Here is a 53,147-nt window from a genome sequence, read left to right as displayed (position 1 = left end):
GTGCCCCCCAGCCCGCCCCTGTGCGGGCTTTTTTACGCCCTGGTGGCACCCACGCGCACGCGACCGCCACCCACGCCTGCCCCCCAGCCGGCGTTCCGTCCCGTGCGCGGCAGGAGCTTCTACACTTCACCCTTTGTGCTCGACGCACCCGCGCCCTCCCGCCGCCATGACCCTTGCCACCCAACTGCTGCTCATCGATCCGCAAAACGACTTCTGCGATCTGTCAGCGGCGCTGTGCCCCACGCTGGACGGCACGGCCCTGCAGCCCAGCCTGCCCGTGCCCGGCGCCCATGCCGACATGCAACGCCTGGCCAGTTGGCTGCGCGCGCAGATGCAGGCCGTGGACCACATCACCGTGACCCTGGATGCACACCAGGTGTTCGACATCGCGCACCCGGCTTTCTGGCAGCACGCCGACGGGTCCGCCGTGCCCGCCTTCACCGCCATCACAGCGGCGCAGGTGCGCGCCGGGGCCTATGCGCCGCGCACGCCGGCCCACCTGGCGCGCGCCCTGGCCTACCTGGATGCCCTGGAAGCACGCGGGCGCTACACCCTGATGGTCTGGCCCGTGCACTGCGAGATCGGCACCTGGGGCCACGGCGTGCATGCCGAGGTGCAGGCCGCCTGCCGCGACTGGCAGGTGACCCGCCAGCGCGCGGTGACACACGTGTTCAAAGGCAGCCACCCCTGGACCGAGCACTACAGCGCCCTGGCCGCCGAGGTGCCCGACCCGCAGGTCCCGGACACCTGCCTGAACCACGCGCTGCTGGACACGCTGCTGCAAGCCCAGCGCCTGGTGGTGGCGGGCGAGGCCAGCAGCCATTGCGTGCGCGCCACGGTCGAGCACCTGCTGGAGGCCGCGCCCTCCGGCTTTGCCCCACGCGTCGTGCTGCTGACCGACTGCATGAGCCCCGTGCACGGCTTTGCTGCGCAGCATGCCGACTTCCTACAGCGCATGCAGGCCGCCGGCGTGCAGCTGCACACCACCGCCACCCTGCGCCTGTAACTTCTTTTGCCCACGCCTGCCATGCCCATCGTCCCCAGCCTGCTGGACACCGACCTCTACAAATTCACCATGTGGCAGGCGATGCTGCACCGCCACCCGCAAACCCAGGCCGAATACCGCTTTGCCTGCCGCAATGCCACGGCCTACCCGCTGGCCGAGCTGATCGACGACGTGAACGCCGAGCTGGACCACCTGTGCAGCCTGCGCTTTGCCAAGGACGAGCTGGAATACCTGGGCCAGCTGCGCTACATCAAGAGCGACTTCGTCGACTTTCTGCGGCTGTTCCAGTTCCAGCGCGACTTCATCCGCGTGCAGGCCACGCCCGAAGGCGGCCTGTCCATCGAGGCCCACGGTCCCCAGGTGCATGTCATGGGCTTCGAGATCCATGTGCTGGCCATCGTCAACGAGCTGTACTTCCGCCGCCTGGCCCAGCCGGACACCCTGGCCGAAGGCCGCCGGCGCCTGCAGGCCAAGATCGCCCAGCTGCAAACCCTGGCGAGTGGCCCGGTGCTGGCCCACCCCTTCGAGCTGTCGGATTTCGGCCTGCGCCGGCGCTTTTCCGCCGCCTGGCAGCACGAGGTGGTGGCCACGCTGACGGCGCAGGCCGCGCAGTGGTTCAAAGGCACCTCCAGCGTGCTGCTGGCCAAGCAACTGGGCATCGCGCCGCTGGGCACCATGGCCCACGAATACATGCAGAGCTATCAGTCCCTGGGCGTGCGCCTGCGCGACTTCCAGAAGTCCGCGCTGGAAGACTGGGTGCAGGAGTACCGGGGCGACCTGGGCATTGCGCTGACCGACACCGTCGGCATGCGCGCCTTCCTGGCCGACTTCGACCTGTACTTCGCCAAGCTGTTCGACGGCCTGCGCCACGACTCGGGCGACCCGTTCGCCTGGGGCGAGCAGGCGATCGCCCACTACCGCGAGCTGCGCATCAACCCGCACACCAAGCGGCTGGTGTTCTCGGACGGGCTGAACCTGGACAAGGCCCTGGCCCTGTGGCGCCACTTTGCGCCGCACATCCAGCTGGGCTTCGGCATCGGCACCAACCTGACCAACGACCTGGGCCTGCAGCCGCTGAACATCGTCATGAAGCTGGTGCGCGCCAACGGCCAGCCCGTGGCCAAGATTTCCGACACCCCCGGCAAGACCCTGTGCGACGATGAGACCTACCTGGCCTACCTGCGCCAAGTGTTCGACATTGCCGACCCCGAAACCGCAACCACCTAAAAACCATAGCTTCCAGCGCTTGCCACCAGGCCACTTCAGACACAAAAACACCTGAAAAGCTTCAAGGACGAACGCCAGCAGCTATGCTTTTCACCATGCCCCACGCTGCTCCCCCGCCCCACACCGCCGTCCTCATCGGCCGCTTCCAGCCCTTGCACCTTGGCCACCTGGCCCTGCTACAGCAGGCCCTGGCGGTGGCGCAGCAGGTGGTCGTCGTGCTGGGCAGCGCCTGGCAGGCGCGCAGCCCCAAGAACCCCTTCACCTGGCCAGAGCGCGAAGCCCTGATCCGCGAGAGCCTGCCGCCCGCCGATGCCGCCCGCGTGCGCTGCGTGCCCGTGCGCGACTACTACGACGAGCCGCGCTGGGTGCAGGCCGTGATGGCCGCCGTGCACACCCAGGTGCCGCCCGGCGCGCGCGTGGCCCTGGTCGGCCACTTCAAGGACGACAGCAGCCATTACCTGGCGCGCTTCCCGGGCTGGGAGCTGCTCAGCCTGCCGCGCCAGGGCGACTTTGACGCCACCCCCATCCGCGCCTGCTACTGGAACCTGGACGAACAGCCGCAGGCTGCCGTGGCGCACCAACTGAGCGCCCTGCTGCCCCCTGCCGTCGCCGACTGGCTGCAGGCCTGGCAGGCCAGCCCCGACTACGCCGCCCTGCACGCCGAATGGCGCATGCTCAGCGGCTACCGCGCCGCCTGGGCGGCCGCCCCGTATCCGCCGGTGTTTGTCACCGTCGACGGGCTGCTGCTGTGCCACGGCCATGTGCTGCTGATCCAGCGCGGCCACGCCCCCGGCAAGGGCCTGTGGGCCCTGCCCGGCGGCTTTGTCGAGCCACGCGACACCCTGTGGCAGTCCTGCCTGCGCGAGCTGACCGAGGAAACCGCCCTGCCGCTGACCGCGGCCGCGCTGCAATCCACCCTGCAGGGCGTGGAAGTGTTCGACCACCCGGACCGCAGCCTGCGCGGGCGCACCATCACCCACGTGTTTGTCTGCCACCTGCCGGGCACCACGCTGCCCGCTGTGCAAGCCGGCGACGACGCGGCCGCCGCGCGCTGGGTGCCCCTGCAGGCCCTGGCCGGCCTGGAGACGCAGATGTTCGAAGACCACTTCCACGTGCTGCGCCGCTGTTTTGAACGCTTTGGCGCCGGCCCCGTGCCCGCCCTGCCCTGATGCCCCTGGAACCGAGCCCCATGACCACCCCGCTGACCATCCGCCCCGCCACCATCGACGACACCGACCTGATCCTGCACTTTGTGCGCGAGTTGGCCATCTACGAAAAGGCCGAGCACGAAGTGCTGGCCACGCCCGCCCACGTGCACCGCACCCTGTTTGGCGCCAGCCCCAAGGTGTTCGGCCTGATCTGCCTGGAGGGCGACACACCCGTGGGCTTTGCCGTGTATTTCTTCAACTACTCCACCTGGCAAGGCCAGCACGGCCTGTACCTGGAAGACTTGTACGTCTCGCCCGAGCAGCGCGGCAAGGGTGCCGGCAAGGCCTTGCTGCAGCACCTGGCCCGCATCGCCGTGGAGCAGGACTGCGGCCGCTTTGAATGGAGCGTGCTGGACTGGAACGCCCCGTCCATCGCCTTCTACGACAGCCTGGACGCCCAGCCCCAGTCGGAGTGGATTCGCTACCGCCTGACCGGGCCGGCCCTGCACGCGCTGGCCGCCGCCCCCGCAGCCTGAAGCCCAGCACCGGGCCAGCTGCACGGCCCGGTCGCCCGGTCTCGCCTGGCGCCTAGCGCGCGGGGGGCTGCGCCGGTGCAGCTGCTAGCTCGCGCAGCAGCAGCTCCAGCTTCACCAGATCATCCTGCACCTGCAGTGCCACGTCGGAGCCAGGCTCCAGCAAGGCCAGCAGCGCCTGCCAGTGGTCGCGCGCGGCCCGCGGATTGCCCGCCTGCAAGGCCGCCGCACCGGCCAGCGCCAACGCCTTGGGTTGCTGCGCGTCCAGGCGCAGCGCCTGGGTGATCGCGGCGCCCGCCGCACCGTCCAGGCGCCCCTGCTGCGCAGAGGCCTGGGCGTCTGCCAGGTCCGCCCAGATGCGTGCCTGCTCCGTGGCTTCCTGGCCCTGGGCTTGCACCGTCTGCAGCGCGCCCTGGTAGGCCTGGGCAGCATCGGCATAGCGCTCCAGGGTTTCGTAGGAGCGTGCCAGCATCACCCACCCCGGCAGGTTGTCGGGCTGCGCCTGCAAACGCTGCGCCAGGCCGGCCACCATGGCCTCGACCTGTGCCTGGCCCGCACTGTGGCCCATGGCATCCGCCTGGGCCAGGCGGGCTGCGGCCTGCGGATCGCCCACCTGCACATACAGCCCCCATGCCGCCACGGGCAGCAGCACGGCCAGCACCAGGGCGCTGGCGCGTGGCAGCCATGGCCGTTGCCGCCAGGCCCGGGGCTGCGCGCGCTGCGCCAGCTCCTGCAGCAGGCGGCGCTGCAACTCGTCCTCGGCCTGGGCCAGATCGGCCGCATCGAGGCTGCCGGCGCGGTGTTCCCGCGCCAGCTCCTGCAACTGGGCCTGGTACAGTGCCCGCAGGGCGTCATCGCTGCCGGTCACCGGCTGGGCCGCATCCCGCAGCAGGCTGGGCAGCAGCACCGCCAGGCACAGCAACACCAGGGCCAGCGCCCCCAGCCACAATCCCACCATATCGCTCATGGACGGTCCTCCGGTGTCGGTGTGTCCTGGCGGTTCTCCAGCCACGCCTGGGCCCGTGCCCGCTCCTGCGGGCTCAATCCCGGGCGGGCCACGCTCTGGTGGCGCCGGCGCAGCGTGCGCCACAGCAGCAGCAAGCCGCCCAGCAGCACGACAAACGGGGCGCACCACAGCACCCAGGTCGAAGGCTTCCACGGTGGTGCATAGCGCACAAAACTGCCATACCGCTGCTCGAAAAAGGCCACCACCTCGGCATCGCTGCGGCCCTGCGCCAGCTGCACCGCAATTTCTTTGCGCATGTCCTTGGCAATCGGCGCCTGAGATTCGGCCACGGTCTGGTTCTGGCAGACCACGCAGCGCAGCCGGGCGGCCAGGGCCGCCTCGCGCGCTTCCAGTTCCAGGTCTTGCGCGGCGAAGACACCGGGGCAGACCAGGGCGGCGCACAGCGCCAGGGACCAGGGTTTCATTGCACGGCCCTCACCACAGGCATCAGTTTGTCGTTCCACACCTCGGGCGTCACCGGCCCCAGGTGGCGGTAGCGGACCCGGCCCTGGGCATCGATCACAAAGGTTTCCGGCACGGCATGGATGCCAAAGTCCATGCCGACCCGGCCATCGGCATCCACCGCAGAAGCCACATACGGGTTGCCGGCCACGCGCAGCAGGGCCTGGGCCTTGGCGGGCTGGTCCTTGTAGTTCAGGCCATAAATGGCCACCCCGTCCTTGCGCGACATCTCCACCAGGATCGGCAGCTCCTGGCGGCAGGGTGCGCACCAGGAGGCCCAGACGTTCAGCAGCCAGACCTGGCCCTGCAGCGCCTGGGGCGTCAGCCGGGCGCCTTCCGGCCCCTGCAGCACCGGCAGGTCGAAGACCGGCACCGGCTGCTGCAAGAGGGCCGATTCCAGCGCCCGCGGATCACGTTGCAAGCCCAGGCCCAGCATGACCGCCAGCCCCAGGAAAACCGCCAAAGGAATGACAAAACGCATCACGCCACCTTGTGCGCCACGACGCTGCGCGCGGCATGGGGCACGCGCTGGCGCCCGGTGCGAAAACGCTTGTCCAGCAGGCTCAAGCCCGCCCCCAGTGCCATCATGAAAGTCCCCATCCAGATCCACTCCATCCAGGGTTTGACCTGCAGACGCACAGTCCAGGCCTGCCCGGTCTCATCCAGCGGCTCGCCCAGTGCGATGAACACATCGCGTGTCCAGCGGCTGTCGATGGCCGCCTGGCTCAGCCCCATGGTCTGCACCCGGTAGGCGCGTTTTTCGGGGTACATGTCCCAGCTCTGGTCCCCATCGCTGACGCGAAAGTGGGCGCGCTGGGCATCGTAGTTGGGCCCCTCCACCGAGGACAGTCCCACCAGGGTAAAGCGGTAATGGCCAGCCTCCACGCTCTGGCCCTGGGCCACATGGGTTTCGCGCTTGGTCTCCAGCCCGTTGGCCAGGCTCACGGCCATCACGAACACGCCCACGCCGGCATGCGCCATCACCGTGCCCCACCAGCCCCATGGCTGACGGGCCACGCGCTGCCAGCCTGCGCCCTGCCGCACCGCAGGCAGCAGACGCTGGACGGCATGCGCCAGCGTGCTCAGCAGGCACCACAGGCCCAAGGCCACTCCCAACAAGGTCACGGGCGTGATGGACCCGGCCTGGGTCAGACCCAGCACGGCCACGCCCACCACGGTTAGCACCAGGGCCATACGCAGCCGCTGCCACAGCTCGCGGCCCGAACCCTGCTTCCAGCGGGCCACCGTGCCGCAACCCATCAAGGCCAGCGCCGGCAGGACCAGCGGCAGAAAGACCGCTTCAAAATACGGTGGGCCGACCGAGATCTTTTCGTTGCGCAGCACATCCAGTGCTAGAGGGTACAGCGTGCCGATCAGCACGGCCAGGGCCGCGGCGCAGAACAGCACGTTGTTCACCAGCAGCAGTGTTTCGCGCGACAGCAAGGCGAACTGCCCGCCCCCGGTGCCCAGCTCTGGCGCCCGCCAGGCGTACAGCCACAGCGACACGCCCACCACCGCCACGATGAAGCACAGGATGAACAGGCCACGCCCCGGATCGACCGCAAACGCGTGGACCGAGGTCAGCACCCCGGAACGCACCAGGAACGTGCCCAGCAAGCACAGCGAAAACGCGCAGATCGCCAGCAATGCTGACCAACTGCGGAATGCGCCGCGCTGGTCTGTGACGATCAGCGAGTGCAGCAAGGCCGTGCCCACCAGCCAGGGCATGAAGGAGGCGTTTTCCACCGGATCCCAGAACCACCAGCCCCCCCAGCCCAGCACGTAATACGCCCAGGCGCTGCCCAGCAGGATGCCCAGCGTCAGAAAGCCCCAGGCAGCCAGCGTCCAGGACCGCGACCACCGCGCCCAGGCAGCGCCCAGCTCGCCCGAAATCAGGGCCGCCAGCGCAAACGCGAAGGGCACCACAAAACCCACATAGCCCATGTACAGCAGTGGCGGGTGAAAGACCATGCCCGGGTCCTGCAGCAAGGGATTCAGGTCCTTGCCCTCCAGCGCGGCCGGCACCAGGCGCAAGAACGGGTTGGACAGGAACAGCACGAACAGCAGAAACCCGACGCTGACCCAGCCCAGCACCGCCAGCACGCGAGCCACGAAATCGGCCGGCAATGCGCGGCTGCGCCAGGCGACCGCCACGCTCCAGCAGGCCAGCAGCACCTGCCACAGCAACATGGAGCCTTCATGCCCGCCCCAGAAGGCGGTCAGCTTGTAGATCATGGGCAAATCGCTGTGCGAGTTGGCCGCGACGTACAGCACGGAATAGTCCTGCGTGCCAAAGCACCAGAACAGCACGCCCGCCGCCAGCAGCGACAGCAGGCACTGCAGGGCGGCGGCGGGCCGCGCCAGGCGCACCCAGGCGGCAATCCCCCACTGGGCACCCAGCAACGGCAGCGTGGCCTGCACCAGCGCCACGATCAGCGCCAGCACCAGCGCAAACACCCCCAGCTCCGCCATCATGGCTGCCCCCTTGATGTCCGTGCGGCGTCTTCCAGTGCCTTGGCTGCTTCCGGGGGCATGTAGTTCTCATCGTGCTTGGCCAGCACCTCGGAGGCCTCGAACACTCCGTTCGCCTGCAGCTTGCCGGATGCGACCACCCCCTTGCCTTCGCGGAACAGATCGGGCAACAGTCCCTGGTAGCGCACCGGCACGCGCTGCACCTCGTCGGTCACCATGAACTGCACCTGCAGGCCATCGGCGGAGCGCTGCAGCGAGCCAACCTCCACCAGACCACCGATGCGAAAGGCGGCGCCTTGCGGCGCTTCGCCCGCATGGATCTGGCTGGGGCTGTAGAAAAACATGACATTCGCATCCAGTGCGCGCAACACCAGGGTGACGGCCAGCCCCACCAGGGCCACGCCGGCCAGCACCCACAACAGGCGCTTTCGACGGGGTTTCATGCAGCATCTCCCTCAGGGTCGCGCAGTGCGGGGCCCTGTCGCAGCCGACGCCAGCGCCACAGCAGCGCCAGGATTTCAAGCAGCAGGAGCGCTGCGCTGACACCATAGGCCAGCGCGATGTAAAAACCATGGGTCGCCATCACAGTTGCTCCTCTGCGGCACGTTCTCGAATCAGGCAGCGCGTGCGCAGCAAGCACACGGCCAGCGTATAGGCCCAGCACGCCATGGTCATCAGCAGCATGCCCGCCAGCATGGTGTGGGTCATGCTGGGGGCCGCATCCATGCGGATCGTGGCCCCCTGGTGCAGGGTGCTCCACCACTGCACCGAGAAATAGATGATGGGCACGTTCACCACGCCCGCCAACAGCACGATGGCACCGGCCGCATCGGCACGCTCGGGGTCTTCGATGGCCGAGGCCACCCCCAGGTAGCCCAGGTACAGAAACAGCAGGATCAGCTCCGAGGTCAGCCGCGCGTCCCACACCCACCATGCGCCCCAGGTGGGCTTGCCCCAGGCCGCGCCGGTCCACAGCGCGATCACGGTGAACAGGGCCCCGGTGGGCGCCAAGGCGCGCGCCAGCAGTGGTGACAGGCGGGTGCGGTAGACCAGGCCCAGCCCCGCGTGCACCGCCGCCACCACATAAATGAACATCGACATCCAGGCCGCAGGTACATGCAAAAAGATGATGCGATAGACCTCGCCCTGCTGGTAGTCGGTGGGGGCCACGAAAAAACCCACCCACAGCCCAGCCACGGTCAACGCCAGCGCCAGCACGGCCAGCCACGGCCACAGGCGTTGTGCCCAGTGGTCAAACACCGGCGGGGAGGCCAGTTGGCGCCAGCGAAAGCCTGCGGCCGCAGCACGCGGCGATCGAGGAGGAGAAGCAACAGGGGAAGGGTTCATATCATTCCAGCGCCAGCCTCAACGCCGCCGCAATCGTCCAGGGGCCGGCCAGCAGCGCCAGGCACAAACAGGCACCGAGCAAATTCAACGCGGGGGCCGCAGGCAGCCCCAGCAAGGACTGGGTCACGGCATGGCTGCCAAAGATCAGGATCGGCACGCTCAGCGGCAGCACGACCAGCACCAGCAGCAAAGCACCGCGCAAGCCCAGGGTCAGCGCAGCCCCCAGGGCCGCCAGCACGCACAGGCTGGGCGTGCCCAAGGCCAGCGACAGCAACAGCACCCCCATCACCTCTTCGCCCAGGCCATATTGCCAGCCCAGCAGCGGCGTGGCCAGCAGCAGCGGCAGCGTGCCCACCAGCCATTGCGCCCCCACCTTCACCCCCACCAGGAGCGGCAAAGGTGCAGGGGCCAGCAACCACTGCTCCAGTGAACCGTCTGCATGGTCCCCCTCGAACAGCCGGTGCTGGCCCAACAAGACCGCCAGCAAGGCCGCCACCCAAACAACGCCAGGCGCGATCTGCCGGAGCAAGACGCTGTCCGGCCCCAAAGCCAGCGGAAACAGGCTGCCCACCATCAGGAAAAACGCCAGACCACTCAGGGCATCGGCCGGCCGGCGGACGGCCAGACGCAGCTCGCGCACCACCACCGCTCTCAGCATGGCGCCTCCTGCTGCGCCGTAGCCGCGGAGGGGGCACTCAAGTCCAATACCGGGGCCGGCACGCCAGGCACCAGCAGACCGCGATGGCTGACCACCATCGCCAGCCCACCCGCCTGGGCGTGTGCCGACAGCAGTTGCACCAGCAATGCGCTGCCCTGTGCATCCAGCGCATTGTCTGGCTCGTCGAGCAACCACAGCGGGCGTTCACTGAGCAGGACCCGGGCAATCGCCACCCTCCGTCGCTGCCCCTGGGACAAGCGACCAAAAGGACGCGAAGCCACGTCCAGGACATCCAGTGTGCGCAGCACCTGGGCCGCACGTTCACCGGACCAGGGCACGGCCTGCATCTGGAGTGCGAAACGCAGATTCTCGATCCCACTGAGGGCATCGCTCATGCCGCACTGGTGCCCCAGGTACGACAGCTGCCGCTGGAACGCGGGGCTGGATGCGATGACACGCTGACCGCACCATGCCAGCGCCCCGGCACGCCAGGGCATCAGCCCGGCCAGACTGCGCAGCAAGGTGCTCTTGCCAGCGCCATTGCTGCCCTTGAGCTGCAGCACCTGGCCGGCCTGCAGGCTGAAATCGATCTGGCGCAACAGCACCCGGCCATTGCGGAGGCAGCCAAAGCCAGCAACGTCCAGGCTCCGTGGCGCATGCTCCGCAGACACCATGCGATCAGGGCTTGGCCATGGCGACAGGGGCTGGCACCACCTGGCCCGGGCTATCACTGGGGCCCACGCCCGGAGGAATGTGTGGCAGCTGGTGGGCAATTCCCTTGTGGCAATCGATGCAGGTTTTTTCCTTGTTCGCCAGGTAGGTGGAATGCATGTTCTGCGCCCGCTGACTCTGGCGTGTGAAGTCCATGGAGTCGTAGTTGTGGCAGTTTCTGCATTCCAGGGAATCGTTGGCTTTCAGGCGCGCCCATTCGTGCTGCGCCAGCTCCAGGCGCTTGGCATCAAATTTTTCCGGCGTATCCACCGTTCCAAAGATCTTGCCCCACACCTCCTTGGACGCCTGCATCTTGCGCGCCATCTTGTCGGTCCAGTTGTGCGGCACGTGGCAGTCCGAGCAGATCGCGCGCACCCCGGAGCGGTTGGTGTAGTGGATGGTGCTCTTCAGCTCGGCGAAGACGTTGTCGCGCATTTCATGGCAACCCGTACAGAACTTCTCGGTGTTCGTGACTTCCATCGCGGTATTGAAAGCCCCCCAGAACAGGATGCCCGCAATGAACCCGCCAATCGTCAGGAACCCAAGGCTGAAGTGGACGCTGGGGCGCCGTATGACGGCCCAGTAGCGCTTGAGTAATTGCAGCATGCTTGTGCCCCAGTTCATGGTTTCTTGGATGCGTTCGCAGGATTTTGCAATGCTTTCAGGAGCAGGCTGTCCACATCCTGGAATGTATTTCTTACGAAAGGCGTCGCATTGTCCTGCCCCACATGGCACTGCACGCAAAAGTAGCGCCGGGTCGAGATCTGCGCCAGGGTATTGCCATCGCGGTCCTGGTAGTGGGTGATGGAGACCGGGATCGCCTGAGAAACTTCCGCCTTGGTGCGGGAGTGGCAATCCATGCACTTGTTGAAGTTCTTGTCGACCTGGTAGCCATCGATGCGGTGCGGAATCACGGGCGGCTGCTGCGCGTAGTTGCGCGTGCGGCGCACATCATCGTTGATGGGGTTGCCCAACACCGGTGGCTTGGTGGTTTCCAGCAAGGGTGCCGTGCCGCGGGCCTTGTCGTACAAGGGCTCGGCGGAGGCCATGCCGGTCGCGGTGACCACACCGATACACAGCATCAGTGCCATTCCCAGTTTCTGTATGCGTTTCATGGGGTGCTCCTCTGCTTGTCCTCAGACCTTGGTCAGCCTCACGGCACACTTCTTGAAGTCGGTTTGCAACGAGATCGGATCGGTCGCGTCCAGCGTCACCTTGTTGATCAGCTGGCTAGCGTCAAACCATGGCACATAGACCAGACCACGCGGCGGCTTGTTGCGGCCACGGGTCTCCACGCGTGAACGGATGGCGCCACGGCGCGAGGCGACCTCAACCTCGCTGCCCCGGCGCAAACCCAGCGCTTTGGCATCGTCAGGGTGCATGTAGCACAGCGCATTCGGCACGGCACGGTGCAGCTCGGGCACGCGGCGGGTCATGGACCCGGAGTGCCAGTGCTCCAGCACGCGACCGGTGGACAGCCAGAACGGGTATTCCTGATCGGGAGCCTCGGCGGCCGGCTCATACGGCAGGCCAAAAATGACCGCCTTGCCATCTTTGTGGCCATAGAACTCGAAACCGGTGCCCGGCTTCACATACGGATCGGTCCCTTCGCGGTAGCGCCACTTGGTCTCCTGCCCATTGACCACCGGCCAGCGCAGGCCCCGCACCTGGTGGTAGACATCGAACGGTGCCAGATCGTGGCCATGGCCCCGTCCGAACGCGGCGTACTCCTCGAACAGCCCCTTCTGGGGGTAGAAGCCAAACGACTCGGCTTCGTGGTTGTTGTACCCCGCCTCGATGTCGGTCACGGGGAACTTGTCCACCTGGCCATTGCGGTACAACACATCGAACATGGTCTTGCCACGGTACTGCGGGGCCTTCGCCAGGAGCTCCTCAGGCCACACCTCCTCGATCTTGAAGCGCTTGGCAAACTCCATCAGCTGCCACAAGTCAGAACGTGCTTCACCCGGCGCCTTGACCAACTGGTGCCAGAAGTGCGTGCGGCGCTCAGCGTTGCCGTAGGCACCTTCCTTTTCCACCCACATGGCGGTCGGCAGAATCAGGTCCGCCGAGGTCGCGGTGACGGTGGGGTAGGCATCCGACACCACGATGAAGTTGTCCGGATTGCGATAGCCCGGATAGCCTTCCTGCACCAGGTTGGCGGCGGCCTGCATGTTGTTGGTCACCATGACCCAGTAGGCATTGAGCTTGCCGTCCTTGAGCATGCGGTGCTGCAGCACGGCGTGATAGCCGGGTTTTTCGGGGATGGTGCCCTCGGGCAGCTTCCAGATCTTTTCCGCGGTCTTGCGGTGCTCGGGATTGGTGACCACCATGTCCGCGGGCAGGCGGTGCGAGAACGTACCCACTTCGCGTGCCGTGCCACAGGCCGAAGGCTGGCCCGTCAGCGAGAAGGGACTGTTGCCCGGGGTCGCGATCTTGCCGGTGAGCAGGTGGATGTTGTAGACAAGGTTGTTGGCCCAGACGCCGCGCGTATGCTGGTTGAAGCCCATGGTCCAGAACGACACCACCTTGCGCTTGGGGTCCGCATACAGCTCGGCCAGCTCCTTGAGCCGGTTGGCCGGAACGCCCGTCAGCTTGGTGGTGTATTCCAGGGTGTAGGTGGAGACGAACTTGGCGTACTCCTCATACGTCATGGGCTTGGCCCCCCCTGGGTCTGCCGCATTCTTGGCGGCTTTCTGCAAGGGATGCTCGGGGCGCAACCCGTAACCGATGTCCGGATTGCCCAACTTGAAGTTGCAGTGCTTGGCCACGAACTCCTGGTTCACACGCCCCGTGGTGATGATGTGGTTGGCAATGTAGTTCAGGATCGCCAGGTCGGTCTGCGGCTTGAAGGTCAGCTCAATGTCTGCCAGTTCATACGAACGGTGCTCAAAGGTGGACAACACGGCCACCTTGACATTCGGCGCACTCAAGCGGCGATCCGTCACACGCGTCCAGAGCACAGGGTGCATTTCCGCCATGTTCGAACCCCAGAGCACAAAGGTGTCCGTGGCTTCGATGTCGTCGTAGCAACCCATGGGCTCGTCCATGCCGAAGGTGCGCATGAAGCCCGCTACCGCCGAGGCCATGCAATGGCGCGCATTCGGATCAATGTTGTTGGAGCGGAACCCGGCCTTGAACAGCTTGGATGCGGCATAGCCTTCCCAGACCGTCCACTGGCCCGAGCCGAACATGCCCACGCCGGACGGCCCCTTTTCCTTGAGCGCCTTCTTGAATTGCTGGGCCATCACGTCGAACGCGGTATCCCATGACACGTGCTGGAATTCCCCATCCTTGGCGTATTTGCCATTCTTCATGCGCAGCAACGGCCGTGTCAGACGGTCCTCGCCATACATGATCTTCGACAGGAAGTAGCCCTTGACGCAATTGAGGCCCCGATTCACTTCGGCCTGGGGATCGCCTTGGGTCGCCACCACCCGGTTGTCCTTGACGGCCACCATCACGCCGCAGCCGGTGCCACAGAAGCGGCAAGGCGCCTTGGACCATTTCATGGGCGTGCTACCACCCGCTTGCGCGCCCTCCTGGGAGATGGCGTGGATGGGAATGCCTGCCACAGCGCCCGCGGCGGCGGCAGCAGTTTGACGAACGAAATCGCGACGGGTGCTAGTCATGGGAGACTCCCTCGTTAAGTAATTGCCGGGGTTCTGCGTGCTGGTACACCAGAGAGACGTTCAGTACGCCATCGATCAACCGAATGTGCGCCACCTGATCCAGGATGAAGTCGGCGCTGGGACCCTCCAGGGTGACCACCAGCTTGCCGTCTGGATGGGTGCCATGCACTTGGACAGGCCCCATCGTGGTCAGCGCCTGCCCGACGGGATCCAGCGCCTGCGGCAGGACATGGACCACCAGGCTGGCAATGTGTAGCTCATCGGCCATTGAATGCGGGGCTTCAGGCATGCGGAGGACCCGCAAACATCTGGAAGATCCAGACCAGGAAGCCGTAGCCAGCAATGATCAAACCGGCCAACACCGGCGCCATCACCACCGTCAGGAAAGCGAAGCTGCGCAATTCTTCTTTGCGCGTCGTGGGATTCTTTTTCTCAAGCATGTGCCACCTTTCTGGATGACTGTGCAGGCTACGGCGGCTTGGCAAGACCTTCAATCCGCCCCAACCCGCACAGCCATGAACACTTGCACCGACTTTAAAGACATTGACCAAACATTCAATTGATGCGCATCAAATCGATATTCAAACTTAGCCTTCACCCATTAAAAAACACAGCAACCATCCGCTCCATTCGAAAATCTCTATCGATAACCGCAATATCCACAGCAATTCATACATCAATCAAACAATTAAAAGATTGATTTAAATCAAATAAAAATAATCATTTCAAACAGAAATATTCAGAAACATCTACCCTGGATGCAGGTTTTGTATTTATTGAAAAAACTGCAATGACTAGCCTTCTGAAAATCCAGGAACCGTCCACGCCGGAACCGCCGCAGCATCCGTCCCTGGTGGCCTTTCTGGAACTGGGGTTTCGGCCGCTGTACCTGTGTGGCGCCCTCTGGGCCATGGCGGCTGTATCGCTCTGGGTGTTTGCCCCCTCGCTGCTGCAGGGCGTGGTGGCCGGGGTCTTCTGGCACGCCCATGAAATGTTCTGGGGATTCATTGCAGCCATCACGGTGGGTTTTCTGCTGACCGCCACCAGCAACTGGACCGGCATGAATCCCTTGCAAGGCCCTGCACTGGGCGCACTGGTGCTGCTCTGGGCCACCGCACGCCTGGGCTTTCTTTGGCCCGGCGCCGTCGCCTTTACGGTGGCAAGCACCGCCGACCTGCTGTTCATCGCCATGGCAGCACTGGCGATAGGCCGCTGCCTGCTCGCACGCCAAAGCCGGCACAACTACCTCCTGGTTCTGCTGCTGCTTGGCATGGGCAGCGCCAACGCGGCGTACCTCTACGCGTGCTGGCACCAGCTCGACTACAGCGTAGTAATGCACTATTTCTTCACGGGCATGCTGTGCATGGCCGCCATTGCCTTGCTGATTGCCAGGCGGGTGATTCCATTTTTTGCCACGCGGGCACTCCCGCAACTCAACGTGTCGCGGCACACGCGCAGCGGTCAATGGCAGGCGGGATTGGCCGCTTGCGGCATCCTGGTGTGGCAATTCGGTCCTGATCCATGGGCCGCCCCGCTTTTCGCCGCGGCCGGGCTGCTCACCCTCTGGCACGTGATGGCCTGGAAGCCCTGGGCCGTGCTGCGCACGCCATTGCTCTGGATCCTCTACCTAGGCTATGCCGGGCTGGGACTGGGCCTGTGGGCCGCAGCCGCCTACGCCCTGGGCTGGACGGCACGCATGTCCTGGCCGGTCCACGTGCTCGGCATGGCCGGATTTGGCGCCCTCATCGTCGGCATGATCACGCGCACGGCCCTGGGTCACACCGGGCGAGCATTGGTCGCCGACCGCAGCATGGTGTGCAGCTATGGACTGGTGTTCTGCGCCGTTGTCTTGCGCCTGGTGGCCCTGGGCGCCAGCACCCACCCCGTGCCCTGGCTGCATGCCAGCGCCGCATGCTGGGTCTTGGCATTTGCCGTTTACTTATGGCGCTTCCTTCCAATGCTGGTGCGCCCACGTGCTGACCAGCGCCCCGGAAAACCCGTCCCCCTCCAACGCCGGCCTCACTAAGATGCGCCTGACCACACTCACCGACTATGCGCTGCGGGTCCTGATCTACACCGGCGCCCACAGCGAGCGCCTGTGCACCATCAGCGAAATTGCCAAGGCCTTCGATATCTCGCAGGCCCACTTGATGAAAGTGTCCCAAGTGCTGGCGCAGCAAGGGTGGATCACCACGGTGCGCGGGAAAAACGGAGGCTTGCACCTGAGCAAATCCCCCCAGGAGATCCCGCTGGGGGCGGTGGTGCGCAGCATTGAACCCGACTTCAACCTCGTCGAATGCCTGGGCCCCAACAACCACTGCCGGCTGACCGGCGGCTGTGCGCTGACCTGCATCCTGAATGGGGCACTGAAGGCGTTTTGGCAGCACCTGGATTGCTACACGCTGGCCGATGTGATCGCCCGCCCCGGCTTGCCAGTCCTGGCGCAGTGGACCCAGCCCATCGCCATCAGCCGTTGACGCACCACGCTCCGAAACCTCGGCCCGCGGCAAGGGGCGCACCGCACAAAAATTCTCAAGTTGTTGTTTTGCAAAGAGTTTTTTGGGCAACCAACCTCGCCATCGGGTCCAGCGCCCCCCTGCACAGAGATTGCGTGACGTCAGCGAGGAACACCCACCCCTTGAAAGCCAAAATTTTTACCTTATTATTAGCACTCGATGGGGTTGAGTGCTAACAGCACCGTTCCACAGCTTTTTCAAGCCACCCTGCCCATTTGCGACAGCGTGGCGGACCTCTTCAACCTTGTTGATTGATACCTAGGAGATGTTATGAACCTGCGTCCTCTGCACGACCGCGTGATCGTCAAGCGCCTGGAAAACGAAACCAAGACCGCTTCGGGCATCTTTATCCCTGACAACGCCGCCGAAAAGCCTGACCAAGGCGAAGTGCTGGCTGTCGGCCCCGGCAAGCGCAACGACAAGGGCGAGCAAATCGCTCTGAACGTGAAGGTGGGCGATCGCGTGCTGTTCGGCAAGTACTCCGGCCAGACCGTCAAGATTGACGGCAACGAACTGCTGGTGATGAAGGAAGACGACCTGTTTGCGGTCGTTGAAAAGTAAATCGCACAGCGGTCCTCTTCAGAACTTTGAAATTTCATAGCTGCTAGCGCTTGATACACAAGAGCTAACAGCCAATTTGAACCAGATTTGTAGGAGCCAAAAATGGCAGCTAAAGACGTAGTATTTGGTGGCGAAGCACGTGCTCGCATGGTGGAAGGCGTGAACATCCTGGCCAACGCGGTCAAGGTGACACTGGGCCCCAAGGGCCGCAACGTGGTGCTGGAGCGCTCCTTCGGCGCCCCCACCGTGACCAAGGACGGCGTGTCCGTGGCCAAGGAAGTGGAACTGAAGGACAAGCTGCAAAACATGGGCGCCCAGCTCGTGAAGGAAGTGGCCTCCAAGACCAACGACATCGCCGGTGACGGCACCACCACCGCCACCGTGCTGGCCCAAGCCATCGTGCGCGAAGGCTCCAAGTACGTGGCCGCCGGTCTGAACCCCATGGACCTGAAGCGCGGCATCGACAAGGCTGTCGCCGCCCTGGTGGAAGAGCTGAAGAAGCAATCCAAGGCCACCACCACCTCCAAGGAAATCGCCCAGGTCGGCACCATTTCCGCTAACTCTGACTCCGACGTGGGCGAAATCATTGCCCAGGCCATGGACAAGGTCGGCAAGGAAGGCGTGATCACCGTGGAAGAAGGCAAGAGCCTGGCCAACGAACTGGATGTCGTGGAAGGCATGCAATTCGACCGCGGCTACCTGTCGCCCTACTTCATCAACAACCCCGAAAAGCAAGCCGCGATTCTGGACAACCCCTTCGTGCTGCTGTTCGACAAGAAGATCAGCAACATCCGTGACCTGCTGCCCACGCTGGAGCAAGTCGCCAAGGCCGGCCGTCCCCTGCTGATCATTGCCGAAGACGTCGAAGGCGAAGCCCTGGCGACCCTGGTGGTGAACACCATCCGTGGCGTGCTGAAGGTTGTGGCCGTGAAGGCCCCTGGCTTCGGCGACCGCCGCAAGGCCATGCTGGAAGACATCGCCATCCTGACAGGCGGCAAGGTCATCGCTGAAGAAGTGGGCCTGACCCTGGACAAGGTGACCCTGGAAGACCTGGGCCAAGCTGCCCGCGTCGAAATCGGCAAGGAAAACACCACCATCATCGACGGTGCTGGCCAGGCTAACGAAATCGAAGCCCGCGTCAAGCAAATCCGCATCCAGATCGAAGAAGCCACTTCCGACTACGACCGCGAAAAGCTGCAAGAACGCGTGGCCAAGCTGGCCGGCGGTGTGGCCGTGATCAAGGTGGGCGCTGCCACCGAAGTCGAAATGAAGGAAAAGAAGGCCCGCGTGGAAGACGCCCTGCACGCCACCCGCGCTGCCGTGGAAGAAGGCATCGTGGCCGGTGGTGGCGTGGCCCTGCTGCGCGCCAAGCAAGCCGTGGGTGCCCTGGCCACCGGTAACGTGGAGCAAGACGCCGGTATCAAGCTGGTGCTGGCTGCCGTGGAAGCGCCTCTGCGTGAAATCGTGGCCAACGCCGGTGGCGAGCCTTCGGTGGTGGTGAACGAAGTGTTGAAGGGCCAAGGCAACTTCGGCTTCAACGCTGCCAACGACACCTACGGCGACATGCTGGAAATGGGCATCCTGGACCCCACCAAGGTGACCCGCACTGCCCTGCAGAACGCCGCGTCCGTGGCTTCCCTGCTGCTGACCACCGAGTGCATGATTGCCGAAGCCCCCAAGGCTGAAGGCGCACCCGCCATGCCCGACATGGGCGGCATGGGTGGCATGGGCGGCATGGGCATGTAATTGCCCGGCTGCCCACCCCAGGCCCACGGGTCTGGGGAGTGCACACAAAAAAAGGCCGCTTGCGCGGCCTTTTTTCATGTCTGGGCGTTAAGAATCAAATCACGCTCTAACCCTTACCCCACGCGCGCAGAGCGCTCTGCTTTTAGTTACCGTGGCTGGGCGACGCTGCCAGCCGCTGCATCAGCGCCAAGGTGGAGGGGTCCACCCCGGCCCAGTCGTGGCTCTGCTGGCGGGCACGCAGCTCCTGCGCCAGCTTTTTGCCCAGCTCCACCCCCCACTGGTCAAAGCTGTTGATGCCCCAGACCGCACCCGCCACAAACACGCGGTGCTCGTACAGCGCAATCAAGGCCCCCAGCGATGCAGGGTCCAGCGCCTGCAGCAGCAAGAAGGTGCTCGGGCGGTTGCCCGGACAGTCACGCTCCGCCCCTTCGCCCTGGCGCCCCAGCATCAGGGCCTGGGCCTGGGCAATCGCATTGATCACCAGACTTTGGTGGTGGGCCCCCAGGTACTTGCCACCATCGCGCAGGGCGATGAATTCCACCGGGATCGTGTCCTGGCCCTGGTGCAGCATCTGGAAGAAGGCATGCTGGCCGTTGGTGCCGGGTTCGCCCCAGACCACGGGGGCCGTGGGCACCTCCAGCACCTGGCCATCGCGCGTGATGCGCTTGCCGTTGCTCTCCATCTCCAGCTGCTGCAGGTAGGCCGTCAAGCGGCGCAAGCCATGGCTGTAGGGGGCAATGCAGCGGCTGCCAAAGCCCAGGAAATCGCGGTTCCACACATCCAGCAAGCCCAGGCGCATCGGCAGATTGACCGCCGGGGCCGCGCTGAAGAAATGGGCATCCATGGCGTGTGCGCCCTGCAGCAGTTGGCGGAACTGCGCCGCGCCGATGGCCATCGCAATCGGCAGCCCAATCGCCGACCACAGCGAAAAGCGCCCGCCCACCCAGTCCCAGAAGCCCAGCGTGCGGCTGATGCCGAACTCGGCCGCGGCCTGGACGTTCGTCGTCAGCGCCACAAAGTGGCGGTCGATGCTGCAGGCGGCATCCGCATCGGCACTGCCGCCATGCGCCAGAAACCATGCCCGCGCGGAATGCGCATTCAGCATGGTCTCGGCCGTGGTGAAGGATTTGGACGCGATCAGGAACAGGGTGCTCTCAGGCCGGACGCGGCGCAGCACATGGCCCAGTTCATGGCCGTCGACGTTCGAGACAAAGTGGAACTGGGTGCCCGCATCGACCCAGTCCTCCAGCGCTTGCACCACCACTTCCGGGCCCAGGTGCGAGCCACCGATCCCGATGTTGACGACGTCGGTGATGCGCGCATCGGCCCGCACCTGCTCGGCCAGGTCCAGCATGGCCTCCAGGGTCTGGTGCACCTGCGCCAGGGCCTGCACCATGCCACCGCCCCACTGCTGCACCACGGGATGGTCGTGCAGCAGCCCCCCATCCTGCGGCGTGCGCAGCAGCCAGTGCATGACCGCGCGCTGCTCGCTGGCATTGATGGGCGCCCCCGACAGCATGGCGTCGCGCTGCTCGGTCACGCCACAGCTGTGCGCCAGATCGGCCAACAATTGCTCTGTCTGGGGCTGCCACAGATTCTTGGACAGGTCGGCGAACACATACGGCGCCTGCTGACTGAGCTGGCTCAAGCGCTCCGGGTGGTGCGCAAAGGCCTGGCGCAGGTCCAGGTGGCGGCCCTCACGGTCTGCATGCTGTTGAAGTTGCGCCCACTGTGGCGTCTGATTACACATCACCGACATAGCTCATCAACGCTTGCGCACCACCACGCTGCCCACCGAATAGCCGGCACCAAATGAACAGATCACCCCCAGGTCGCCCGCCACCAGATCCTGGCGGTGCTGGTGGAAGGCGATGATGGAGCCGGCCGACGCCGTGTTGGCAAATTCGTTCAGGATCAGGGGTGCGCGATCTTCACTGGCTTCGCCCACCAGCTTTTTCAGCACCAGCTGGTTCATGCCCAGATTGGCCTGGTGCAGCCAGAAGCGGCGCACGCCCGCAGGGTCATGGCCCAGCTGCGCCAGATGGGCCTCGATGTGCGCCGCCGCAATCGGCACCACTTCCTTGAAGACTTTGCGCCCCTCCTGCCGGAACGTCTTGTCGCGCGCCTGCGGATCGCTGTCTTCGCTGCGGTTCATGAAACCGAAATTGTTGCGGATGTTGTTGGAGAACTGGGTCGCCAGGCGCGTGCCCTGCACCTCCCAGACATCGGCCGCAGTGGCCGTGTCGGCACGTTCAATGACGATGGCCGTGCACACGTCGCCAAAGATGAAGTGACAGTCGCGGTCCTTCCACTCCAGGTGGGCCGAGGTGATCTCGGGATTGACCACCAGCACACAGCGCGCGCTGCCACTGCGCACGGCATTGACCGCCTGCTCCAGGGCAAAGGTGGCGGACGAGCAGGCCACGTTCATGTCGAAGCCATAGCCTCCCGCGCCCAGGGCATGCTGGATCTCGATCGCCATCGCAGGATAGGCGCGCTGCATGTTCGACGCTGCACACAGCACCATGTCGACATCGGCCCCGGTTTTTCCGGCCTGCTGCAAGGCCTGGCGCGCGGCATCCACCGCGATCTCGGCCATCAGCGAGAGCTGATCGTCGGCACGCTCCGCAAAGCGCGGGTGCATGCGCTGGGGGTCGAGCACACCGGATTTCTCCATCACATAGCGGCGCTGAATGCCGGAGGCCTTCTCGATGAACTCGACGCTGGAGTGCTGCAGCGGTGCACGTGCGCCGGACTCGATGTCTGCGGCGTGGCGGGCATTGTCCAGGTCCACGTAGCGATTGAAGGCCTCGACCAGCTCCGCATTGGTGATGGTGTAGGGGGGCTGAAACAAACCCGTGCCACTGATAACGGCTGAATGCATGAATGAGGTTTCCGGTGACCGGGCCTGGTGAGGCCCGGTGTGTGAATGTGATACGTTGAGCTGCCAGCACAAGCCTGGATACGTCGTCGCGGTGCCTAGTCGTACGGAAGTACTGCCTGCGGCTTCGCGCCCCGTCTCCACTGCCCATCTCCACTGGGCGGGGTCATGTTCGCCGCGCTCAGTGCGCGCGGATCAGTTGCTCCAGTTTGGCGGTATCGACGGCAAAGGCACGAATGCCTTCGGCCAGCTTTTCCGTGGCCATGGCGTCTTCGTTGAGTGCATAGCGAAAACCGGCTTCGTCGTAGTGCACGGCTTGCAGCTCGGCGTGCCGTGCCTGCTGCGCATCCAGTGCCCGCGCGACCGGCGCCGTGTTCTGGCTCAGTTGCTCCAGCAGCTCCGGGGCAATCGTCAGCAGGTCACAGCCGGCCAGCGCCACAATCTGCCCGGTATTGCGAAAGCTGGCGCCCATGACTTCGGTGGCAATGCCAAAGTGCTTGTAATAGTCATAGATGGCACGCACGGAGCGCACCCCGGGATCGTTCGCGCCGGCCATTGCCGCCTCATCCCACTGCGCTCCGGCCTGCTTCTTGTACCAGTCATAGATGCGCCCCACAAAGGGCGAAATCAATTGCACCTTGGCCTGCCCGCAGGCAATCGCCTGAACCTTGGAAAACAACAAGGTCAGGTTGGTGTGGATGCCGCGCAGCTCCAGCTGGCGCGCCGCCTCGATCCCTTCCCAGGTGGCCGCAATCTTGATCAGCACCCGGTCTATGTGCACCCCGGCCGCCTGGTACAGCTCAATCAGCCGTTCCGCACGCACCACCGTGGCCGCCGTGTCGAAGGACAAGCGCGCGTCCACCTCGGTGGAGACACGGCCGGGCACCACCGACAGGATTTCACAGCCAAAACGCACCAGCAACCGGTCGATCACCTCCGCCAGGTCGGCCTGGGGAAAGCGCTGCACGGTCTCGGCCAGCAACGGCTGGTACGCGGGCTGCTGGACCGCCTTCAATATCAGCGACGGATTGGTGGTGGCGTCCCGGGGGCGGAACTGCGCCAATTGTTGGAAGTTGCCGGTATCCGCCACCACGGTGGTGTACTGCTTCAGTTGTTCAAGCTGGTTCATCTTGTCTCTGCTGTTTTCCTGGTGTTCGTACGGTGGAACGCATCGCCAAACCCCAAGTGTAGTGCCGGCCTCACAGACATCCGCCTGTCACAATGACCCAAGGCACGATGGTTTGTTGCAAGTGGCGGAAAATCGCAGCTTTTGGTGCACTGCGCGCCACCACACAAGGACTGTTTGCATGCTGGACCGGATTTCTGCCTCTTTGCCTTCGCTCGCACCTGCGGAGCAGCGGGTCGGGAAATTGGTGCTGGAAGACCCCCACCGCTTTGCACGTCTGCCGGTGCGCGAACTGGCGGAGCGGGCCCATGTCAGCAAACCCACGGTGGTGCGCTTTTGCCGCAGCATGGGCTATGACGGACTGGCGGATTTCAAGCTCAAGCTGGCCGGCAATGTCGCTGAAGGCGTGCCCTTTGTGCACCGCAGCGTGGATGTGGATGACAAGACCTCCGATGTCCTGGTCAAGGTGATCGACAACTCCGTCGCCGCCTTCCTGCAGTACCGCAACGCCGCCAACCCCGCCGCCATCGAGCAGGCGGTGAACGCCATCACCAGCACCTGGCAGCGCAAGCAGCGCCTGGAGATTTACGGCGTGGGCAACTCCGGCGTGGTGGCCCAGGATGCACAGCACAAGTTCTTTCGCCTCGGCATCAGCAGCCAGGCCACCAGCGACACCCACATCCAGACCATGGGCGCCACCATGCTGCGCCCCGGTGACTGCCTGATCGTCATCTCCAACTCCGGACGCACGCGGGAGCTGGTGGACGTGGCCCACATTGCCCGCCACCAGGGCGCCACCGTCATCGCCATCACCTCCAGCCACACCCCGCTGTCGGACTCCAGCCACATCCTGCTGGCAGCCGACAACCTGGAAGGCTCCGATCTCTACAGCCCCATGGCCTCGCGCCTGCTGCACCTGCTGATCATCGACATTCTGGCCACCGCCGTGGCCTTGAAAATGGGCGACGGCCTGGCGCACAACCTGCAAAACCTGCAGAACCAGTTGCAACAAAAGCGCTATGGCATCTGAAACTGCAGCTACTAGCAAAAAAATGAGCGTACTGCGCCTGCAATTCAAGACTTCCAAAGACTAAACACTTTGAATTCAACACTACGCCATCGCCAGCAGCTTTGTTTTTCATAGCTGAACCAATCCGTCGACGCTACCCTCAGACCTTGGCAGGCACAAAAAAACCGGCATGGCTGCCGGTTTCGGATGCAAGCCTCAGACCATCAGAAGCGATGGCGCAGGCCCACGGTAAAGCCGGTGCGGCTGCGGGCGCCGCTGGTGTTGTCCAGCACCGTACCCTGCCCACCGCTGATGCTAGTGCGGTCAATCGCCAGGTACGCATCCGTGCGCTTGCTGAAGGCATAGTCGGCCGCAGCCACCACAAAGTTGGCCGTGCTGTTGAAGTTGCCCGACACGGAACCGGTCTGCTTGCCGCGGAAGTAATGCATGCCCAGGTTCAGTTGCGGCGTGATTTGGTAACCAAAACCCACCTTGAACAACTGGCGCTTGTCCGCATCACCCGACTGGAATCCGCCATTGGTCTGGCCCGACCAGTAGGCATTCAACAAAGCGCGGTCAATCGAGAGTTGCATGGCAGCAGGGCTCAAAGGATTCGCTGGGGTGCTCGCAAACTTGGCTTTGTTCAAGCCATAACCCGCATTGAAGTACCAGGGACCGGTACGGTAAGAGCCACCCAGCGTCCAGGCATCCACATCTGTTCCTGTAGGCAGCTCCGTGCGCAAATAGCCACCACCCAACGAAAGGCCATCGGCCGAATAGCGCAGGTAACCGCCGACCGTCCTCACAGCGCCTCCCGCCAGCGTGCCAATCGTCTGCGGGCCAATCAATGCCGTCGCCGCGGCGCTTGCAGCTGCAGCCGCTTGGGCGGCAGTCCCACCGCCCATCAGGGTATTCATATAGGCAGTTTGCGCGGCACCCGAGGCTTGATTGGCGGTTGCCGCACCGTCATTAGCTTCCTTGAACGAGTACTGCACAGCACCCACCCACTTGCGGTCAGGCGTAGCGATCAGATACTTCAGCATATTGCTGGTCCGTGCGCCCATCGCCATGCCCAACTCGGGCTTGTAAGCATCCATGTAAGGTGAATAGGGGAAAGAGGCATACGTGCTGGTCACCACATCGAACAGCACATTCCACTGGCGCCCCATGGTCAGGCGCCCATAGGGACCTTGTAGGCCGACATAAGCCAATTGGAAAAATGGCGCGGTGGCGTCCTTGTCACCGGTATCGGTATTGAAACGGTGCTCCAACTCAACCAAGGCCTTGGAGCCACCACCGAGATCTTCCTCGACCTTGATGCCCCAGCGACTTTGCGACATGCCGCCACCAATCATTTTGGTCAACCCGCTTTGGTCTTTTCCTTCGTTGGTGGTGTGGCGCACCGCCGCATCCACAATCCCCCACAGCTCCACCTTGCTGGCACCCGTTGCTTGGGCCATGGCAGGCATGGCACTTGCACACAACACAGTAGCAGCCACCGCGACGATTTTCTTTTGCATCTGCTTGTCTCCTTGAAGTGAATATTCGATTCAGGATGCAAGCCCATTCTAGAAAAGCACCATCGTTCGATTTCCTCTTTTCGCACGAAAACCACGCTCGTTTTCCCCCGCAATTCGTCGCACACAAACGCAAAAAGCCAGCCCGAAGGCTGGCTTTTTTATCTAAACAAAACTGAGGCTAGCTCAGCTTCATATTAGAAAGCGTGGCGGATACCCACTTGAACAGCATGTTGCTTTTCGCCGTCTTTCAGAGCTACATCAGAGCTCAGACGTACGTTAGCACCATCCTTGTTCTTGATGTAAGCGTAGGTGCCGTACACAGCAGTACGCTTGGACATGTTGTGTACATAGCCCAGAGCAAACTGGTCTGCCTTCTCCTTAGCTGCACCAGCTTCGTTGATTTCGTAGCGGTTGTAAGAAGCCTTCACTTCACCAGCTGCGCCCACAGGAGCGGATACGCCAACGTAGTAACCTTTGGTCTTGTCCTTGTCGCCGCCGATGCTGTACTTAGCTTCTGAATTGCGGTAGGCAGCAGCCAGCTTCGCCACGCCGAAATTGTAAGAGCCACCCAAGCTCCATGCATTCACGTCGAACGCATTTGCACCAACACCGGTATTCTCACCGTCATTGCGACGCTCCAGACCCAGACCCAGGCTCAGAGGACCGTTGTCATAGGTCAGACCAGCGCCCATGTAGCTGCTAGCGCTGTTGGAGGACTTGGCAGTTTGTGCGTCTTTGTCTTCACCAAAACCGTAGTTCACGTTGGCACGGAAACCGCTGAAGTCAGGCGACAGATAAGTCACCATGTTGCTCACGCGCTGGGTTGTGGAGTCACCGTTTACACCAGCGTCAGCCCACAACTTGGAAGCACCAAAGCCCACTTGACCGAACACATCGTAACGGGCGGTAGCGTTCCAAGCAGCAGTCAGTTCACGACCCATGCGAACTTCACCGAAGTTGCCCGACAGACCTACGGTAGCGCGGCGCTTGAAAGCCAGTGCATCAGACTCTTTTTCACCAACGCCAGCCTTGGAATAGCCAGACTTGCCCGAACCGTTGTCAGCCAAGATGCCAGCTTCCAACCAGAAGTTAGCCTTCAGACCACCACCCAGGTCTTCCACGCCGCGGAAGCCCAGACGGCTGGTTTGGTTGCCGCCAGAGTTCAGACCAGACCAGTTATCTTGGCCGTTCACATAAGACACAGCGTTGTCAACAACGCCGAACACGGTCACGGAAGATTGTGCGAAAGCAGCGCCGGAAACAGCAACAGCTGCCAAAGCGATCAGGGATTTCTTCATTTGATACTCCAAGGTTTGTTGAAGGCACGTAGCGGTTTCATCTGACTTTGTAACAAGCCCGTTACCGCCAAGCGCGCCAACCTCCTGGTGGGGAAGTTGGGGGTTATTGCACCAGACTGGACTGCCTTGCGCAAAGAAATTCCCCTCCACAAGGCAAAAAACGCCGTTTTCTGTTGCCCCGATGCAACATGCCCCGGCGAACACTGCAGCTACGCACCCATATCGCACGCTGGAAATGCGCACGGTGCTCTTGGAAAATCTCGCTTGCACCTAAAGCGATTACTCACATTTCACAACCCACTAGCTGTCGAACATTTCGCACGCGATCCATCTGCCCGCGCTTTACGTACTGCCAGCATGCTGTGATTAGGCGCCGTTCCATAAAAAAAGCGCCACTTAGGCGCTTTTGCTGCATGGTTGGCTGCATGAAGATAGGGCAAAGGATTTAAACCTCCACCAGCTCAAAACTGGTGGTGATTGCAGCCGTCTTGCCCAGCATGATGCTGGCCGAGCAGTACTTCTCGTGGCTCATGGCGATCGCGCGCTCCACGGCGGCAGCGGGCAAGGCCTTGCCGGTCACGGTGAAGTGCATATTGATTTTGGTGAACACCTTGGGCTCCAGCTCGGCCCGCTCGGCCTGCAGCTTGACGGAGCAGCCGCGCACGTCGTGCCGGCCGCGCTTGAGGATCAGCACCACGTCGTAGGCCGTGCAACCGCCGGTACCGGCCAGCAGGGCCTCCATCGGGCGCGGCGCCAGGTTCTGCCCGCCATTGGCCGGGGTGCGCTCATCGGGCGCACCATCCATGGCCAGCACGTGGCCGCTGCCGGTTTCCGCGATAAAGCCCATGCCCGAGCGGGTTCCTGCCGCGCCGGTCCAGCTGACTGTGCATTCCATGTTCATTTTCTCCTTGCTTCACGCAGTCATTGAGTGGGGTGTTCCGCCCAACAGAATTGCAGCACACAAACCTGAATGTTCAGAAAACCCTGAAATCTTGTTGCAACGCAGCATTATCCAGGCTACAATGCGCGCCATGCGTTGGATCGCCGAGGTTTTCACCCGCGATGCCCACAGTGGCGTGGTCTACTGTAGCGCACCAGTTGTCTCCTCCACCTCCTCTAACGGTGGATTCAGCCCCAAGCCTCTCGGTTTGGGGCTTTTTTTTGCCTGGCGATGCCTGTCATCCAGCTCCGCCATGACGTGCTCCAGGGTGAATGCCTATGATGGACCCCCTTGGAATGGCCCGGCACTCATGCCCGCGCCAGACCTGGTTTGCCGCATATGACCACTACCAAGCACCTCACCCCCTTTGACTACCTGACCAAGATCCTGACGGCCCGTGTCTACGACGTGGCCGTGGAGTCGGACCTGGAGCCCGCCAAGAACCTCAGCCGCCGCCTGCACAACAAGGTGCTGCTGAAGCGCGAGGACCAGCAGCCCGTGTTCAGCTTCAAGCTGCGGGGCGCCTACAACAAGATGGCCAACCTGTCGCCCGAGCAGCTGCAGCGCGGCGTGATCTGCGCGTCGGCCGGCAACCACGCCCAGGGCGTGGCCCTGGGGGCCAAGAAACTGGGCTGCCGCTCGGTGATCGTGATGCCCACGACCACACCCCAGGTCAAGATCGATGCCGTCCAGGCCCTGGGCGGCGAGGTGGTGCTGGCCGGCGACAGCTACTCCGACGCCTACAAGCACGCCGTCAAGCTGCAAAAGACCGAAGGCCTGACCTTTGTGCACCCGTTTGACGATCCGGACGTGATCGCCGGCCAGGGCACCATCGCCATGGAAATGCTCAGCCAGCTGCAAAAGCTGGGCAGCCCGCGCCTGGATGCGGTGTTCGTGGCGATTGGCGGCGGCGGTCTGATCAGCGGCGTGGCCAACTACATCAAGGCCGTGCGCCCCGAGATCAAGGTCATCGGCGTGCACACCAAGGACTCCAATGCCATGCTGCAGTCCGTGCAGTCCGGGCAACGCGTGGAGCTGCCCGACGTGGGCCTGTTTGCCGACGGCACGGCCGTGAAGCTGGTGGGCGAAGAGACCTTCCGCATCGCCAAGGACCTGGTGGACGACTATGTGGTGGTCGACACCGACGCCGTCTGCGCCGCCATCAAGGACATCTTTGTCGACACACGCTCCATCGTCGAGCCGTCGGGCGCCCTGGCCGTGGCCGCCATCAAGCAGTACGTGGCCAAGCACAAGACCAAGGGAGAGACCTACGCCGCCATCCTGTGCGGTGCCAACATGAACTTCGACCGCCTGCGCTTCGTGGCCGAGCGCGCCGAGGTGGGCGAGGAGCGCGAAGCCCTGTTCGCCGTGACCATCCCCGAGGAGCGCGGCAGCTTCAAGCGCTTTTGCGAGGTGGTGGGCAAGCTGCCCGGCGGCCCACGCAGCGTGACCGAGTTCAACTACCGCATCAGCCACCAGAACAAGGCCCATGTCTTCGTCGGCCTGACCACGCCGACCAAGGGTGAGTCCGAGAAGATCACCAAGAACTTCCACAAGCACGGTTTCGAGGCGCTGGACCTGACCTTCGACGAAATGGCCAAGGAACACCTGCGCCACATGGTCGGCGGCCATTCGCCCCTGGCGCAGGACGAACGCCTGCTGCGCTTCGTCTTCCCCGAGCGCCCCGGCGCCCTGTTCAAGTTCCTGAGCCTGATGGCGCCGACCTGGAACATCTCGCTGTTCCACTACCGCAACCAGGGCGCGGACTATGGCCGCATCCTGGTCGGCATGCAGGTGCCGGCCAAGGACAGCAAGAAGTTCGACACCTTCCTCAAGCAGCTGGGTTACCCCTGGGTGGAGGAAACCGACAACCCGGCCTACCAGTTGTTCCTGAAGTAACGCGCCCCGGGCGGGGCGGGCTCCGGTGGGGCAACCACCACCCCGCCCGCCGGCGCACGGCCCCGCAGGCCCCTACCCACCGGCACCGCCTGCGGATTGGGCATGTTTTTGGCACTTGGCGCGCATGCAACAAGCGCCAGCAGCTCTACTTTTCATACCTTTCATGCAGCCTCTGCGCCACTTCCTGCTGGCCCTCCAGTTCTTCAGCCGCATCCCCGTGACCGGCCGCCTGGCGGCCTGGGTGGGCTGGAGCCCGGCCCTGCAGCGCGCCAGTGCCGGCCACCTGCCGGGCGTGGGCTGGCTGGTCGGCCTGGTCGCCGCCGCCGTGGTGCTGGCCTGCCATTACGCCCTGGCCACGCACCCCATGCTGCCGTGGGTGGCAGCGGTGCTCAGCACGGCGGCCACGCTGTGCGTGACGGGCGGTTTCCACGAAGACGGGCTGGCCGATGTGGCCGATGGCCTGGGCGGCCACCTGCCCGCCGAGCGGGCGCTGGAAGTGATGAAAGACTCGCGCCTGGGCGCCTATGGCGCCATGGCGCTGTGCCTGGGCCTGCTGGCCAAGGTGGTGTTCGTAGCCCTGCTGGTGCAGATCGACGTGGCCGCCGCGGCCCTGCTGCTGTGCGGCGTGCACGTGCTGTCGCGCGCCGCGCCGCTGGTGCTGATGCGCACCCTGGCGCATGTCAGCAAGCCGGACGCCTCCAAAACCCTGCACATCGCGGGCAGCCCGCTGGGCTGGGGCGGTGTGCTGACCGGGCTGCTGTGGTGCTTGCCGGCGCTGGCGGCGGTGTACGTCTACCTGGGCCACGCCACCGTGCTGGCCCTGCTGCTGACGGGGGCCGTGGTCACCGCCTACCTGGGCTGGCGCTTCCAGCGCCGCCTGGGCGGCATGACGGGTGACTGCCTGGGCGCCACCCAGCAGCTGTGCGAGCTGGCCATGCACCTGGTCGCCGGCCTGCTGCTGGCCCAGTACGTGCTCTGAACCATGGCCGCCCCCGCCCTCTGGCTGCTGCGCCACGCCCAACCGCTGATTGCCCCCGGCGTCTGCTACGGCCAGCTGGACGTGCCGGCCGACCCGCAGCACACCCTGCAGGCCGCCCTGCGCGCGGGCGCGGCGCTGCCCCGGCAGGCCGTCGTGCGCCATTCGCCCCTGCAAAGGTGTGAGCAGCTGGCCCACGCTCTGCAAGCGCCAGAGGCACTTTTGGAGCCCGATGCGCGCCTACAGGAAATGCATTTCGGCCGCTGGGAAGGCCAGGCCTGGAGCACCATCACCCGCCCCGAACTGGACGCCTGGGGCCAGGACCTGTACCACACCGCCCCCGGTGGCGGCGAAAGCCTGGCCGCCATGCTGCAGCGCGTGTCCAGCGCCTTGCAGTACAGCTGGGCGCAGGACAGCCGGCACGGCCAGCGCGACGTGGTCTGGGTCACGCACGCTGGCGTGATCCGCTGCGTGCAGTGGCTGCTGCAATACGGCCATGCCCAACCCCGCGCCCAGGACTGGACCCTGCCCGCCCCTGCCTTCGGCGAGTGGCTGCGCCTGCCGCTGGCCGGCATGGCCACCACCGTGCGGACCCTGCAATCCTGAACCCTGTCCAGCCCATGCCGATCACCTTGCCCGACACCACGCAGCAGCAGGCCGTGGCCTCCATCGAACGCTATTTCCGCGAACACATGGACGAGCCCATCGGCAACGTCGCCGCCGCCGGCCTGCTGAAGTTCTTCCTGGCAGAGATCGCCCCGCTGGCCTACAACCAGGGCGTGGCCGACGCCCAGGCCCAGATGCAGCAGCGCGTGGCCGAGATCGACATCGACGTGCACCAGGAGGCCTTCACCTTCTGGCAAGCACGCCCACGCACGCGCCGCGGTCAGGGAGACTGACGCCGGCGGTGGACCAGGCACGACGCCACAGGCCCTACCGTCGGACGACGACCAGGCGCAGCAACGGCGCACCCGTAGCCGCTAGGGCGGCAGCCGGTGCCGCATAACCTGCCGGCGCCGGGGTCATGCGCAAGCTGCACAATGAACGCATGTTTGAATCCCTGCGTACCTGGGCCACCCCCTACGGTGGCGATGTCTTCCTCTACATCAGCGTGCTGGCCGTGGCCAGCGTGGTGGGCCTGCAGCTGTACAAGCAGCGGCTCAGCAGCTTCACGCTGCAGCGCTTCATCCGACTGGGCGCGCTGATTGCCCTGCCGCTGACCATCATCGCCATGGAAATGGGCGAGCAGCACTGGGGCATCGCCGTGGTCGCCATCGTCTGGGCCGTGGCCGTGGCCATCATCAGCAAGAACGCCGTGGCCCTGCGCAAAGACAGCAAAAAGTGAGCTGACAGCGCTGGTTTTTTGCGGCTTTTCGATGCTTTTCCATTTGAAATCCGCCTGCAGCCTGCGCTGAACGCTTCGGTTTGAAGAGTGGAGTTCCCCATGCATTTCAAGACACCGCGCCTGTCCATGCTGGACCTGGTGGCCGTGCGCGAAGGCGGCACGGTGCGCCAGGCGCTGGACATTGCCGTGCAGACCGCACAAAAGGCCGAGGCCCTGGGCTTTGCCCGCTACTGGCTGGCCGAGCACCACAACATGCCGGGCATCGCCAGCTCCGCCACGGCGGTGCTGATCGGCCACATCGCCGGCCAGACCACGCGCATCCGCGTCGGCTCGGGCGGCATCATGCTGCCCAACCACCCGCCCCTGGTCGTGGCCGAAGCCTTCGGCACCCTGGCCGAGCTGTACCCGGGCCGCATCGACCTGGGCCTGGGCCGCGCGCCCGGCACGGATGGCGCCACCATGCGCGCCCTGCGCCGGGACCGTGTCGAGACCGAGGAGGACTTCCCGCGCGACGTGGCCGAGCTGCAGCGCCTGCTGGGCCCCGCCGACCCGAACGCGCGCATCAGCGCCACCCCCGGCACCGACACCCACATTCCCATCTGGCTGCTGGGCTCCAGCCTGTATTCCGCCCAGCTGGCCGCCATGAAGGGCCTGCCCTACGCCTTCGCCTCGCACTTTGCACCGCGCTTCCTGCACCAGGCGATTGCGCTGTACCGCCAGCTGTTCCGCCCCTCGGCCGTGCTGGGCAAGCCGTATGTCATGGTCGGCGTGCCCGTGGTGGCCGCGCCCACCGATGCCGAGGCACAGTTCCTGGCCACCAGCACCCAGCAGCGCGTGCTGGGCATCCTGACCGGCCAGCGCGGCAAGCTGCCCCTGCCCGTCGAAGGCTTCCTGCAACAGCTGGGCCCGCGCGAGCAGGCCGCCATCCAGGACTTCCTGGCGCTGGCCGTGGTCGGCGGCCCCGAGACCGTGCGCCAGGGCTTTGCACAAATCCAGCAGAACACCGAGGCGGACGAGCTGATCCTGGTCACCGACATCCACAACCCCGCGCTGCGCCTGCGCAGCTTGGAAATCAGCGCCCAGGCCCTGGCGGGCTGACGCCCCTTCAGCGCCCCGCCATGAGCCGCTCCGCCCGCCTGCTGCAGCTGCTGGACCAGCTGCGCCGCGCGCGCCAGCCACAGACCGGGCCAGCCCTGGCCCAGGCGCTGGGCATCAGCCTGCGCACCCTGTACCGCGACATTGCCACGCTGCGCGAACAGGGCGCGGCCATCGCCGGCGAACCCGGCATGGGCTACGAGATGCGCCCGGGCTTTGTGCTGCCGCCGCTGATGTTCACCCCGGATGAGCTGGAGGCCCTGCTGCTGGGCGCGCGCTGGGCCAGCCAGCAGGCCGACCCCGCACTGGCCCAGGCCGCCCAGACCGCGCTGGACCGCGTGCGCAGCGCCTTGCCGCTGGAGCTGCGCATCGAGGTGGACACCAGCGGGCTGCTGGTGCCCGCCATGGACCGCGCCGACGCCCCGACCGAGCCCTGGCAAACGCCGCTGCGCCACGCCATCCGCCACCAGCGCAAGATCGTGCTGCACTACCGCGATGAGAAAGGCCAGCCCAGCGAACGCTGCATCTGGCCGTTTGCCATGGCCTTCTTTGACCGCCACCACGTGCTGGCCGCCTGGTGCGAGCTGCGCCAGGATTTCCGGCACTTCCGCGCCGACCGCGTGCGCTCGGTCACGGCGCTGTCCGAGCGCTACCCGGAACCCCGCGCCCACCTGATCGAGCGCTGGTCGCGCCAGCTGTGCAGCCGCACCGACCGCAGCTGACACGGCCCAGGCAGATGCACCCGGCGCTGTCCGCCGCAGCGGCCACGCAGCGCCCATGGCAGGGCGGCCCGGGCACCTTCCACGCCCCCACGGCCGCGCTGCACTGCTGACAGAAACTGTCAGCAGGCCTGCCTACAGTCGCGGCCATGGCGCTGTTGCCATGTGTTGCCCCCTCTGTCATGACCCCTCACGCCCCTGCCCTGCACCTGTTCTTCCACCCCCACTCGCGCGCCGCCATGGTGCGCTGGATGCTGGAGGAATGCGGCGCCCGCTATGCCCTGACGCGGCTGGAATTCGGTGCCGACATGAAGTCACCCGGCTATCTGGCCCTCAACCCCATGGGCAAGGTGCCCACGCTGCTGCACGGCGACACCGTCATCACCGAAACGGCCGCCATCGTGGCCTACCTGGCCGAGCTGTTTCCCGAGCAGCAACTGGCCCCCGCCCCGGGCAGCGCGCTGCGCGGCAGCTATTACCGCTGGATGTTCTACCTGGCAGGGCCTGCCGATGCCGCGCTGACCGCACAGCACCTGGGCCACCTGGCCGACCAGACGCCCGAGCACGCCTCCATGGCCGGCTACGGGCGCCTGGAGGACGTGGTGGAAACACTGCGCCAGGCCGTGGCCGGCCGGCGCTACCTGTGCGGCGACCAGTTCACGGCGGCCGACCTGCTGATGGTCAGCTACCTGCGCTGGGGGCACACGATGAAGCTGCTGCCGCCGCTGCCCGAGTTCAGCGCCTACAGCCTGCCGCTGCTGGACCGCCCGGCGTCCTTGCGCGCCCTCGCGCTCAACGAGGCCGAGCTGCCCACGGCCTGAGGCCCGGCCCTGGAGCGGCGCGCCGGCCGGCGCCGGACATTCCCCGCTACCATGGTGGCCATGCCTGCCTCCACCGACTGATCCCACATGGCCGTCAGCCTCCACGACCAACTGGTTGTTGCCATCTCCTCGCGCGCCCTGTTCAACTTTGAAGAGGAGAACCAGGTCTTCAACCAGGACCCGGGCGCCTACCAGCAGTTGCAGCGCGAGCGGCTGGACCTGCCCGCGCCGCCGGGCGTGGCCCTGCCCCTGGTGCGCAAGCTGCTGGCCTTCAACCAGGGCGACCGGCGGCGGGTCGAGGTGGTGGTGCTGTCGCGCAACGACCCGGTCAGCGGCATGCGCGTGTTCCGCAGCGCCAAGGCCCATGGGCTGGACAGCATCCAGCGCGGTGTGTTCACGCAGGGGCGCGACCCGTTCGGCTACCTGCGCCCGCTGGGCGCCCACCTGTTTCTGTCGGCCAACGCGGCCGATGTGACCCAGGCGCTGAACCTGGGCTACCCCGCCGCCCGCGTGCTGACGGAATCGGCCGACGCCAGCAGCGCCCACCCGCAGGAAGTGCGCATCGCCTTCGACGGTGATGCGGTGCTGTTCTCGGACGAGGCCGAGCGCGTCTACCAGGCCGAGGGGCTGGACGCCTTCCTGCGCCACGAGGTCGAGCATGTGGCGCAACCCCTGCCCGATGGCCCCTTCAAGCCCCTGCTGGCAGCCTTGCACCGCCTGCAGCAAGCCGCCCAGGGTGGCGAGACCGGCGGCATGCGCCTGCGCACGGCCCTGGTCACGGCCCGCAGCGCGCCCGCGCACGAGCGCGCCATCCGCACGCTGATGGACTGGCAGATCGAAGTGGATGAGGCCATGTTCCTCGGCGGCCTGCCCAAGGGGGAGTTCCTGCGCGAATTCGCACCGGACTTCTTCTTCGACGACCAGACCGGCCATGTCCAGTCAGCCAGCGCCCACGTGCCTGCGGGCCATGTGCGCAGCGGCATCGCCAACGCCACACCCTGACTGGCGCAGCCATGAAAAAGCCACCTGACGGTGGCTGATGGGGTGGACGCCGGGGTGCTTACAGACCGCCGGTGCGCTTGACCTTGGGCTCGGCGTAGGTCAGTGGCTCGGTGCGCACCTGCAGCATGTTGCGCTCCTGCTGGTCGGTCTTCTGCGCTTCCTGGGCCGCTTCCACCGCCATCGCGCTGGCGCGCCACATCGACTGGATGTGCTCGATCAGCTGCTTGTAGATGGGCTCCTTGGGTGGCTCCTGCTCTTCTTCCTTGACCTTCTTCTCCTGCACCTCGGTCCAGTCGCGGTCTTCCAGGCTCTTGTCCGAGGGCTTTTCCGGACTCTTGATGGTGACGGTCACGCCCTCACCCAGCTTGTCCGCGGACTCCACGGCATTCACCGCGTGCACAGGGCGCACCGCAGCCGGCCCCGACGCACCTGTGGAGTACAGATTGGCACCCTGGGTGTTGGTCCACTGGATGGGAGTACGTTCTACAGGTGGTATTGACATGGCGAGACCCTCGATTCACGGAATAAAAGCGGCGGCAAAAACAGGTTCCGTCTGTTTTATCGGCAGCTTGTAGTGAAAATTTAGGAAATTTTTCAACTTTTTGACTGCCGTTCGTCGGAACCACTGATCGCCACCGCTGTTACAGGAACAGCTCCAGGAATTTGTGCGACTGCCGGTCCAACTGGCGGGCATCCGGAATCAGGTACTGCACGCCATCCCGGCTGGCGATCAGCAACTGGTGCTGGTCCTTGAGCTTGCGGATGTCTTCTTCGGCACGCAGCGTCAGCGTGGTGCGCCCCTTGTCGGTCATGACCGTCCAGACGCTGGGCACGGAGATGGCATCAATGGCCTCGATGCGCTGCACCACGGGCACAAACTCGCGCACGGCAAAGTCTTCCTCCAGCAGCGCGCGCTGGTCGGCCGGCAGGTGGTCCAGGTGCTCGATCCAGCAGACCTCTTTGCCATCCGGGCCCACCAGGGAAATCGCTTCCAGCGGCGCCTCCAGGGGGAAGGCCCGCACCGGGGTCACCGTGTCGTGCCGGGTGCCGTCGGCCAGTTGCACGCACAGCCGCCCATGGCGGTTGCGCTCCAGACGGATTTCGGGGCTCATCGGGCACTCTCCTGTTGTGTCACCACCAGGCCTGCGGCCTGGGCATCTTCCTCGGCGCGGCGCGCCTGGGCCTCATACAGACGCCAGTAGGCCCCCTTGGCCGCCATCAGCTCCTCGTGCGGGCCGACTTCGACGATCTCGCCGCGGTCCATGACCACCAGGCGGCTGGCCTTGCGCAGCGTCGACAGACGGTGGGCGATCGCGATCGTGGTGCGGCCCTGCACCAGGTTGTCCAGGGCTTTCTGGATTTCCTTTTCGGTTTCGGTGTCCACGGCCGAGGTGGCCTCGTCCAGGATCAGCAGGCGCGGGTTGATCAGCAGGGCGCGCGCAATGCTGATGCGCTGGCGTTCGCCACCCGACAGGCCCTGGCCACGCTCGCCCACGACCGAGTCATAGCCGTGCGGCAGGCGCAGGATGAACTCGTGCGCATGGGCGGCGCGGGCCGCGGCCACGATCTCGCCGCGCGTGGCATGGGGTTTGCCGTAGGCGATGTTCTCCGCCACCGTGCCGAAAAACAGGAAGGGCTCCTGCAGCACCAGGCCGATCTGGCTGCGGTAGTCGGACACCGCCAGGCGGCGGATGTCGATGCCGTCAAGCTGGATGCTGCCCTCGGTCACGTCGTAGAAACGGTTGATCAGGTTGACCAGGGTGCTCTTGCCCGAGCCACTGTGGCCCACCAGACCGATCATCTCGCCCGGCTGGATGTCCAGGTTCAGGCTACGGATCACCTGACGGCTGCCATAGCGAAAGCCGATGTCATGCATGCTGATGCGGCCCTGCACGGGCTGCGGCAGGGGCACGGGATTGACCGGTTCGGGCACGCTGCTGACCTGGTCCAGCACGTCGAAGATGCGCTTGGCACCCGCGGCGGCCTTTTGCGTGATGTTCACAATCCGGCTCATCGAGTCCAGACGCACATAGAAGCGCCCGATGTAGGCGATGAAGGCCGACAGCACACCCACGGTGATCTGGTCCTGGGCCACCAGCCAGATACCAAAGCCCCAGACCACCAGCAGACCGATTTCCGTCATCAACCCCACAGTCGGGGAGAACAGCGACCAGACCTTGTTCACGCGGTCGTTGGCTTCCAGGTTGTGCACGTTCGCCAGGCGGAAACGCTCGATCTCGCGCTCTTCCTGGGCAAAGGCCTTGACCACGCGCACGCCGGGAATGGTGTCCGACAGCACGTTGGTCACATCGGCCCAGACCCGGCTGATGCGGTCAAAGCCCACGCTCAGGCGTCCGCGCACCTTCTGGATCAACCAGGCGATGAAGGGCAGCGGCACCAGTGTCACCAGGGCCAGCCAGGGGTTGATGGACGCCAGGATGACGGCCGTCATCAGGATCATGATCACATCGGTCACGAAATCCAGCGCGTACAGCGACAGGAACATGTTGATGCGGTCCGTGTCGGCGCTGATGCGGCTCATCAGGTCCCCGGTGCGCTTGCCGCCGAAATACTCCAGCGATTGCTTCATCATGTGGGCATAGGTGGTGGTGCGCATGTCGGCACCAATCCGTTCCGACACCTTGGCCATCACCCAGGTGCGCGCCCAGCCCAGGCCCCAGGCCAGCAGGGCCGACAGCAGCAGGCCGCCCAGGTACAGCGCCACCAGGTAGGGATCAATCGGCTGACCGCTCTTCTGGTAGGGGATGAGGATGTCATCCATGATGGGGATGGTCAGGTACGGCGGCACCAGCGTGGCCGCCGTCGACAGCAGGGTCAGCACGAAGCCCCAGATCAGCAGGCCCTGGTAGGGCTTGGCGAAACGGCCGATGCGCAGCAACACCCAGGTCGAGGCCTTGGGGCCGGCCTGGCGGGCGCAGGCCGGGCACTCGTCGCTGTCCGGGGGCAGGATTTCGCTGCACACGGGGCAGCGGTTTTCCTCGACCGGCACCAGGGCCTGGCGGATGTCACCGGCCGCCAGGGCTTCGCGGAATTGCTCAAAGCGCTGCAGAAAGCGCAGCGCCTGGGCCTGCTGGCCCAGGGTGAAGCGCCACAGGGCCAGGCGTTGCTGGGGGTTGTGCAGCTCCAGTGTGCCCACGCCAGCGTGGTCAATGAAGCGCAGCGTCAGGTCTGCCGTCAGCGGCCAGCGCTGCCAGTCGCCGTCCGCGCTCTTGCCGACAATCTGCTGATCCGTCAGCACCAGCAGCCCCTGCGCAAAGCGCAGCGACACCGTCAAGTCAACCGACAGTGCGGCTTGGACGTTCTCATGGGGTGCGAGCTGCGCCCGCAATTCAGCCCCCAAAGGGTCATTGAAGACACTGGAAGCGTCTACAGGATGGTGATGTTGCATGTTGAATCGTTAGAACCCTGCGTTGGCCAAGCTGCCAAAGGGGTGGGACATAGCGTATTCTCTGCAAGAACACGTGGTCTCCGAGTAGGAGCTGCACCTTTCAACGCAGCAAGAGCGAGTTTGGCTGACAAGCAGCCCCGGTTTTGCCTCCCGCACACGATGGTCCTCTCTTTTTCAGACTGTGGCCTTTGACCCCAGCCTCCACACCAACGCTGACATCCATGGCGACATTCAAAGACATCCAACTGCTTCGTACCACCTACCTGCGTGGCCCCAGCGTCTGGACATACCGTCCAGTGCTTGAAGTGTGGCTGGACCTTGGTGAACTCGAAGATTACCCCTCCAACAAGATCGAAGGCTTCACCGAACGCCTGACGACCTGGCTGCCCGGCCTGATCGAGCACCACTGCGGCGTCGGCCACCGGGGCGGCTTCCTGGAGCGCCTGACCGAAGGCACCTGGTGCGGCCATGTGCTGGAGCACACCATCATCGAGCTGCTGAACATGTCCGGCATGCCGGCCGAGTTCGGCCAGACGCGCAGCGTCTCGCAGCACGGCGTCTACCGCATGGTGTTCCGCTGCCCCGAGGAATCGGTGGCCCACGTGGCCCTGCGCCAGGGCCACGGCCTGATCATGGCCGCGATCAACAACCAGCCCTTCGACGTGCCCGCCGCCGTGCAGGCCATCAAGGCCGAGATCGAGAACCGCTACCTCGGCCCCAGCACCGCCAGCATCGTGAATGCGGCCGCAACGCGCCGCATCCCCTTCATCCGCCTGAACGACGGCAACCTCGTGCAACTGGGCTATGGCGCCGCACAGCGCCGCATCTGGAGCACCGAGACCGACAAGACCAGCGCCATCGGCTTCGGCATTGCCGAGGACAAGGACCTGAGCAAGCAACTGCTCAAGGCCTGCGGCGTGCCCGTGCCCGACTGGGAGCTGGTGAAGTCCGCCGACCACGCCTGGGAAGAGGCCGACTACATGGGCCTGCCCGTGACGGTCAAGCCCTACAACTCCAACAAGGGCCAGGGCGTGGGCGTGAACCTCACGACCGAAGCCGAAGTGCGCGCCGCCTACGACGAGGCACGCAAGCTGACCCGCTACGTGATGGTCGAGCGCCACATCCCCGGCCATGTGCACCGCCTGCTGGTGGTGGGTGACAAGGTCGTGGCTGCCTCGCGCGGCGAGTACCCTGAAGGCCGCAACAACCCGCGCGCCAAGGTGGTCACCGTGGACTGCACCGATGAGGTGCATCCCGACGTCGCCTACATGGCGGCCCTGTCCGCCAAGGTCGTGGGCCTGGACATTGCCGGCGTGGACCTGGTCTGCCAGGACATCCGCCAGCCGCTGCACACCCAGGGCGGCGCCATCCTGGAAGTCAACGGCGGCCCCGGCCTGCTGATGCACCTCAAGCCCAGCGTGGGCGTGTCCCGCCCGGTGGGCCAGGCCATCGTGGAGCACCTGTTCCCCGCCACCGACGGTGACACCGAAGGCCAGGCCGCCCGCATTCCCGTGGTCGGGATTGCCGGCACGCGCCACAACGCCTTCATCGCCCGCCTGGTGGGCTGGCTGCTGCAGCTGTCGGGCAAGCGCACCGGCGTGGCCAGCAGCGAAGGCACTTTCCTGGAAGGCCGCCTGACGCAAAAGGGCGACAACACCCACTGGCATGCCGCGCACCGCCTGCTGGTCAACCGCCTGGCCGAAGCCGCGGTCATCCAGACCACGGCGCGCTCCATCCTCGAAGAAGGCCTGGCCTATGACCGCTGCCAGGTTGGCGTGGTCACTGACCTGGACGGTTTTGAAGGCCTGGCCGACCACGACGTGCTCGAAGCCGACCAGATGACCCGCGTGCTGCGCACCCAGATCGACGTGGTGCTGAGCCACGGCGCCGGCGTGCTGAATGCCGACGACGCCCCGGCCGCCGACCTGGCCCGCCTGTGCGACGGCCAGGTGCTGTTCTACACCCAGGACCCCAAGCACCCCCTGGTCGTCACCCACCGCGAAGGCGGTGGCCGCGCCGTGGTGCTCAATGGCCGCGATGTGGTGCTGGTGCAGGGGACCTCCGAACGCGTGCTGGGCACCCTGGAAGTGCTGCGCCCCGTCAACGGCTTCGAGCCTGACACCCCGGCCCTGCTGGCCGCGATCGCCACGGCCTGGGCGCTGGACATCACGCCCGATCTGATCGCCGCCGGCATCAAGACCTTCGACTACCAGTCTCTGTAATTAAAAAGATAGCTACCAGTGCTTGCTAGATCTACGTTGAATGCCAATTTGACCCAAATTTAGCGGAAAGACAGACCATGGAAATTTCCCGCACCCGCGCCCTGCGTGGCCCCAACCTCTGGAGCCGCAACACCGCTATCGAATGCGTCGTGCACTGCACGCCCGACGAAGCCGACTTCACCCGCATCGCCGGCTTCGAAGACAAGCTGCGCGCCCGCTTCCCGGCCATCGGCAGCCTGCAAGCCCAGGGCATGGACAACACCCTGTCCCTGGCCCACGTGCTGGAAGCCGCTGGCCTGGCCCTGCAGGCCCAGGCTGGCTGCCAGGTCACCTTCAGCCGCACCCACGCCACAGTGGAGCCCGGCACCTTCCAGGTGGTGGTCGAGTACACCGAGGAAGCCGTGGGCAAGCGCGCCATGGCGCTGGCCGAGGAACTGATCCAGGCCGCGCTGAACGACACCGCCTTCGACGCCAAGGCCGCCATCCATGCCCTGCAGGAGCTGGACGAGGACGAACGCGTCGGCCCCTCGACCGGCTCGCTGGTCAATGCGGCCCTGGCGCGTGGCATTCCCTTCCGCCGCCTCACGGCCGGCAGCCTGGTGCAGCTGGGCTGGGGCTCCAAGGCCCGCAAGTTCCAGGCCGCCGAAGTCGACCAGACCAGCTCCGTGGCCGAGACCATCGCCCAGGACAAGGACCTGACCAAACGCCTGCTGCACGCCGCCGGCGTGCCCGTGCCCATGGGCCGCCCCGTCAAGGACGTGGACGATGCCTGGGCCGTGGCGCTGGAAGTGGGCCTGCCCGTGGTGGTCAAACCCCAGGACGGCAACCAGGGCAAGGGCGTGACGGTCAACATCACCACCCGCGAGCAACTGGACAAGGCCTATGCCACGTCCATGGAGTTCGGCACCGTGGTCATGGTCGAGCGCTTCCTGCCCGGTCACGACTTCCGCCTGCTGGTGGTCGGCAACCAGTTGGTGGCGGCCGCCCGCCGCGACCCACCCCAGGTGCTGGGCGATGGCGAGCACACCATCCGCGAGCTGGTGGACCTCGTCAACCTGGACCCCCGCCGCGGCTCCGGCCACGGCACGGCGCTGACCAAGATCCGCCTGGACGACATCGCCCTGGGCCGCATCGCCGCCGAAGGACTGACCCCCGACTCCATCCCCGCCCAGGGCCAACGTGTGGTGCTGCGCAACAACGCCAACCTGTCCACCGGTGGCAGCGCCACCGACGTGACCGATGACGTGCACCCCGAGATCGCCGCCCGCGCCATCGAGGCCGCGGCCTGCGTGGGCCTGCACATCTGCGGCGTGGACGTGGTCTGCGAAACCATGCTCAAGCCGCTGGAAGAGCAAAACGGCGGCATCGTAGAGGTCAATGCTGCCCCCGGCCTGCGCATGCACCTGGCGCCCTCGTTCGGCAAGCCGCGCAATGTCGGCGTCCCCATGGTCGACCTGCTGTTCGGCCCCGGCGAGGATGGCCGCATCCCCGTGGTCGCCGTCACCGGCACCAACGGCAAGACCACGACCACGCGCCTGATCTCGCACATCTTCGCCACGCAAGGCCTGCGCGTGGGCATGACCAACACCGACGGTGTGTATGTCAACGGCCGCCAGATCGACAGCGGCGACTGCTCTGGCCCCAAGAGCGCGCGCAACGTGCTGGCCCACCCTGAGGTCGACGCCGCCATCCTGGAATGCGCGCGCGGCGGCATCCTGCGCGAAGGCCTGGGCTTTGACCGCTGCCAGGTGGCCGTGGTCACCAACGTGGGCGAAGGCGACCACCTGGGCATGAACTTCATCACCACCGTGGACGACGTGATGCTGCTCAAGCGCGTCATCGTGCAGAACGTGGCACCCAACGGCTATGCCGTGCTGAACGCCATCGACCCGCACGTGGCGCCCATGGCCAACGTCTGCCTGGGCAAGGTGATCTACTTTGGCGCCGACCGCCACCACCCCATCATGGCCACGCACCGTGCCCAGGGCAACCGCGTGGTGTACGTGGAAGGCGAGCACATCGTCTGCGCCGAAGGGGCCTTCAAGGAAACCCTGGCACTGGCCGAGATCCCGCTGACGCGCAACGGCAGCATCGGCTTCCAGGTCGACAACGCCATGGCCTCCATCGGTGCCGCCTGGGCCGCCGACCTGCCCTGGGACACCATCCGCCGCGGCCTGGCCAGCTTCCACAACGACAGCGCCAACGCCCCCGGCCGCTTCAATGTGATGGACTACCGCGGTGCCACCATCATTGCCGACTACGGCCACAACCCCGACGCCATCCGCGCGCTGACCCAGGCCGTGTCCAGCATGCCGGCGCAGCGCCGCAGCGTGGTGATAAGCGGCGCCGGTGACCGCCGCGACCAGGACATCGTGGAGCAGACCCGCATCCTGGGCGCCGCCTTCGACGACGTGATCCTGTACCAGGATGCCTGCCAGCGCGGCCGTGAAGACGGCGAAGTACTGGCCCTGCTCAAGCAGGGCCTGGTGGGGGCCTCCCGCACCAGCTACAGCACAGAGATCCACGGCGAGTTCCTGGCCATCGACCATGCGCTGGCGCGCCTGCAACCCGGCGACCTGTGCCTGGTGCTGGTCGACCAGGTGGAAGAAGCCCTGGCCCACCTGCGCCAGCACGTGGAAGCCGCGGCCAAGGCCTGACCGGCATGCGCCTCCAACGAATGGCTCCTCCCTGAGGGGCCATTTTTTTGCGCAGTTCGCCCCCCCCTACCCTGGCACTGCAGTCAACCAGCGGGCAAGCACTTACAGACTGGTCATCGCATCCCGGTATGCTCTGCCACCGCGCACACAACTTGCTACATCGCACACCCACAGCGCAGTGGTGATCAGGAGAGGAAATGAGTATGTCCAAGGCTGGTGATTTCGAAAACAACGACGGCGTGTACAAGACCCTGCTGGAATCGACGCAGGCGATTCCCTGGAAGATCGACTGGGCCTCGATGAAGTTCAGCTACATCGGTCCGCAGATCGAGGCCCTGCTGGGCTGGAGCGTCGACAGCTGGGTCAGCGTGGAGGACTGGGCCATGCGCATGCACCCGGAAGACCGTGAGCGCGTGGTGAACTTCTGCGTCTCCCAGTCCCAGTGCGGGGTGGACCACGAGGCCGACTACCGGGCGCTGACCAAGGACAACGGCTATGTCTGGATCCGCGACGTGGTGCACGTGGTGCGCAACCCCCAGGGCGAGGTGGAGGCCCTGATCGGCTTCATGTTCGACATCAGCGAACGCAAGAAGACCGAGGAAAAACTGCTGAGCCTGCAAAAGGAGCTGGAGGTCCTGTCCTTCAAGGACGGCTTGACCAACATCGCCAACCGCCGCAGCTTCGACGCCCACTTCGAAGCGGCCTGGGAGCAGGCGCAGCGCGAGCAGCAACCCTTGTCCGTGCTGCTCTTCGACGTGGACTTCTTCAAGCAGTACAACGACCTGTATGGTCACATCCAGGGCGATGCCTGCCTGATCGATATCGCCCAGACGCTGAGCCTGGCCCTGGACGGCCCACGGGACCTGGTGGCGCGCTACGGCGGCGAGGAGTTTGTCGTGCTGCTGCCCGGCGCCGACGCCGACGCCGCGCACAAGGTGGCCGAGCGCTGCCAGCGCCTGATCCAGAAAAAGGCCATCGTGCACGCGCTGTCACCGTTCAGCCGGCGCGTGACCGTCAGCATCGGTGCAGGCACGGTGGTGCCCGACGAGGCGGCCCTGCACACCGACTTCCTGCATGCGGTCGACCAGCAGCTGTACGCCGCCAAGCACCATGGGCGCAACCGGATCGAGCACGTGGCCGTGGCAGTGCCCAACCTGGTCCAGGCCCCATGACCACCCGACACGCTCACGCTTGACCGCAGCGGCCCTGGGGCCAGTCGTGCGGGCCGCTGCAGCCCTCAGGCGGCCTGGGCCTGACCCAGTGCCTGGCGCTGGCTCCAACGCACACCACGCCAGACGCTGAGGCCCGCCAGGGCGGCCAGCCCGGCGCCCACGCTGCAAGCGCCCTGCCAGCCGGCCAGGTTCCAGGCCCACACGCCCAGGGCCGAGCCGGCCGAGGCGCCGCCGAAATAGCCGGTCATGTAGACCGCATTCATGCGGCTGCGGGCCTCGGGCAGCAGGCTGGCCACGCTGGACTGGTTGGTCACGTTGATGGCCTGCAGGCCCAGGTCCATCAGCAGCACGCCCACCACAAACCAGGCCACGCTGGCCTGCCCCCACCACAGCGGCAGCCAGGACAGCAGCAGCAGCGCCGCGCCCAGGCGCAGCAGCACATGGCTTTTGCCCTGGTCGGCCCAGTTGCCCGCCAGGTTGGCGATCAGGGCCCCGGTCACGCCCGCCAGGCCGACCAGGCCGATCTGCGCATCGCTGAGTTGCAAGGGCGCACTGGACAGCACCAGGGACATGGTGGCGAACATCACGCTGACCGCGGCAAAGGCCAGCGCACTGGCCAGGGTGCGCTGGCGCAGTGCCGGCTGGGTGCGCAACAGATGCCCCATCGAGGCCAGCACCTGCGCATACGGCAGGGGCTGGGGGTGGCGCGAGGTGGGCAGCACGCGGCGCATGCACAGCGCCATCACGGCCATGGCCACGGCCGTGACCTGGTACACCAGGCTCCAGCCGCCCAGGGTGGACAGGCCACCGGCCACGCTGCGCGACAGCAAGATGCCCACCAGCAGGCCGCTGAGCACCAGGCCCACATTGCGCCCCGCATGCCCGGGCGCGGCCAGCGCCGCCGCCATGGGCACCAGCACCTGGGCCGCAACCGAGAACAGGCCGGCCACCAGCGTGCCCAGCATGAACATGGCAAAGCTGCCGGACCAGCCCACCAGGGCATGGCCCACGGCGGCCAGCAGCATCAGCACCACGGCCATGCGGCGGCGCTCCAGCTTGTCACCCAGCGGGGTGATGCACAGCAGGCCCACGGCATATGCCACCTGCGCCACGGTCACCGACAGGCCGGCGGCGGCCTGGTCCACGCCGAAGTGCAGCGCAATCGAATGCAGCAAGGCCTGGTTGTAGTAGTTGCCACCGGCACACAGGCCGCAGGCCACGGCCATCAATAGCAAAGCGGGCGCTGCCAGCACGGAGGGCGGCGCCATCGAGGAAGAAGACATGGAAGATCACGGGTCCAAAGCGGCCTGCAGACGGCAGGCCGCGCGCTGCCGGCCCCAGGAACGGGGGGCACGCGCATGCCAAAGGGACGGCATTGTCGCGCGCCGGCGCAGCGCATGTGGCCGCTTGTATACAAGACACCCCTGGCAGGTCGTGCATGCCGGCGCCCCCTGCAGGCCCGCAGCCCGTATGCTTGCAGCCATGCAACCGAAAACTCAACGACTCTGGATGGCCTGCGCCCTGCTGCTGGGCTGCGGGCAGGCGCTGGCCGAGGCGCAAACCATCGGCTCCGTGGACACGGTGTTCAAGCTGCTGGGCCCGGACCACAAAATCGTGGTCGACGCCTACGACGACCCCAAGGTGCCGGGCGTGACCTGCTACGTGTCGCGGGCCAAGACCGGCGGCATCAAGGGCGGTTTGGGCCTGGCCGAGGACCGCTCGGAAGCCTCCATCAGCTGCCATGCCACGGGCGCCATCAGCATCCCGGCGCCGCTGCGCCAGCAGGAAGAGGTGTTCACCGAGCGCACCTCGCTGCTGTTCAAGCGCCTGCGCGTGGTGCGCATGGTGGACAGCACGCGCAACACCCTGGTCTACATGACCTACTCGGACCGCGTGATCGAAGGCTCGCCGCAGAACAGCATCACCGCCGTGCCCGTGCCGCGCAGCACACCGATTCCATTGAAGTAAAAAAAGAGAGCTGGTAGCGCACATTGGGCGGTGTTTTCAGATTGAAATCACCTTGAACCCCAATGCATTCCAGCGCCAGCCGCTGCGCTTTTGAAAGATGGACCGTCAGGGCTGCAGCGCCCGCGCATGCGCGGCGCAGGCCTGGGTGAAGGCCTGCAGCGCGGGCGAGGCATGCTTGCCCGCGCGCTGCACGATGGAGAAATGCCGCTCCATGCGCGGCAAGGCCGTGGGCAGCACCACCAGGCTGCCATCGTCCAGCATGGCCTGCACCAGCACCCGCGGCAGGCAACTGATGCCCAGGCCCTGGGCCACGCAGCGGGCAATCGCCTCCGAGCTGCCCAGCACCGCCGCCGCCGGCAGCTGCTGCAGGCGCGGCAGCAGCGCGTGCTCGACCATTTCGCGCGTGCCCGAACCTTCTTCGCGCAGCAGCCAGCGCGCCTGGCGCAGCACGGCCACGCCCAGGGGCTTGTCGCGCGCGGCCTGGCACAGCGGGTCCTGCGGCGCCGCCACGATCACCAGCTCGTCCTGCATCCAGCGCTGCACCGCCAGGCCCGCCCAGTGGCTGCTGCCCTCGATCAGGCCCACGTCCGCCTCCAGCGCCTCCACGGCCTGTGCCACCTCGCGCGTGTTGCCGATGCCCACATCCACGCTGATGTGCGGGTGGCTGCGCGCCAGCGCCGCCAGCACGCTGGGCAGCACATAGCTGCCCACGGTGGTGCTGGCCGCCACGCGCAGGCGCACCGGCAGGCCCGGGCCGTGCGGGCCAAACGCCTGCTCGATGCCGCGCGCCTGCTCCAGCAGCGACTGCGCCTGCGGCAGCAGGGCCCGCCCGGCATCGTTGAGCACCAGGTGCCGCCCCACGCGCTCGAACAGCTGCACGCCCAGCCCGGTCTCCAGCTGCTGCAGCGCAGCGCTGGTCGCCGACTGCGACAGGCCCACGGCCTCCGCGGCCGCCACCGTCGAGCCGTGGCGGGCCACGGCGCTGAAGATGTCGAGTTGGCGCAAGGTCAGGTGCAACATGCGGGGCGTACCTTCTTCAACCTGTTTGGCAGGTAGATTCAAGAAAAACTATTCGTTATACGAATATAACCAAACTATCTAAAGTGATCCCCAGCTCGGCGCCACTGTCCCCTGCGCCAGCCCGGTCATGAACACGCTACCTTCCACCTTCTCCCTCGATACCCCCCTGCAGTGGCTGCGCGGCACCGCCCCCGGCCTGCTGCTGAGCACCGTCATCGCCCTGCTGGCCCTGGGGCTGGCAGCCCAGCCCTGGGCGGCCGCGCACGGGCTCAGCGCCCTCACCCTGGCCATCGTGCTGGGCCTGCTGTTGGGCAACACCGTCTACCCGCGCCTGGCCGCCGCCAGCGGCCCCGGCGTGGGCCTGGCCAAACAGCAGTTGCTGCGCGCAGGCATCGTGCTGTACGGCCTGCGCCTGACCTTCCAGGACATCGCCCAGGTCGGCTGGAGCGGCATTGCGCTGGATGCCCTGGTGCTGGCCAGCACCTTCGGCCTGGCCTGCCTGCTGGGCCAACGCCTGCTGGGCCTGGACCGGCGCACCAGCCTGCTGATCGGCGCAGGCAGCTCCATCTGCGGCGCAGCGGCCGTACTGGCCACGGCCCCCGTGGCCAAGGGCCGCGCCCAGGATGTGGCCGTGGCCATCGCCACCGTGGTGGTGTTCGGCACCGTGGGCATGTTCCTGTACCCGGTGCTGTACCAGTGGAACGCTGACCACGGCTGGATCGCCATGGACGCGCAGCGCTACGGCCTGTACGTGGGCGCCACCGTGCACGAGGTGGCCCAGGTGGTGGCGGCGGGCGCGGCCATCAGCCCCGAAGCCACCAGCACCGCTGTGATCGCCAAGATGGTGCGGGTGATGATGCTGGCGCCCTTCCTGCTGCTGCTGGCGCTGTGGCAGGCCCGCGAGGACCGCCAGGACGGCGCAACGCAGGCCACGGGCCTGGGCGGCATCCGCCTGCCCTGGTTTGCGCTGGGTTTTGTGGTGGTGGCCGGCATCCACTCGCTGGGCGTGTTGCCCCGGCCGCTGGTGGAATGGGGGGTGCAACTGGACAACCTGCTGCTGGCCGTGGCCATGGCCGCACTGGGCCTGACCACCCATGTGCAGGCCGTGCGGGCCGCGGGGGTCAAGCCGCTGCTGCTGGCGGCCCTGCTGTTTGCCTGGCTGCTGGGCGCGGGCCTGCTGTTCACGCAGTGGCTGGCCTGACCGGGCCTTGACCTGGCTCCGCGGCACGCACGCGGTCACACCGCCGGACGGGGCCACCATCTTTGTTGACGCGCACCAACCCACGCGCAGCGCTGCTCCCCCCCATCACCACGACACACGGATGACACCCCCAAAACCCCAGGGCCGCAGCGCGGCCCTGGAGGTGGTGCGGGCGCGGGGCCGCCTACTTGTGCAATTCCGGTGCCTTGCGTAGGGCCAGGCTCAGCTGGTCCACCACGATGGCCCAGTCGTCATCGCAGCGGATCTTCTCCTTGAGCATCTGCGCCTGCTGGGGGCTCCAAAACGGCGCATCGTGCAGCTGCAGGTCATCGGCCAGGGGGTGGTGCTGGCGAATGAACTGCTGGATGCTGGCCTCGTCGTTGGGCAGGCCCAGCTGGGCAAACAGTTCGGTAAAGCCGGGTTGGGATTCACCAGGGGTCAACGTGGTCATCGCATCCTCCATGTTGTGATGGGAAAAAGCCTTTGCAGCCGGGCAATGCCCGACCATGCCCCCATCTTGCACCAGTTGCTGCGCCCGGCGTGTAGGACTGCCCAGCACAGGGCTGTGTGCCCACGCGGGCGCGCTGGTCGGTTGGCGCGCGCTGAAAAGTTCTTTTCAACGCGCAGCGCCGCAGCCTGGACCGCACGGTGACCGCGCACGCGGCGTAGGCGCAAAGAAAAGGAAAGGAAAAGGCCGCCCGGGGGCGGCCTTGGAACGGGTGCGCAGCGCGGCTCAGACCATGGCTATCGAAACGGCCTTGGGGATCAGGTAGGCCTCCAGCGCCTCGGTGCCGCCCTCGGAGCCATAGCCCGAATCCTTCACGCCGCCAAACGGCATTTCGGCCGAGGCCACGGCCGGCTGGTTGATCCACAGCATGCCGGACTCGACGTGCTGGCTCAGCAGGTGCGCGTTCTTCAGCGAGGCGGTGAAGGCATAGGCCGCCAGGCCATAGGGCAGGCGGTTGGCCTCGGCAATCGCCTCTTCCAGCTTATCGAAGCTGCGCATGGCGATCATGGGGCCGAAGGGTTCGTTGTTGAACACCTCGGCATCCAGCGGCACGTCGGCCAGGATGGTGGGGGCGTAGAAGTTGCCGGCATCGCCCAGCGTCTGGCCGCCCATCAGCAGCTTGGCGCCCTTGTTCTGGGCGTTCGCCACCAGCGACTGCATGGCGGTCACGCGGCGCGGGTTGGCCAGGGGGCCCATCTTGCTGTCGGCCTCCAGGCCGTTGCCCACCTTGATGGATGCAAAGTACGCCACGACCTGCTCGGTGAACTGCTGTTGCAGGCTCTGGTGCACCAGAAAGCGCGTGGGCGAGATGCAGACCTGGCCGGCGTTGCGCAGCTTGGCAGCACCGGCGGATTTCACGGCCAGCTCCACGTCCGCGTCCTCGGCCACGATCACGGGGGCGTGGCCGCCCAGCTCCATGGTGCAGCGCTTCATGTGCGCGCCGGCCAGGGCCGCCAGCTGCTTGCCCACGGGGGTGGAGCCGGTGAAGGTGATCTTGCGGATCACGGGGTGGGGAATCAGGTAGCTGGAGATTTCGTGCGGATCGCCATACACCAGGCCGATCACGCCGGCGGGCACGCCCGCATCCACAAAGCACTGGAACAGCGCGGCCGGCGAGGCCGGGGTTTCCTCGGGCGCCTTGCACAGGAAGGAGCAGCCCGTGGCCAGCGCGGCACTGATCTTGCGCACGATCTGGTTGACCGGGAAGTTCCAGGGCGTGAAGGCCGCCACGGGGCCCACGGGCTCCTTGATCACCAGTTGCTGCACATCGCCCCGGCGCGCGGGCACGATGCGGCCGTACAGGCGCAGGGCCTCGTCGGCAAACCATTCGATGATGCCCACACCGGCCAGCACCTCACCCTTGGCTTCGGCCAGGGGCTTGCCCTGCTCCTGCGTCAGCAGCGCGGCGATGGTGTCGGCACGCTCCTTGAGCAGCGCTGCCGCGCGGCGCATCGCGGCCTGGCGGTCGTGGGCGCTGGTGTGCTTCCAGATCGCAAAGCCTTTGGCCGCGGCGGCCAGCGCGCGGTCCAGATCGGCCTTGCTGGCATGGGCCACATGGCCGATGACGGCGCCCGTGGCCGGGTTGTGCACGGGAATCTTCTTGCCGCCAGCAGCGTCTTGCCACTGGCCATCAATCAGCAACTGGGTGTCGGGGTAAGCAGGGGACATGGTGGGTACTCAGCCTGGGAGAAGAAAAGTCGGCCCCCGCACCGTGCGCAGGCCGTCAAGGTTTTGATAGCTGCTTGCGCTGGCCAATCAAGGATCAGGAACACAAACATACCGCAAAGCCAAACAATCCGAGCGCGGCCTGCTTCTGTTTTCCATGTTGCGCCACGGGGCAAAACCGCGCGGCCCATTGTAGGAAGCCGGCCCCGCGCCTCAATACATGGAAACACTGGCGCCCGTGTGGATGTGGCCGGGCTTGAAGCGCTGGGCCAGCGCGTCCGCCCCCTGACGCAGCAGCAGCATGTCCATGCCCACGGCCACGAACAGCGCGCCCTGGTGCAGGCAAGTCTGCACGCGCTCGGGCTGGGTCACCAGGATGCCTGGCGCCTTGCCGCAGCCACGGATGCGCTGCAGCGCGTCGTCGATGATGAAGGTCATGTCCGGGTGCGTGGAATGCCCGGCATAGCCCAGGCTGGCCGACAGGTCCGCCGGGCCGATGAAGACGCCGTCCACGCCGTCGACCTGGGCGATCTCCTCCAGGTTGACCAGGGCCTCGCGCGTTTCCACCTGCACCAGCAGGCAGATTTCCTCGTGCGCGCGGCGCACGTACTCGGCATCGCGCCCGAAGTTGGAGGCGCGCATGCTGCCGCCCATGCCGCGCACGCCATCGGGGGCGTAGCGCACGGCCTGCACCGCGGCCCGGGCCTCGTCGGCGTTCTGCACAAAGGGCAGCAGCAGCGTCTGCGCGCCGATGTCCAGGTAGCGCTTGATCATCACCTTGTCGTTCCAGGCCGGGCGCACCACGGCCTGCGTGGGCGTACAGCCGGTGCGCGTCTGCGCCGCGCCCACGGCCTGCAGCTGCTGCACCATCTGCGGCACATCGGTGGGCGTGTGCTCGGTGTCCAGCAGCAGCCAGTCGAAACCGCTGCCCGCCAGCAGCTCGCTGACATAGGGCGACGGCAAGGTGGACCACAGGCCAATCTGCGGCTGGCCCGCCTGCAAGGCGCGCTTGAATAGGTTGGGGGTGGGCATGAAACTCCTTCGAAGGCGGTGGATGCAAACGGCCCGCAGGCCCCGTGCGCACGCCTGCGCGCCCAGGCCCGGCAGAGCACCGCCGGCCATCGCCCGCGCGATGGTCCTTGGCTGGGCCTCCCCCGTCTCCCTGGCGCAGACTGCGCACCGTGATAGGGCTCTACGATAACCGCTGCGGCCCGCAGAGCCTGTCACGCACCGGGCGGGCACCAGGGCCATCCGCGGGGCGCCCCAGGGAAGCCCTGTGTGTCCGCTGCCACACTGCCCTGCCACCGTGGTGCGCATGCCCCCTGCGGGGGGTGGGAGCCGTGCCGGTGCGCTGCGCCCGCGCGGTGGCGGTCGGCCACGCTTGCCCTTTCGCACGCCGTCCAGCAATCTGCACCGGCGAACAAACGCTCCGCAAAACATAGCAATCAGCGCAACGCTCACCAGCGCCCAAGGCATTTTTCACCACTGACATCCCGTGTCCACCTGGCCGTCACCGAACTGGCCCGGGACTGCGACGGGCACCTCGGCACCGCCATGCCCCCAGGGCGCCGATGACGGGCGGCACCGCCTGCGCATGCGGTCCTTTAGGCGTTGCTGCAGGCCTGTGGCTGCCGGGCAGCAGTGCGGCCCGGCAGCCACAGGCCTGCAG

Annotated in this window: 51 protein-coding genes; 23 read left to right on the top strand and 28 right to left on the bottom strand. The window is 65.8% G+C overall.

Annotated features, from left to right (window positions below; all coding sequences use genetic code 11):
• Window positions 1-166: 166 nt before the first annotated feature.
• From FYM52_RS13005 to FYM52_RS12990, 4 genes are all read left to right on the top strand, one after another.
• On the top strand, window positions 167-1,006 hold the full coding sequence (locus FYM52_RS13005) for an isochorismatase family protein (protein ID WP_154164398.1): 840 nt from the start codon (window positions 167-169) through the stop codon (window positions 1,004-1,006).
• A 21-nt stretch (window positions 1,007-1,027) separates the two neighbouring features.
• Complete coding sequence (gene pncB / locus FYM52_RS13000) at window positions 1,028-2,233, top strand: nicotinate phosphoribosyltransferase (RefSeq protein WP_154164397.1); 1,206 nt, start codon at window positions 1,028-1,030, stop codon at window positions 2,231-2,233.
• Between the two features lie 95 nt (window positions 2,234-2,328).
• Window positions 2,329-3,402, top strand: coding sequence for an NUDIX domain-containing protein (locus FYM52_RS12995; RefSeq protein WP_238826207.1), 1,074 nt, complete (start codon window positions 2,329-2,331; stop codon window positions 3,400-3,402).
• Window positions 3,403-3,422: 20 nt separating this feature from the next.
• Window positions 3,423-3,917 (top strand): GNAT family N-acetyltransferase, encoded by a 495-nt coding sequence (locus FYM52_RS12990; protein ID WP_154164395.1) that lies wholly within the window; start codon window positions 3,423-3,425, stop codon window positions 3,915-3,917.
• Window positions 3,918-3,969: 52 nt separating this feature from the next.
• Here FYM52_RS12990 and ccmI read toward each other — a convergent pair whose 3' ends face one another.
• Genes ccmI through napE form a run of 14 tightly spaced genes read right to left on the bottom strand, consistent with a single transcriptional unit; the run spans window position 3,970 to window position 14,642 of the window.
• Complete coding sequence (gene ccmI / locus FYM52_RS12985) at window positions 3,970-4,881, bottom strand: c-type cytochrome biogenesis protein CcmI (protein WP_154164394.1); 912 nt, start codon at window positions 4,879-4,881, stop codon at window positions 3,970-3,972.
• On the bottom strand, window positions 4,878-5,345 hold the full coding sequence (locus FYM52_RS12980; protein ID WP_154164393.1) for a cytochrome c-type biogenesis protein: 468 nt from the start codon (window positions 5,343-5,345) through the stop codon (window positions 4,878-4,880). Before FYM52_RS12980 ends, ccmI begins: the two co-directional genes overlap by 4 nt.
• Window positions 5,342-5,863 carry a DsbE family thiol:disulfide interchange protein gene (locus FYM52_RS12975; protein ID WP_043383209.1) on the bottom strand — a complete coding sequence of 174 codons (522 nt, stop codon included), beginning with the start codon at window positions 5,861-5,863 and terminating at the stop codon, window positions 5,342-5,344. The genes FYM52_RS12980 and FYM52_RS12975 overlap by 4 nt, the downstream gene beginning before the upstream one ends.
• Complete coding sequence (locus tag FYM52_RS12970; RefSeq protein ID WP_154164392.1) at window positions 5,863-7,857, bottom strand: heme lyase CcmF/NrfE family subunit; 1,995 nt, start codon at window positions 7,855-7,857, stop codon at window positions 5,863-5,865. The genes FYM52_RS12975 and FYM52_RS12970 overlap by 1 nt, the downstream gene beginning before the upstream one ends.
• The gene (gene ccmE / locus FYM52_RS12965; RefSeq protein WP_042414714.1) at window positions 7,854-8,297 is read right to left on the bottom strand and encodes a cytochrome c maturation protein CcmE; all 444 of its coding nucleotides are present in this window, start codon (window positions 8,295-8,297) and stop codon (window positions 7,854-7,856) included. Before ccmE ends, FYM52_RS12970 begins: the two co-directional genes overlap by 4 nt.
• A complete protein-coding gene (gene ccmD, locus FYM52_RS12960) occupies window positions 8,294-8,437 on the bottom strand; it encodes a heme exporter protein CcmD (protein ID WP_070356664.1) in 144 nt (47 codons plus the stop codon). The genes ccmE and ccmD overlap by 4 nt, the downstream gene beginning before the upstream one ends.
• Window positions 8,437-9,201, bottom strand: coding sequence for a heme ABC transporter permease CcmC (gene ccmC / locus FYM52_RS12955; RefSeq protein WP_162858924.1), 765 nt, complete (start codon window positions 9,199-9,201; stop codon window positions 8,437-8,439). Before ccmC ends, ccmD begins: the two co-directional genes overlap by 1 nt.
• Before the next feature lies 1 nt (window position 9,202).
• Window positions 9,203-9,859: a heme exporter protein CcmB gene (ccmB, locus tag FYM52_RS12950; protein ID WP_042414716.1), complete on the bottom strand. Its 657-nt coding sequence runs from the start codon at window positions 9,857-9,859 to the stop codon at window positions 9,203-9,205.
• Window positions 9,853-10,533 (bottom strand): heme ABC exporter ATP-binding protein CcmA, encoded by a 681-nt coding sequence (ccmA, locus tag FYM52_RS12945; RefSeq protein WP_154164391.1) that lies wholly within the window; start codon window positions 10,531-10,533, stop codon window positions 9,853-9,855. The genes ccmB and ccmA overlap by 7 nt, the downstream gene beginning before the upstream one ends.
• Window positions 10,534-10,537: 4 nt before the next feature.
• Window positions 10,538-11,176, bottom strand: a complete 639-nt coding sequence (locus FYM52_RS12940; protein WP_042414938.1) for a cytochrome c3 family protein — start codon at window positions 11,174-11,176, stop codon at window positions 10,538-10,540.
• Window positions 11,177-11,190: 14 nt separating this feature from the next.
• Window positions 11,191-11,685, bottom strand: coding sequence for a nitrate reductase cytochrome c-type subunit (locus FYM52_RS12935; protein ID WP_042414722.1), 495 nt, complete (start codon window positions 11,683-11,685; stop codon window positions 11,191-11,193).
• Between the two features lie 21 nt (window positions 11,686-11,706).
• The gene (napA, locus tag FYM52_RS12930; protein WP_154164390.1) at window positions 11,707-14,202 is read right to left on the bottom strand and encodes a periplasmic nitrate reductase subunit alpha; all 2,496 of its coding nucleotides are present in this window, start codon (window positions 14,200-14,202) and stop codon (window positions 11,707-11,709) included.
• Complete coding sequence (locus FYM52_RS12925; protein WP_231499173.1) at window positions 14,195-14,491, bottom strand: chaperone NapD; 297 nt, start codon at window positions 14,489-14,491, stop codon at window positions 14,195-14,197. The genes napA and FYM52_RS12925 overlap by 8 nt, the downstream gene beginning before the upstream one ends.
• Window positions 14,484-14,642, bottom strand: coding sequence for a periplasmic nitrate reductase, NapE protein (napE, locus tag FYM52_RS12920; RefSeq protein ID WP_042414731.1), 159 nt, complete (start codon window positions 14,640-14,642; stop codon window positions 14,484-14,486). The genes FYM52_RS12925 and napE overlap by 8 nt, the downstream gene beginning before the upstream one ends.
• A gap of 350 nt (window positions 14,643-14,992) precedes the next feature.
• On the opposite strand from napE, the gene FYM52_RS12915 reads away from it, so the two are divergent.
• The 4 genes from FYM52_RS12915 (at window position 14,993) to groL (ending at window position 19,025) form a co-directional block, all read left to right on the top strand.
• Window positions 14,993-16,228 carry an NnrS family protein gene (locus FYM52_RS12915; RefSeq protein WP_154164389.1) on the top strand — a complete coding sequence of 412 codons (1,236 nt, stop codon included), beginning with the start codon at window positions 14,993-14,995 and terminating at the stop codon, window positions 16,226-16,228.
• Between the two features lies 1 nt (window position 16,229).
• Window positions 16,230-16,679, top strand: a complete 450-nt coding sequence (locus FYM52_RS12910) for an Rrf2 family transcriptional regulator (RefSeq protein WP_045266053.1) — start codon at window positions 16,230-16,232, stop codon at window positions 16,677-16,679.
• A gap of 309 nt (window positions 16,680-16,988) precedes the next feature.
• Window positions 16,989-17,279 (top strand): co-chaperone GroES, encoded by a 291-nt coding sequence (gene groES / locus FYM52_RS12905; protein ID WP_043381599.1) that lies wholly within the window; start codon window positions 16,989-16,991, stop codon window positions 17,277-17,279.
• A gap of 102 nt (window positions 17,280-17,381) precedes the next feature.
• Entirely contained in the window at window positions 17,382-19,025 is a 1,644-nt protein-coding gene (groL, locus tag FYM52_RS12900) for a chaperonin GroEL (protein ID WP_154164388.1), read from the top strand.
• 142 nt (window positions 19,026-19,167) lie between these two features.
• Here groL and pgi read toward each other — a convergent pair whose 3' ends face one another.
• The 3 genes from pgi to tal all read right to left on the bottom strand — a co-directional run bounded on the left by pgi (window position 19,168) and on the right by tal (window position 23,035).
• Window positions 19,168-20,775: a glucose-6-phosphate isomerase gene (pgi, locus tag FYM52_RS12895; protein WP_370513845.1), complete on the bottom strand. Its 1,608-nt coding sequence runs from the start codon at window positions 20,773-20,775 to the stop codon at window positions 19,168-19,170.
• Window positions 20,776-20,790: 15 nt separating this feature from the next.
• On the bottom strand, window positions 20,791-21,909 hold the full coding sequence (locus FYM52_RS12890) for a beta-ketoacyl-ACP synthase III (protein ID WP_045266050.1): 1,119 nt from the start codon (window positions 21,907-21,909) through the stop codon (window positions 20,791-20,793).
• A gap of 178 nt (window positions 21,910-22,087) precedes the next feature.
• Window positions 22,088-23,035: a transaldolase gene (tal, locus tag FYM52_RS12885; protein WP_154164386.1), complete on the bottom strand. Its 948-nt coding sequence runs from the start codon at window positions 23,033-23,035 to the stop codon at window positions 22,088-22,090.
• A 178-nt stretch (window positions 23,036-23,213) separates the two neighbouring features.
• Between tal and FYM52_RS12880 the strand changes: the two genes are divergently transcribed.
• Window positions 23,214-24,062 carry a MurR/RpiR family transcriptional regulator gene (locus tag FYM52_RS12880; protein WP_043381622.1) on the top strand — a complete coding sequence of 283 codons (849 nt, stop codon included), beginning with the start codon at window positions 23,214-23,216 and terminating at the stop codon, window positions 24,060-24,062.
• Window positions 24,063-24,265: 203 nt separating this feature from the next.
• Here FYM52_RS12880 and FYM52_RS12875 read toward each other — a convergent pair whose 3' ends face one another.
• The 3 genes from FYM52_RS12875 to FYM52_RS12865 all read right to left on the bottom strand — a co-directional run bounded on the left by FYM52_RS12875 (window position 24,266) and on the right by FYM52_RS12865 (window position 27,754).
• Window positions 24,266-25,561, bottom strand: a complete 1,296-nt coding sequence (locus FYM52_RS12875; protein ID WP_154164385.1) for a porin — start codon at window positions 25,559-25,561, stop codon at window positions 24,266-24,268.
• 194 nt (window positions 25,562-25,755) lie between these two features.
• Window positions 25,756-26,859: a porin gene (locus FYM52_RS12870; protein WP_154164384.1), complete on the bottom strand. Its 1,104-nt coding sequence runs from the start codon at window positions 26,857-26,859 to the stop codon at window positions 25,756-25,758.
• 445 nt (window positions 26,860-27,304) lie between these two features.
• On the bottom strand, window positions 27,305-27,754 hold the full coding sequence (locus FYM52_RS12865) for an OsmC family protein (protein ID WP_154164383.1): 450 nt from the start codon (window positions 27,752-27,754) through the stop codon (window positions 27,305-27,307).
• Between the two features lie 384 nt (window positions 27,755-28,138).
• Here FYM52_RS12865 and ilvA point away from each other — a divergent pair, with 384 nt between their 5' ends.
• From ilvA to FYM52_RS12820, 9 genes are all read left to right on the top strand, one after another.
• Window positions 28,139-29,698 carry a threonine ammonia-lyase, biosynthetic gene (gene ilvA / locus FYM52_RS12860; protein ID WP_154164382.1) on the top strand — a complete coding sequence of 520 codons (1,560 nt, stop codon included), beginning with the start codon at window positions 28,139-28,141 and terminating at the stop codon, window positions 29,696-29,698.
• 163 nt (window positions 29,699-29,861) lie between these two features.
• Window positions 29,862-30,677 (top strand): adenosylcobinamide-GDP ribazoletransferase, encoded by an 816-nt coding sequence (locus FYM52_RS12855; protein ID WP_154164381.1) that lies wholly within the window; start codon window positions 29,862-29,864, stop codon window positions 30,675-30,677.
• A gap of 3 nt (window positions 30,678-30,680) precedes the next feature.
• Window positions 30,681-31,280 carry a histidine phosphatase family protein gene (locus tag FYM52_RS12850; protein ID WP_154164380.1) on the top strand — a complete coding sequence of 200 codons (600 nt, stop codon included), beginning with the start codon at window positions 30,681-30,683 and terminating at the stop codon, window positions 31,278-31,280.
• 14 nt (window positions 31,281-31,294) lie between these two features.
• The gene (locus FYM52_RS12845) at window positions 31,295-31,573 is read left to right on the top strand and encodes a DUF2164 domain-containing protein (RefSeq protein ID WP_043381647.1); all 279 of its coding nucleotides are present in this window, start codon (window positions 31,295-31,297) and stop codon (window positions 31,571-31,573) included.
• A gap of 149 nt (window positions 31,574-31,722) precedes the next feature.
• The gene (locus FYM52_RS12840; RefSeq protein WP_045267674.1) at window positions 31,723-32,019 is read left to right on the top strand and encodes a hypothetical protein; all 297 of its coding nucleotides are present in this window, start codon (window positions 31,723-31,725) and stop codon (window positions 32,017-32,019) included.
• A 99-nt stretch (window positions 32,020-32,118) separates the two neighbouring features.
• Window positions 32,119-33,117 carry an LLM class flavin-dependent oxidoreductase gene (locus FYM52_RS12835; RefSeq protein ID WP_202981140.1) on the top strand — a complete coding sequence of 333 codons (999 nt, stop codon included), beginning with the start codon at window positions 32,119-32,121 and terminating at the stop codon, window positions 33,115-33,117.
• A 20-nt stretch (window positions 33,118-33,137) separates the two neighbouring features.
• On the top strand, window positions 33,138-33,836 hold the full coding sequence (locus FYM52_RS12830) for a YafY family protein (RefSeq protein WP_154164379.1): 699 nt from the start codon (window positions 33,138-33,140) through the stop codon (window positions 33,834-33,836).
• A gap of 179 nt (window positions 33,837-34,015) precedes the next feature.
• Window positions 34,016-34,654 (top strand): glutathione S-transferase family protein, encoded by a 639-nt coding sequence (locus tag FYM52_RS12825; protein ID WP_154164378.1) that lies wholly within the window; start codon window positions 34,016-34,018, stop codon window positions 34,652-34,654.
• Window positions 34,655-34,741: 87 nt separating this feature from the next.
• Window positions 34,742-35,656 (top strand): 5'-nucleotidase, encoded by a 915-nt coding sequence (locus FYM52_RS12820; protein ID WP_043381664.1) that lies wholly within the window; start codon window positions 34,742-34,744, stop codon window positions 35,654-35,656.
• 58 nt (window positions 35,657-35,714) lie between these two features.
• On the opposite strand, the gene FYM52_RS12815 is transcribed toward FYM52_RS12820, so the two are convergent.
• The 3 genes from FYM52_RS12815 to FYM52_RS12805 all read right to left on the bottom strand — a co-directional run bounded on the left by FYM52_RS12815 (window position 35,715) and on the right by FYM52_RS12805 (window position 39,065).
• Window positions 35,715-36,158 (bottom strand): hypothetical protein, encoded by a 444-nt coding sequence (locus FYM52_RS12815; protein ID WP_042414790.1) that lies wholly within the window; start codon window positions 36,156-36,158, stop codon window positions 35,715-35,717.
• A 139-nt stretch (window positions 36,159-36,297) separates the two neighbouring features.
• The gene (locus tag FYM52_RS12810) at window positions 36,298-36,768 is read right to left on the bottom strand and encodes a DUF1854 domain-containing protein (protein ID WP_042414794.1); all 471 of its coding nucleotides are present in this window, start codon (window positions 36,766-36,768) and stop codon (window positions 36,298-36,300) included.
• Entirely contained in the window at window positions 36,765-39,065 is a 2,301-nt protein-coding gene (locus FYM52_RS12805; protein WP_154164377.1) for an ABC transporter ATP-binding protein, read from the bottom strand. Before FYM52_RS12805 ends, FYM52_RS12810 begins: the two co-directional genes overlap by 4 nt.
• Before the next feature lie 221 nt (window positions 39,066-39,286).
• Between FYM52_RS12805 and FYM52_RS12800 the strand changes: the two genes are divergently transcribed.
• From FYM52_RS12800 to FYM52_RS12790, 3 genes are all read left to right on the top strand, one after another.
• Window positions 39,287-41,287: an acetate--CoA ligase family protein gene (locus tag FYM52_RS12800; protein WP_154164376.1), complete on the top strand. Its 2,001-nt coding sequence runs from the start codon at window positions 39,287-39,289 to the stop codon at window positions 41,285-41,287.
• A 77-nt stretch (window positions 41,288-41,364) separates the two neighbouring features.
• Entirely contained in the window at window positions 41,365-43,944 is a 2,580-nt protein-coding gene (cphA, locus tag FYM52_RS12795) for a cyanophycin synthetase (protein ID WP_154164375.1), read from the top strand.
• A gap of 203 nt (window positions 43,945-44,147) precedes the next feature.
• Window positions 44,148-45,116, top strand: coding sequence for a sensor domain-containing diguanylate cyclase (locus FYM52_RS12790; protein WP_154164400.1), 969 nt, complete (start codon window positions 44,148-44,150; stop codon window positions 45,114-45,116).
• Window positions 45,117-45,181: 65 nt separating this feature from the next.
• Here FYM52_RS12790 and FYM52_RS12785 read toward each other — a convergent pair whose 3' ends face one another.
• A complete protein-coding gene (locus FYM52_RS12785; RefSeq protein WP_154164374.1) occupies window positions 45,182-46,399 on the bottom strand; it encodes an MFS transporter in 1,218 nt (405 codons plus the stop codon).
• A 226-nt stretch (window positions 46,400-46,625) separates the two neighbouring features.
• Here FYM52_RS12785 and FYM52_RS12780 point away from each other — a divergent pair, with 226 nt between their 5' ends.
• Complete coding sequence (locus FYM52_RS12780) at window positions 46,626-47,084, top strand: CreA family protein (protein WP_154164399.1); 459 nt, start codon at window positions 46,626-46,628, stop codon at window positions 47,082-47,084.
• A gap of 105 nt (window positions 47,085-47,189) precedes the next feature.
• Here the strand turns inward: FYM52_RS12780 and FYM52_RS12775 are convergent, their stop codons facing one another.
• Window positions 47,190-48,104 (bottom strand): LysR family transcriptional regulator, encoded by a 915-nt coding sequence (locus FYM52_RS12775; protein WP_154164373.1) that lies wholly within the window; start codon window positions 48,102-48,104, stop codon window positions 47,190-47,192.
• A gap of 127 nt (window positions 48,105-48,231) precedes the next feature.
• Here FYM52_RS12775 and FYM52_RS12770 point away from each other — a divergent pair, with 127 nt between their 5' ends.
• Window positions 48,232-49,305: a YeiH family putative sulfate export transporter gene (locus FYM52_RS12770; protein ID WP_154164372.1), complete on the top strand. Its 1,074-nt coding sequence runs from the start codon at window positions 48,232-48,234 to the stop codon at window positions 49,303-49,305.
• A 184-nt stretch (window positions 49,306-49,489) separates the two neighbouring features.
• Here the strand turns inward: FYM52_RS12770 and FYM52_RS12765 are convergent, their stop codons facing one another.
• From FYM52_RS12765 to FYM52_RS12755, 3 genes are all read right to left on the bottom strand, one after another.
• Window positions 49,490-49,756, bottom strand: coding sequence for a DUF2789 family protein (locus tag FYM52_RS12765; RefSeq protein ID WP_154164371.1), 267 nt, complete (start codon window positions 49,754-49,756; stop codon window positions 49,490-49,492).
• 282 nt (window positions 49,757-50,038) lie between these two features.
• A complete protein-coding gene (locus FYM52_RS12760; protein WP_154164370.1) occupies window positions 50,039-51,481 on the bottom strand; it encodes an NAD-dependent succinate-semialdehyde dehydrogenase in 1,443 nt (480 codons plus the stop codon).
• 210 nt (window positions 51,482-51,691) lie between these two features.
• Window positions 51,692-52,510, bottom strand: coding sequence for an aldolase/citrate lyase family protein (locus FYM52_RS12755; protein ID WP_043381717.1), 819 nt, complete (start codon window positions 52,508-52,510; stop codon window positions 51,692-51,694).
• Window positions 52,511-53,147 lie beyond the last annotated feature (637 nt).

The organism is Comamonas sp. CAH-2 (assembly GCF_009668305.1).
Lineage (GTDB): Bacteria > Pseudomonadota > Gammaproteobacteria > Burkholderiales > Burkholderiaceae_C > Comamonas > Comamonas aquatica.
Note: the sequence above shows the minus strand (reverse complement) of the source record. Positions and strands in the feature narration are given on the sequence as shown.

What these genes read in the sequence shown, in the direction of transcription:
- FYM52_RS13005 (WP_154164398.1), top strand. Translation starts at nt 167, where the DNA reads ATGACCCTTGCCACCCAACTGCTGCTCATCGATCCGCAAAACGACTTC.
- pncB (WP_154164397.1), top strand. Translation starts at nt 1,028, where the DNA reads ATGCCCATCGTCCCCAGCCTGCTGGACACCGACCTCTACAAATTCACC.
- FYM52_RS12995 (WP_238826207.1), top strand. Translation starts at nt 2,329, where the DNA reads ATGCCCCACGCTGCTCCCCCGCCCCACACCGCCGTCCTCATCGGCCGC.
- FYM52_RS12990 (WP_154164395.1), top strand. Translation starts at nt 3,423, where the DNA reads ATGACCACCCCGCTGACCATCCGCCCCGCCACCATCGACGACACCGAC.
- ccmI (WP_154164394.1), bottom strand. Translation starts at nt 4,881, where the DNA reads ATGAGCGATATGGTGGGATTGTGGCTGGGGGCGCTGGCCCTGGTGTTG.
- FYM52_RS12980 (WP_154164393.1), bottom strand. Translation starts at nt 5,345, where the DNA reads ATGAAACCCTGGTCCCTGGCGCTGTGCGCCGCCCTGGTCTGCCCCGGT.
- FYM52_RS12975 (WP_043383209.1), bottom strand. Translation starts at nt 5,863, where the DNA reads ATGCGTTTTGTCATTCCTTTGGCGGTTTTCCTGGGGCTGGCGGTCATG.
- FYM52_RS12970 (WP_154164392.1), bottom strand. Translation starts at nt 7,857, where the DNA reads ATGATGGCGGAGCTGGGGGTGTTTGCGCTGGTGCTGGCGCTGATCGTG.
- ccmE (WP_042414714.1), bottom strand. Translation starts at nt 8,297, where the DNA reads ATGAAACCCCGTCGAAAGCGCCTGTTGTGGGTGCTGGCCGGCGTGGCC.
- ccmD (WP_070356664.1), bottom strand. Translation starts at nt 8,437, where the DNA reads ATGGCGACCCATGGTTTTTACATCGCGCTGGCCTATGGTGTCAGCGCA.
- ccmC (WP_162858924.1), bottom strand. Translation starts at nt 9,201, where the DNA reads ATGAACCCTTCCCCTGTTGCTTCTCCTCCTCGATCGCCGCGTGCTGCG.
- ccmB (WP_042414716.1), bottom strand. Translation starts at nt 9,859, where the DNA reads ATGCTGAGAGCGGTGGTGGTGCGCGAGCTGCGTCTGGCCGTCCGCCGG.
- ccmA (WP_154164391.1), bottom strand. Translation starts at nt 10,533, where the DNA reads ATGGTGTCTGCGGAGCATGCGCCACGGAGCCTGGACGTTGCTGGCTTT.
- FYM52_RS12940 (WP_042414938.1), bottom strand. Translation starts at nt 11,176, where the DNA reads ATGCTGCAATTACTCAAGCGCTACTGGGCCGTCATACGGCGCCCCAGC.
- FYM52_RS12935 (WP_042414722.1), bottom strand. Translation starts at nt 11,685, where the DNA reads ATGAAACGCATACAGAAACTGGGAATGGCACTGATGCTGTGTATCGGT.
- napA (WP_154164390.1), bottom strand. Translation starts at nt 14,202, where the DNA reads ATGACTAGCACCCGTCGCGATTTCGTTCGTCAAACTGCTGCCGCCGCC.
- FYM52_RS12925 (WP_231499173.1), bottom strand. Translation starts at nt 14,491, where the DNA reads ATGCCTGAAGCCCCGCATTCAATGGCCGATGAGCTACACATTGCCAGC.
- napE (WP_042414731.1), bottom strand. Translation starts at nt 14,642, where the DNA reads ATGCTTGAGAAAAAGAATCCCACGACGCGCAAAGAAGAATTGCGCAGC.
- FYM52_RS12915 (WP_154164389.1), top strand. Translation starts at nt 14,993, where the DNA reads ATGACTAGCCTTCTGAAAATCCAGGAACCGTCCACGCCGGAACCGCCG.
- FYM52_RS12910 (WP_045266053.1), top strand. Translation starts at nt 16,230, where the DNA reads ATGCGCCTGACCACACTCACCGACTATGCGCTGCGGGTCCTGATCTAC.
- groES (WP_043381599.1), top strand. Translation starts at nt 16,989, where the DNA reads ATGAACCTGCGTCCTCTGCACGACCGCGTGATCGTCAAGCGCCTGGAA.
- groL (WP_154164388.1), top strand. Translation starts at nt 17,382, where the DNA reads ATGGCAGCTAAAGACGTAGTATTTGGTGGCGAAGCACGTGCTCGCATG.
- pgi (WP_370513845.1), bottom strand. Translation starts at nt 20,775, where the DNA reads ATGTGTAATCAGACGCCACAGTGGGCGCAACTTCAACAGCATGCAGAC.
- FYM52_RS12890 (WP_045266050.1), bottom strand. Translation starts at nt 21,909, where the DNA reads ATGCATTCAGCCGTTATCAGTGGCACGGGTTTGTTTCAGCCCCCCTAC.
- tal (WP_154164386.1), bottom strand. Translation starts at nt 23,035, where the DNA reads ATGAACCAGCTTGAACAACTGAAGCAGTACACCACCGTGGTGGCGGAT.
- FYM52_RS12880 (WP_043381622.1), top strand. Translation starts at nt 23,214, where the DNA reads ATGCTGGACCGGATTTCTGCCTCTTTGCCTTCGCTCGCACCTGCGGAG.
- FYM52_RS12875 (WP_154164385.1), bottom strand. Translation starts at nt 25,561, where the DNA reads ATGCAAAAGAAAATCGTCGCGGTGGCTGCTACTGTGTTGTGTGCAAGT.
- FYM52_RS12870 (WP_154164384.1), bottom strand. Translation starts at nt 26,859, where the DNA reads ATGAAGAAATCCCTGATCGCTTTGGCAGCTGTTGCTGTTTCCGGCGCT.
- FYM52_RS12865 (WP_154164383.1), bottom strand. Translation starts at nt 27,754, where the DNA reads ATGGAATGCACAGTCAGCTGGACCGGCGCGGCAGGAACCCGCTCGGGC.
- ilvA (WP_154164382.1), top strand. Translation starts at nt 28,139, where the DNA reads ATGACCACTACCAAGCACCTCACCCCCTTTGACTACCTGACCAAGATC.
- FYM52_RS12855 (WP_154164381.1), top strand. Translation starts at nt 29,862, where the DNA reads ATGCAGCCTCTGCGCCACTTCCTGCTGGCCCTCCAGTTCTTCAGCCGC.
- FYM52_RS12850 (WP_154164380.1), top strand. Translation starts at nt 30,681, where the DNA reads ATGGCCGCCCCCGCCCTCTGGCTGCTGCGCCACGCCCAACCGCTGATT.
- FYM52_RS12845 (WP_043381647.1), top strand. Translation starts at nt 31,295, where the DNA reads ATGCCGATCACCTTGCCCGACACCACGCAGCAGCAGGCCGTGGCCTCC.
- FYM52_RS12840 (WP_045267674.1), top strand. Translation starts at nt 31,723, where the DNA reads ATGTTTGAATCCCTGCGTACCTGGGCCACCCCCTACGGTGGCGATGTC.
- FYM52_RS12835 (WP_202981140.1), top strand. Translation starts at nt 32,119, where the DNA reads ATGCATTTCAAGACACCGCGCCTGTCCATGCTGGACCTGGTGGCCGTG.
- FYM52_RS12830 (WP_154164379.1), top strand. Translation starts at nt 33,138, where the DNA reads ATGAGCCGCTCCGCCCGCCTGCTGCAGCTGCTGGACCAGCTGCGCCGC.
- FYM52_RS12825 (WP_154164378.1), top strand. Translation starts at nt 34,016, where the DNA reads ATGACCCCTCACGCCCCTGCCCTGCACCTGTTCTTCCACCCCCACTCG.
- FYM52_RS12820 (WP_043381664.1), top strand. Translation starts at nt 34,742, where the DNA reads ATGGCCGTCAGCCTCCACGACCAACTGGTTGTTGCCATCTCCTCGCGC.
- FYM52_RS12815 (WP_042414790.1), bottom strand. Translation starts at nt 36,158, where the DNA reads ATGTCAATACCACCTGTAGAACGTACTCCCATCCAGTGGACCAACACC.
- FYM52_RS12810 (WP_042414794.1), bottom strand. Translation starts at nt 36,768, where the DNA reads ATGAGCCCCGAAATCCGTCTGGAGCGCAACCGCCATGGGCGGCTGTGC.
- FYM52_RS12805 (WP_154164377.1), bottom strand. Translation starts at nt 39,065, where the DNA reads ATGCAACATCACCATCCTGTAGACGCTTCCAGTGTCTTCAATGACCCT.
- FYM52_RS12800 (WP_154164376.1), top strand. Translation starts at nt 39,287, where the DNA reads ATGGCGACATTCAAAGACATCCAACTGCTTCGTACCACCTACCTGCGT.
- cphA (WP_154164375.1), top strand. Translation starts at nt 41,365, where the DNA reads ATGGAAATTTCCCGCACCCGCGCCCTGCGTGGCCCCAACCTCTGGAGC.
- FYM52_RS12790 (WP_154164400.1), top strand. Translation starts at nt 44,148, where the DNA reads ATGTCCAAGGCTGGTGATTTCGAAAACAACGACGGCGTGTACAAGACC.
- FYM52_RS12785 (WP_154164374.1), bottom strand. Translation starts at nt 46,399, where the DNA reads ATGTCTTCTTCCTCGATGGCGCCGCCCTCCGTGCTGGCAGCGCCCGCT.
- FYM52_RS12780 (WP_154164399.1), top strand. Translation starts at nt 46,626, where the DNA reads ATGGCCTGCGCCCTGCTGCTGGGCTGCGGGCAGGCGCTGGCCGAGGCG.
- FYM52_RS12775 (WP_154164373.1), bottom strand. Translation starts at nt 48,104, where the DNA reads ATGTTGCACCTGACCTTGCGCCAACTCGACATCTTCAGCGCCGTGGCC.
- FYM52_RS12770 (WP_154164372.1), top strand. Translation starts at nt 48,232, where the DNA reads ATGAACACGCTACCTTCCACCTTCTCCCTCGATACCCCCCTGCAGTGG.
- FYM52_RS12765 (WP_154164371.1), bottom strand. Translation starts at nt 49,756, where the DNA reads ATGACCACGTTGACCCCTGGTGAATCCCAACCCGGCTTTACCGAACTG.
- FYM52_RS12760 (WP_154164370.1), bottom strand. Translation starts at nt 51,481, where the DNA reads ATGTCCCCTGCTTACCCCGACACCCAGTTGCTGATTGATGGCCAGTGG.
- FYM52_RS12755 (WP_043381717.1), bottom strand. Translation starts at nt 52,510, where the DNA reads ATGCCCACCCCCAACCTATTCAAGCGCGCCTTGCAGGCGGGCCAGCCG.